The organism is Ferruginibacter sp. (genome assembly GCF_014377975.1).
Lineage (GTDB): Bacteria > Bacteroidota > Bacteroidia > Chitinophagales > Chitinophagaceae > Ferruginibacter.
This window is the reverse complement of sequence record NZ_JACMOO010000032.1, coordinates 1-42,210: the sequence shown is the minus strand read 5'-3', so window position 1 is coordinate 42,210 and position 42,210 is coordinate 1. Positions and strand designations below refer to the sequence as shown.

Genomic DNA, 42,210 nt, shown 5'->3' with positions numbered 1-42,210 from the left:
ACTTCCCCATGAAGTGCTGGTTTTTGAAAATATCAATATGGATTCCTCTTTGCCCACGGCAATAAAAAATCCATACTTTCCTGCAGCGAGGTTCTTGCCTTCCACCTTTACATCGGTACTAAATTCGATAATGGTATTTTCGTTGGCACCCGCACGCCATGGTGCTGCTTTACTGGTTCCAAAACCCAGGTCAGTAAATCCAAAGGGCACCAATACACCCCAAATTTTTCCCTCACGTCCCTTTACACCCGGCCTGTCGTAATGAATGGCAACATCGGTAAGGCCAATGCGTTCGGCTACCATGGCCTTTTTATTTCCGCCATTGGGGGTAGTTGTAAGCTGTGCCTTTAAAAAAGGTGTAAATAAAAATAATGTAGCAATGGTAAGCAGTTTTTTTTTCATATAAAAAATTTTGGTGTGAGGATATAAATATACAGTACGATTTTACCAATAACAATACCCGTTGATGAAGGGCAGTTTAACTTGATTAAAGGGTTAAGCATTCTCATCATACTTTATAATCTATCTAAAAAAGATATGGCAAATCCTTTAATTATCCTTTAAGCTGGCGGTCATCCTCTTTTGCCGAGCGCAGCATTTGTACAAAATCCATTTTTTTACTCATGGCATTTACAGCCATTGCAATGCGTTTTGTTTTGGTAGGTTCTGCTTTGACACTTTCTATCCATTTGCTAAAATAATGCTGATGATAATTAGGAAGTGATTTAAAATACTGTATGGCTGGCGGTTCATCTTCTAGGCATGCTATCAGCAAAGCATTTATTTGATATGGTTTATTGTCCACAGCCAATTTTACCTGCGAGGTAGCGCCCTTTTCTTTTCCGATAGCTTTGCGCAAGTCTGCTTTCAGTGCCATAATAAAATTACCTTCGCCCATTGGTATTAATGCTATGCCGCTGATGGAATGCTGATCCAGCTTCCCTTTTACCCTGAATGATTTTTTATTACCTGGAGATAATTGCTGTGCCAGTACAGCCAGAATTACAATGTATGTCCAGCCGGTTTTTTCACCCTTCTCCCCAAATTTTAATATGGTTGTTGTAAATTGTATCATGGCGTTGTTAATTCAAATTTGAACAATTTTTTACATAAACAAAATCACGTTGTTTTAACTTTTGTATGCTTAATTTTATTGTATGACACTATCTTCAAAAAAAGTACTACTGATTTTATTTTTATTCGCAAGTACAAAACTAATTGCTCAAAAACGCTATGAAGATTTTAAAGTAGTGGATGAGTATGTAAAATCACTGGGTGCTTTGGATACCCTCAATATGGGTACCATCAGTTATATTGTTACCAAAAAATTTCCGGATAGCAAGGATAAGGCAAGAGCCATCTTCGACTGGATAGCATGGAACATCAGCTTTGATGTAAAAGGTGCTAAAAAAAATGGCAACGAAAAAAATATTGCAGAAGATGTTTTGAAATTCAGGAAAGCAACGTCTGCGGGTTATGCAGCATTGTTTCAGGATATGTGCAGTGTTGTAAAAATCCGTTGCCTTACGGTGGATGGATATTTGAAAAATAATGTAGAACAGTTTACTGAAAAGCCCGAAGAGTTTAACCATACCTGGGATGTGGTACAAATGGGGATGAGTCCTGAATCGTGGTTTTACGTTGACCCAACGCTGGGAAGCGGTTATACGGATGAGAAGGTTACCGTATTTACAAAACAATACAATGATGCGTATTTTTTTGCAGACAGAACTATTTTTAATTATCAGCATTTACCCGATAATCATGCCTGGCTCCTTGGGCCAGGAACTAAAAGTAAGAGCGATTTTTTTTCAATGCCATTGGTTAAAAATGCCGCATACGAATTTGGTATCAGCAACTTTTTGCCCGACAATGGTTATATAAAAACTACCATCAATAAAACAGTACAGTTTAGCTGTAAACTATCTGGTAATAAGGGTATTGATATTGTTGCACTGCTTATTGGTGAGGATAAGAAAAAGAAAACAAAAACGGTGGACTATACAGTTACAGACGGTGTATTGCGGTTTGGTTATAAGTTTCCGGAAGAGATCAACTATCCGGTAACCGTTTTAATAAACAATAAACCGGTACTGGGTTATTTTGTTGAAGCAAGTGAGTAGGTTTTAATTGATAATTAATAATTGGTCTGCTCTCACTTACATTGACACCTCAATACGGTACAGAAAATTTAAAATTTCGGAATATTTAACCCAACCAACCTTTATTAAAATGTTCAATTCCTTACGCGTAATTTCTTTGACCATTCTCTTCCTCTCAGGTGAATTTGCTTTAAGTCAGCAACAGGATATTATAACCTGGAGTAAGCAAAATGACCAGCTGACCACAACAGACTGGTTAATAAATCCGTCGGGGTTTAAAGCAGCAGTTTTTAGCAGCGCTGATAAAAAAAATATTATTCTGTACAACGGACTGGTAAAACGGACTTTCCTTTTATCGCCCAATGTGGTGTGCACCGATTACAAAAATATGGTTACCGGCCAGCAATTATTAAGAGCCGTTATGCCGGAAGCCTTGGTTACTATCAATGGTACAGCATATAATGTAGGTGGGTTAAACGGACAAAAAGAAAAAGCTTATCTGTTACCACAATGGCTGCCTGCATTTACAAAAGGAGAAAATGATTTTCAGTTTAGCAAGTACACCATCAGCGAATTAAAGCCTTTTGTACAATGGAAGCCGGGCAACTGGTGGGCATATAACAAAAAACAAGCGACGGGTAAACTGGTAAGTTTTATTTATAAAAATAATTTAGCGGCATTAAAAGATATCATGGTAAAAGTTCACTACGCCCTGTACGATAATCTTCCTTTGATTACCAAATGGATTACTATAGAAAATACGGGACTGGCATCAGTTATAATTGGCCGGGTAAAAAACGAACTGCTGGCCGTGGCGGAAGAAGAGAGTGCTGTAGTGGGCAGTCCGGATAAAATGAAAAAACAGCAAGGCATATACGTTGAAACAAATTATGCCTTTAACAATGCCATGCGGTACGAGATCAGTGATCAGACGCTGCATTGGAAAATTGATTCTACCTACACTTCACAGGTAAATTATGATTATAACACCCCATGTATACTGGAAGTATATCCTGATAAAGTATCGGGCATTGAATTACAACAGGGAGCATCTTTTACATCGGTACGAAGTTTTGAATTGCTGATGGATAGCTACGACAGGGAAAGAAGAGGATTGTTTGTAAGAAAAATGTATACCACCATTACTCCCTGGACAACCGCAAATCCCATTTTCATGCACCTGGTCAGCAACAATGATGAAGAAGTAAAAAGGGCTATTGATCAATGCGCTGCAACAGGCTATGAAGCCGTTATACTAAGTTTTGGCAGCCATTTAAATATGGAAGATTCTTCTACTGTCAATATAAAAAAATGGAAAGTACTGACGGAATATGCACACCAAAAGAATATTAAAATTGGAGGTTATTCTTTATTCAGTTCCCGCCGCATTAGTGATGAAGATGATGTAATAAATGCCGTGACCGGTAAACCGGGAGGTGCCTTTTTTGGCAATGCGCCCTGTTTTGGCAGCAAATGGGGACTGGCTTACCGGGATAAAATAAAATACTTTTTTTCACAAACAGGATTTGATATCTGGGAGAATGATGGCCCCTATCCAGGGGATGTTTGTGCCTCTACAACACACCCAGGCCATAAAGGGCTGGATGACAGCCAATGGAAGCAAATGGAGATTCAAAAAGATTTATACCATTGGCTGAGTGAACGGGGCGTTTACATCAACGCACCTGACTGGTATTTTTTAGATGGAACAAATAAAATTGCCATTGGCTACAGGGAAGTAAATTTTTCCTTACCAAGAGAAAATCAAAAGATACTAAACCGTCAGAATATTTATGATGGCACCTGGGAAAAAACACCTTCAATGAGCTGGGGATTTGTGCCATTAACCCGTTACCAGGGCGGAGGCCCGGAAGCCGTATTGGAGCCACTTTCAGAACACCTTACTGACTACAAACAACTAATGATGCAATACTATGGAGCAGGAGTGCAGGCCTGTTACCGTGGCCCCAGATTATATGATACAGACACCACCAAACAAACAGTCATCAACGTAATTAACTGGTATAAAAAATACAGGGATATTCTTAATGCAGACATCGTTCATTTACGCCGGGCTGATGGGCGGGATTGGGATGGCATATTACATGTAAATCCGAAATTAAAAATCAGGGGTTTGCTGATGTTGTACAATCCGCTTAAAGAAAGAATTGCCCGAACCATCCAGGTACCATTGTATTATACCGGTGCATCTAATACTGTAATGGTTAGTGAAAAGGAAGGAAAAAAAGTGCCCATGAAATTAAATAGAAAATATGAAATTGAACTTTCAGTAAACATTCAGCCTGAAAGTTATACCTGGTTTGTGATTGAATAGAGGCAATAAAATATACAATACAAAAATAAGCAACTATAAAACGGGCAGGACTCATTTCAAATTCTATTGCAATAAAGCCTTTATTTTATTTTCCAACTGCTCTTCATCCAGATCCATGGCCACTATCTTCCCTGTTTTATCCAATAAAAAAGTATTAGGAATTGCCTCAACACCATACTTTACAGCTGTTTTAGAATACCAGCCAGCCTTATCAAATACCTGCGTGTAATTAATTTTATCCTGTGCAATGGCTTTTATCCAATCACTTTTTTTACTGTCGATAGAAACACCAAAAACTTCAAATCCCTGGCCTTTATATTTATTGTACAATTTTATTATACCTGGTATAGAAGCCCGGCAGGGAGCACACCAGCTTGCCCAAAAATCTATCAAAACAACTTTTCCTTTTAATGAAGATAAATGTATCATCGTATCATGTGTACCGGGTAACGAAATCTCGGGTGCCATCTGTTCTGCCTTTACCTGTGCCTCCGTACTAAAACCAATCAATATTAAAACTACAATTACGATAACATTTTTCATTTACAACAGTCTTTTTTTATGAACAAGGATAATATAAAATTTAATATTTTTTTTATTATAATTATCATTTGGTTGTTTGCATTTGCAGTACAAATATAAGAATGATCGCTTACAGTATATCGTTAAAAATCTACCGTTTATATAAACCAGACTGCACGTTAATTTACAAAATTCCATTGTATGCCAAACCGTATTACCAAACCAGGATATGCATAATGCGGTGCTGCAAAATTATTTTGAGTAAACCCAAACCCATTGGCAAAATTGATGGTATTTAAATTTTCAGCACGGATAAAGGCAGTGAAAGATTTAATTCTGAAATGCAGAAAGGCGCTGATATCAGGACGGTTTTTTAATGTATAGCTGCTATCCTGCACAAAAAACTGACCCATCACCGGCGAGTAATTGTTAGCCTTATAAGGTGTATAATACCTGAATTCAATACCGGTGCTTAAATTAAGATTTTTAAAAAATACACCTTCGTAAGCAATCCGGTTACGGGTAAAGATAAGCGGCACTTTTACGGGTGCAGCTGCATCGGTTTGTTGCAACGTTACTTCAGCATACCAGTTCCACCGTTTGCTTAATTTTATTTTTTTAGCTGCGCTTAATTGTAATAAATTTATAACCGTACTATACTGCGCCGTTTTATAATACCCGGTAAAATAAGCATAGTTTGTAATAAGATAATTAGCAGCGGATAAACTAACAAAAGGATTGTCTGCAGCAGCCTTTAGCGTAATGATGTTTTCTTTTTTATACCCGCCCGCATTACCAAAATTAAAGGAAGAAAGGGGGTTGTATATAAAAGACGGTGTACGGTTAACATTGGTAAAGGCAAGGCGTATGTTACCCCATCTTTTATTTAAATACCGTGCCAGCGAGGCATTGATATTATAATCGCCCGAATTTAACCCGGCCATATATAATTCTCCATTTGCTAAAATATCCCATAGCCTGTTACGGGTTTTATTGCGGTATTCGCCGTGCAAAATAATATTGTAAAAATTGTGGGTACCCGATGAAAAAGTGCCATTTATATTTTCAATTCTGGCACCCGCCAGTAAATATTGGGCAACATTTTTTGTATTGGGATAAGTAAGAATAGAAAAATCGTTGGTAATCACTTTCCATTTATCTGTTACAACCAAACTATCATGCCCAAGTGTATCAGCAAGCATCGCTGTGTTATAAAAGTTTTTGTAATAACTGGAATCACCTGCTACCAGGTCCCTGAACTGGTAACTGTAATTATTGTAAGTAAACGTATGCTGAAAACGAAGTTTGGAATAAAATAAATATTCTGTGGTAGAATCATTGATGGCAATAGAATCTTTTTTACCAAGGTCATACGATTGCCTTAAAAAAAAGGTAAAATCTTTGTACACATTGCCTGTATTAACTGTTGTATTAAAAGGATTAAAATTGGAATTGGTTCCTCCTAAATTAACGGGTATGGCAAATAGTTTATAGTTTTTATCGGTTAAATTACTATCGTTTTGTATTCCTCCGTTTTCAGAACTTTTAATAACATTTCCCATTATCATAAAATATCCTGCATATCTTTTCCGCTTACCCTGGTAATTGCTAAAAAGCCGGTAACTTTTATGATTGGTATTTTGAGACGAAAAGTAACCCGGTGCGCTGATGAGGCGGTATTCCAACCCAAAATTTAAATTGGGTTTTGGGTTTTGGGTATGAATAATACTAACCACCTGTTCTTTGGCTGACCCCAACTCATAATTCATCCTTGTAAAAGGTTTGGTAGTTTTAAAAAAACGGGAGTTCTCTAAGGTAAACCGGTAAGCGTCAAATGCGTGAAAACCTGCATCCCATCCGGCTTTGGCAAAGGGAGCATATATCAATGAATAACCCGCGTTGCCATTGTTGCCCAAATATTGCTGGGCAGCAGGTATGGGAAAATATTTGTAAAAATCGTTCAGGTTGGAATCTATCCGGATATTCCTGATAGAATCAAGATATTTAAATGTAACCGTAATAGAATCTTTTAGATCATCCCGGTGTTCAAATCCAAGCCCCATACTATCCCCCTTATTCTTGCCGCCACCACCGCTGCCCGACATCCCCCTGCCTACGTTTTTAATAGACTGCAGCGGATTTTGTGCAATACAAAACTGAAACATCCCCAACAGCAATAAAGAAAAAATTATTTTATACATTATTCAAAATTATTCATCACCCTACAACCATTTATTGACTAGCTAAAAAAAATATTACATACTTATAATGCGGCAACCAGTTCTTTAAAAATATGGGTAAGTTTGGGTTCCGCCTCATTGGCTGCGTGCAATACTTCAGCATGGGTAATTTTATTTTCTTCTTCCCTTATGCCAAGGTCTGTTATTACACTCATTGCAAATACTTCTAGGCCCATATGTACCGCTGCAATCACTTCCTGTACAGTACTCATACCCACTGCATCGCCGCCAATAATGTTCAACAATTTATATTCCGCCCTTGTTTCAAAAGTAGGGCCTGTAACGCCGCAATAAATTCCTTCTTTAAAGAGTATATTTTCTTTTGTAGCAATGGTTTTTACTTTATCAATCAAACGCTTGCTGTACGGTTCGCTCATGTCCGGAAATCTTGGCCCAAACGCCTCTTCGTTTTTACCTGTTAAAGGGTTGACGGTAAAAAGACTTACATGATCTTTTATAATCATAAGGTCGCCCACCCTAAAATTCAAATTCATAGCACCGGCAGCATTGCTGATGAGCAAGGTTGTAATCCCCAAAAATTTCATCACCCTTATCGGAAAAACTACTTCCTGCGGCGTATAGCCTTCGTAACAATGAAAACGGCCCATCATCGCCACTACTTTTTTTTCACCCAATTCGCCAAAAATTAATTTGCCTTCATGGCCTTCCACCGTACTCACCGGGAAGTGAGGAATGTCAGTATAAGCAATCTCTGCTTTTATTTTCATTTCCGAAATAAAGCTGCCGAGTCCGCTGCCTAACACAATACCCACCAGCGGTTGGGTACTATAGCGGCTTTGTATGTATGCAACTGCCGCATTAACTTTTGTAATCATATTTATTCGCTTGTTTAGTATTAAGCGCTGTTTACGCAGCACATCCTGCACTACAAGCTGCAATGCCTGAAATGGTTTTACAAAGAAAGGAAACTAAACCCAAGGTTGAATTAAAAAAATGGTAAAAGAGATGCTGCAGAAAGCCCGGTAATTACATTTAATGTGATCTGAATTTTTGTGAATTAAGTTTCCGCTGTAAAAATTTTTGTCCGGGCCAGGAAGCTCTGTGCAAAATCCTTGTGTCACACCCTTGTACCATATACCTTTTAGCGACTTTATCTAAGCGAAGACAGAACCACACTTTAGCCCGCTTAAGGTTTCATGATAAACTTTCCTTTTCAATCCGCATAGAAAAAAAATAGTTATATCATGCCTGTTTCCGGTTCCCTTCATATCTTCGCAAAAATTTTTTATACCATGAACCTTCACGAATACCAGGCCAAAGAGCTGCTTAAAAAATTCAATGTTCCCGTGCAGGAAGGCATTGCCTGCAATACGCCTGCTGAGGCAGAGGAAGCTTACCGCCAGATACATACTTTGTACGACAGTAAATTTGCGGTAGTAAAAGCACAAATACATGCCGGTGGACGTGGTAAAGGCACCATTCGTGGTAAAGAGCAACGTGGCGTTGCAATTGGTAAAAATGCAGAAGCGGTAAAAGAGATAGCTCAAAATTTAATTGGCGGTACATTGGTAACCATTCAAACCGGCCCGGCTGGTAAATTAGTAAATAAAGTACTGGTAGCCCAGGATGTATATTACGATGGCCCTAATCCGGTTAAAGAATTTTACCTGTCGATTTTAATGGACAGGGCAAAAGGCCAGAATGTAATTATGTACAGCACCGAAGGAGGTATGAACATTGAAGATGTGGCGCACAATACTCCTGAAAAAATATTTAAAGAATGGGTAAATCCAGGCGGTTTGCTACAGGCTTTCCAGGCACGTAAAATTGCTTTTAACCTGGGCCTTGGCGGCAATGCTTTTAAAAATTGTGTAAAATTTGTAACCAATTTATACAATGCCTATGTAGGCCTCGATTGCAGCATGCTGGAAATTAACCCGCTGTTTAAAACCAGCGACGATAAAATTATTGCGGTAGATTGTAAAATGGATGTGGATGACAATTCATTAATGCGCCATGCAGATATTGCCGGTTTAAGAGATATTAGCGAAGAAGATCCAACCGAAGTGGAAGCAGGAAAATTCAACTTAAATTTTGTAAAATTAGATGGCAATGTAGGTTGCATGGTAAATGGTGCAGGCCTGGCCATGGCCACAATGGACATGATAAAATTAAGTGGTGGTGAACCGGCTAACTTTTTGGATGTGGGCGGTACAGCCAATGCGCAAACGGTGGAAGCGGGCTTTCGTATTATTTTAAAAGATCCAAAAGTAAAAGCAATTTTGATTAATATTTTTGGGGGTATCGTTCGCTGCGACCGTGTGGCACAGGGCGTAATTGATGCTTACCAGTCCATAGGCAATATTGATATTCCAATCATTGTACGCCTGCAGGGTACCAATGCCGATGTAGCAAAAACTTTAATTGACGAAAGCGGATTAAAAGTACAGAGTGCTATTTTGCTTAGCGAAGCAGCAGCATTGGTGAATAAAGCAGTAGCTTAATATAATGGCTGATTTCGGATGTACTTCAACCTGATGATCGGGTATTTATTGGATGCTTTTTCAAAATAAATTTATAAAAACCCCATTCTACAATGGGGTTTTTTATGATTAATATAATGGTTAAGAACAAAAACAGTCAACATCAGGCGCATTCTGTTACCAGATAAATTACACCACATGTTCTGATACCATTGTATGATTATGATTACTGAAACCTGTAGTCAGGCAACCGGGGATAATGTGCATTTCACTTAAAATTTAGCAGTTAACCCAACATAAAAACTCCTTCCAACAGCAGGTATTATTCCAGGGCCAGGGTATTCATCTGTCCTCCTGGTAAAATAATATTTGTTGCCCAGGTTGTTTACGCCCGCTTTTATTGCGTAATTATTTATTTTATAAGTTGCGCTAAAATCTACAACCGTATATGCCGGAATGTAGCCTGCTATTGGGTTATCGCTTACCTTCACATTGGTTGCATCGCCATAAGCATCGCCAATATAATTAACCTGAAATGTGGAAGAAAAACTTTTGTTGCTATAAATAATACCTGCTCTTTCAATGTGTTTGGCAGCTGCTTCTACCCGGTTTCCATTAAACTCACCGCTGGTATATTTTGCATCAATATAGCTGTATGAATTAAAAATACTTATTCCCTGTTTTGATTGTTGATTTAAATACTTTAAAATATTAAATTCAATATAGGCTTCCAATCCTTTGTGTACGCTGTTGGCAATATTTGTTCTGTAACCAAAATCAAGTCCTGTTGTGGGATCTGTTTTTACAATTTCTCCTATACGATTATTATATGCCAGGTAAAATAAACTAACATCTACATTTAAATAATTTTTTATGGTTGTCCGGTAACCAAGGTCCGAATTAAAACCATTGGCATCTTTTAAATTGGGGTCAATTTTTGAAGTTACTCCAAACGGCTGCTGCTGGCTATAGTCAATTGGCCTGTAAGCCTGGCTGATATTTGCATAAATACCTGCGTTGGATTTTGGTTTATATTCAATACCGATACCGCTTAAAAGAAACACCCTGTTTTTACTTTTGTTGGCAGTCACTTTATAAATATCGTCGGTGGTATATCCTTTTACGGTACTGTTTAAATATTCCAACCTAACGCCCGGAGTTACCGTCAGTTTATTTCCGATTCTAAAAATATTTTCAACAAAAGGAGCAATATTGGTAGTAGTAAAATTTAATTTTTTTTCCCAATCGCCGGTGATGGATAAATCGAAATCGCTGTTGGTAGAACCTTCCCCACCTCCCAGTCTTTTAAACCAGCCATAGGAAAACCTGACACCCCCAGCCAATGTAGATTTACTTTTTCCTAATTTATAGCTGGCAGCAAATCTTGCTTCGGTTGCAACGCTGTGCATATCTTCACTCTCTACTTCCCTTGGTACATATTGATTGGTTGCCGGATCAATGGCATCCAATGCACCTGCACCACCATCTTCATTGCGCCAAACCAACGAACGGTTACTAAAAATATAGGTGGTTTTTAAACTGAAAGTAGTGTTATCATTTGGGTTAAGGTTAAGGTAACCACTGACAATATTCCAGGGACTTTTTAACCAGTTTCTTGCCCTGACAGATGCTTTTGGATTTGCATTAAAAAGGCTGTCGGATAGCCCGCCGGGCATGTGTATTTTATTACGAAGTAAAGAATATTCAAGTCCTGCATTTATTTTTTTTGATGCCGTGTACTGAATCTTACCAAAGCCTGAAAGCTGCCACTGCTGGCTGTTTGGCCGGTAACCATCCATATTTCTTTGTTGAAGAAAACCATAGTAACTTATTTTTTTATAAGTACCTCCAACAGAAGTAAAAGCATTGTACATTCCAAAACTACCCACTGTTTGAGATGTGATGAACTGAAAGGGTTTATCAGTGGGAGCATCTTCTGTTATGTAATTTACCAATCCGCCAAACTGTGCTCCAAACTGTAAAGAGGAAGCTCCTCTTACCATTTCAATTCTTTTTACGGCTTCCATAGGTGGAATATAGTAGGCTTCATTATAGCCATACACATCCGCACTGATATTGTACCCGTTTTGCCTTGTATTCATTTCAATACTTTGCGTAGGGTTCAGGCCTCGTGTAGCAATTCCATTTGCAGTAAAGCCACTGCTTTCTGTTTCAACAATGTTCAGTCCGGGTATCCTTCCCAAAATCTGGCGGGTATTGTTAATGGCTTTATTGGCATCCAAACTATCAACAATAATTACTTCTGTTTTTTTACCGGCGTAAATAATGCCGTCTTTCATTTCAAGTAAATGACCAACGCCATTAACGGTTTTATACCCGGTTACAATAACCTCCTTAAGTATTTTACTGGTATCTTTTTGTTGGGCTATTGCGGTTACTAAACTTAGCATTCCAATTATACCCGCTATTATTTTTTTATTGATCATTTGCAACAGTTTTTATTTGTCTGCAAATGTGAAATAATTAATTACGGGTTGATTACCGCATCGGGAAAAGAAAATGCCGGATTGGGAAAACTTTTGTTGTTTCAGTTCTGGAGCTCGTTGCCACAGCTTTACGGATCGCCTTCCGCTCCAACCGCCCAATAATTAAAATTAGCAAGATTGTATCTAATAAAACTACTTTACAAATTAAGAAAACTACTTCAAATTATTCGTTGCGGGGTTGGGCAACGCTGCACTTTGCAGGATACAGTTAACTCTTTACCTTATATGATGTCGCTGATCTTTAGCAGATAGGTGAAGCATTTCCCTTTTATAAAATTAAATTCCCTTCTTTGAATATTCATTCTAAAACCGATGCTGTAAAATAGTGTACTGCTATTAGGAAGTCCAGATACATTGTATGTTCTACGGGTAACATTAAAATCAAAAAATGCATGGCCAAATAATTCGTAAGAAATATTTACAATACAGCAGCACTGTACACTGATATTCCGGAACTTAAAAAATAACCATAGTTTCTGATATGCGTGTTATAACTGCGAAATATATCACCGCCATATAAATGGGTTCAGAATCTAATCCTTTTAAATAAGAAATAATTTTAGCACTTAATCTGTTTAAATGCTGTTTTCCCAGGGTAGTTTTTTGACTGATATAAGTTAAAGGTGTCTTTTTGTTTTATTATTCAGGATGGGTTGGTTTTACTTACCAGAGTAATAAATACTACTGAATTATTTAACCGTTATGCCAGCTGCAATATAAATAATCACAGTAATATTAATGGTTCATTAAACATTCAGATAAGCACAGGGAACTGATCCAAAGCCATCATTTAACCAGTTACGAAAATTGAAAATGCTTTCATACAACGAAACACATAATTTTTGGCTTTACCTTACCATTAATTTCCTGCATTAAAAAAATTGTTTCATTAAAATTAAAAAAGATGTTGGTAAATAATATCAAAAACATCCACTGCTGTTAAGATATCGGTTGCTATTTTTTTATCTGTTATTATTACAGGATGATATGCAGAACTACCGCCTATTCTTCCATGAGATCCTTTTATTAAAGTTGCATCCAGAGGTATCACATCCATCACATATCTGAAGCCTGCTTTTTTTCTTAGTAATTTGTAACCAGCTCTTAGTTTAGATGTCATAAACATTTCTACCGGATCGTAACCAGGCTTTTTATGTATGTCAACGCACCTTGCATAATCTGGTGCTTTTGCATCATCCAGCCAAAAATAATAAGTAAACCAATAGTCTGCGTCAGCCATCAACACAAGATCTCCCGATCGGTTATGATCTATATGATATTGCTGTTGGGCAGTTTTATCAAGTACCAGTTCAACACCAGCAACTTCTGCAAGTATTTGCTTTACTTTTTCTGTTATCGAAACATCATTTATATAAACATGTGCTACCTGATGATCCGCTACTACAAAGGCTTTAGAAGCCCCTGCATCTAGAAGTTCCAGGCCGCCCTCTTCTCTAATTGCTAATAATCCATGCTCCCTGAACAGGCGATTTAAATGAAGGGGTTTGCTAACTGGTGCAATACCGTATTCAGAAAGAATGATAATTTTTGTCTCCTTTTTTTCATAAAAATTAACGAGGTTCTCTAACACTTTATCAATCTCCAGTAAGTCTTTTTTTATGAACGAAAACGAGGGCCCAAATTTTTGAAGGCAGTAATCCAGGTGGGGTAAATAAATAAGGGTTAGTGTAGGATTATACCGGTCATCTGTTAGCATAGCCGCATCAGCTATCCATTGAGTAGATTTTATATTTGCGCCAGGACCCCAAAATTGAAACAATGGAAACTGCCCTAATGCTTCCTGCATTTCATCCCGTAAACCTGCTGGTTGAGAATAACAATCTGGCAGCTTGCGGCCATCTGCAAGATATTGCGGTCTGGGTGTTAAAGAATAATCCGCAGAGGAATACATATTGTACCACCAAAACATCTGCGAGCAGCTAAAAGAAGGGTCTTGCTTTTTTGCTTTTTCCCAAATTTTTTCTCCTTGCACCAATTTATTGGATTGCTTCCAAAACTTCACTTCACAGTCTTCTTTATCGTACCATCCGTTACCAACAATACCATGTTCTGCCGGCGATTTACCTGTAAGATAAGTTGATTGCACCGCAGTAGTTACTGCAGGAAGCATCGGACTAATTGTTGCAATATTCTTTTTGGAAATATACTGTTTCAGAAAAGGCATTTCCTCCAGTAAGAAAGTGGAAAGCCCTACCACATCAATTACAACTGTCTTATTCATTTTAATATAAATTCTGTGTGGATAGTATTATAACTGTTCTTTAACCCAATTTAATTCCCGCACAATTGATTGTTGCAAAGGTAGTTTTAAAGCGCCTTCAATTACATCCCAGGTATAGGTTTCAACTTCAAGATGATTGGTAAAATTTATTTTCTTCTGCAGGTCAAGCACTGTTACGATATCTTTTTGAGTGGATTGTAAAAATCCAAAATCTTCTTCAAAAATAGGCACATGAAAATGTGCACGCCATTCGTTGACATCCATATTTTCAATATCAGCCAGTGCCTCTGGAAGATCAGGATATCTTATAAAACCGCCATTATTTTTTTTAGCAACCACCTGGTGCAAATAAGTAGGTTCATTAAATTTAGTAAACTTTTGGGCGATGATTTTCCTGGCAGAAACATCCTTGTCCAGCACACCTTTTAAAGCCGCACTTATCTGTATTTTACCTATTTTAATACCAAGCATCAAAACCTCGTTAACAATTGCTTCATGCGGTTCGTAACCAACTGCAAAGTGGCAAACATCGTAACATAAACGTATGTGCTGCTTCAATAATTTATTTGCTTCTTCCCTGGAAATATTTAGTTGATCAGCAAGTATTTTTTCACCTTCGGGAAGCAATTGATTTACGAACCATTCTATAAATTCACGTCCGCTTTCAAGCATGCCATCCGGCTCCGGTTCAATATCGAGGTGTATAATTTTTCCGGTAGATTTAAAAATTGATATTAAATGTGCCGCAACTGCCACCATATTTTTTGTACCTGTTTCAAAAGCTTTTTGTAAAGCTACTGGTGTTTTATGCCAGTACCGGTAACTTATAGGTGAGGTTGAAATACCTCCATCCATTTCATCCGGAAGAAGCCGGGCTAAGATATCTGCTAAACGATTGGTATAAACCAATCTTTCATTGGTTGTCCAATCCGGGGCATGCACCTGGTCTTTAACAGCTACCTGGTGAAAGCTGCCATAAGGAAACCCGTTCATGGTAAATACGTATGCATCATTTTTAGACAGCCATTGCCAGAATACTTCCAGATTTTCGGTTTTTACAAGATCAATGCTTGCAATATTAGATACCCGCAATCCAATACCCATGGGCATATCAGGCGAAAGTTCCTTTTTTATAGCCGGGAAATATTTTTGAATTTCTGCAAAGTGATCCTGCCAGTTTTCACCGGTATGGATGTTTGTACAGTAGGTTAAATATCCAAAATTAGTTAGCATATTTTCGTTTAAATATTTGTTATTTTTTTATTACTACATCAACCTAACTGCTGCTATTTTACAAGGAAAATAGCAAAGCTTGATAAGCGAATTTATTATCGCTACAGCATCAAAACTTATTTAAAAATGTTTCCTGTCTAACTACGGCATACTGATTTTTGTATTATCCAACAGAAAGTTGGGCACTTGATTTCATCAGTATCGTACCTGAAAAAATATCAATTTTAAAATAAATTATCAAACCAAAAAAAGTCAGGCATCCACCAGCCTCTTCAGATATAAAAGCTAAGTTGCTGGTTGATCAACATAGTTTATTCTACTTCTATTTTTGTCAGTTCTTTAAGATATCTGGCTGACTTTGCCAGTAATTCGTTGTCAATCTCATGCACCTCTTCTCCCTTCCCAATATCGCAAAGCAGCATTATGGTTAATTGCCCGCCAAGATGTTGCCTGAATTCATCCAGCCCATCTAAGAGGCTATTGTCTTTTCCAACTTCCATAAATGGATGTGTTATTTCAAAACCAAGCGCCTGTAATAATTTAATTACCCGGTCTGCTTTTTGTATTGATAGTCTGCCGGAAAATGTAGAATAAATACTATCCAACGCAATACCCATCGCTACGGCTTCTCCATGAAGTACCCCGAAGTTTGTAAGCTGTTCTAATTTATGTGCGCTCCAATGTCCAAAGTCTAACGGGCGTGAAGAACCTATTTCAAAAGGATCGTCTCCGGCTATATGTTGCAGGTGCAATTCAGCACATCGTCTTACCAAATAGTTCATTATTTTTAAATCACGCTCCACTAATTTTACGGCATTGCTTTCTATCCAGCTAAAAAAAGGTTCATCTTTTATCAAGGCAACCTTAATCGCTTCTGAAATTCCTGAACGCCAGTTTCTATCATCAAGTGTAAGTAAAAATAGTTCATCATTAAACACCGCCAAAGGTGGTGCAAACGTACCAAGAAAGTTTTTTTTATTGAGGTAATTGACACCGTTTTTAACACCAATACCAGAATCATTTTGCGATAAGGTTGTAGTAGGTATCCTGATATGCCTTACACCCCGATGTGCAACTGCAGCCGCATAACCAGCAACGTCCAGCAAAGAACCGCCGCCAATGGCTACAATGTAAGAATGCCTGTCTAAATTGCTGCTATTTACTGCTTCTACAATTTTATTAAAGAGTATAAGGTCGTTTTTAACTGCTTCGCCGCCGGGCATAATTAAAATATCTTCTACCAAAACAACTGTATCATATTTTTTAAAATATGCTTTAATTTCGGCCATAAGATTGCTGTTTTCCCGAATAACATTTTCATCAATTACAAAAAATATTTTTTGCAAAGAAGCTGTTCTTTTTTCTTCTAAAAAATTAGCAAAAACTACATTTTGCAGGTTAAACAGTGCGGTCGTAAAATAAACATTGTATTCAAACTGTACACTAAATTGCTGTTTTATAAAATCCATATATTTCTATTTAAAAAACTCAGTGATAAAAAATCCCTGCTAGGTTACGGCAAATTTTTTGGCCAGAAACAAAGACAAAGGCAATAACAAAATTATAATTATTGCTAACCACACAGCACCAAATGCAGCGGCCCAACAGGCGTTTAAAAGTATTAAAGCAATAACGCCTGCTTTAACTGCCTTACCAATATTTTTACCAACAGGCTCCTTGAGGGCCTTGTACAAAGGTGTAAAAATCATCCAGGCAAAAGGGAGTAAAAAAATTAATGTTATGAGGGTTTTATCTTTATAAAAAGAAAAGAATAAAATGGCTGTTATAACTAAAAGGTACAGCAAGCCTGCAAAATAAAACGTCTTCGTTTTTCCGCCTTGTACTTCTCCCCTGCTTATCATTGTTATAGATGCGATATAGATAATTGGAACAAGTGCCAGGAACCAAAAATTATTAAGTTGTATTGTTACAATACTTACGCCCAGCATAAGGTTCAGGCCACGACACAGACCCATATTTAAAGGCCCTAAAATAGACAAATGCTTACCCCATTTATCGTACACGAGTGCACATGCTGCTATTAAAAGCGCAATAACCCCACAAATATTATTTACAAAAAAAGAACTTATTATACCAATTATCAATAAAATAATTCCAAGTAATATGCCTTCCTGAAGCGAAACTCTTCCACTTGGGATGGCGCGTTCCGGTCTTTCAATCTTATCGAGTTCTGCATCAAACACATCGTTAAAAACAACACCGCCTCCGTATAAGCCAACGGTTGAAAGACACAATAAAAGTACAGCAATTATTAAATTTGAAGAAGGTACAGCACCTGCAAAATACCCTGAAATTGCAACACCGGCAAGTACATCGGCTATAGAAGTAACAATATTGGCAGGCCGCATTAATTGTAAAAAAGAAGTAATTTTTTTCAAGATAAATTTTAGCTGATGATGATAGAAGAAGCATTAATACGCGGTTGCTGCCCACCACGAAGTATTGAATTACCTTCAAACTTTTCTGATTGATCTGGATTTTTTACGGCATTAAAATCAGCTTCGTCTATTTGTCCGCTTTGACCAAAAGCAGTAATGGCATTTTGATAAGAAACTAACAAAATATCAGCATCGCTGATACCTCTTTGTTTCATAAGTGCTGCTGTTTTAGGTACCGCCAAAGGATCGCTTATACCCCAATCTGCTGCTGAATTTATCATTATTCGTTCGGTACCATATTGCTTTATAATATCTACCATTCTTTCATTACCCATTTTTGTAAATGGATATATTGTAAATGCGGCCCAAAAGCCTTTATCCAGTACATCCTTTACAGTTTCTTCATTATTATGATCAATAATTACTGTATACGGATCAATACCATGCTCCAACGCAATATCCATGCTTCGCTGAGTACCTTTCTTTTTATCCCGGTGTGGTGTATGAACCTGCACGGGCAAAGCTGCATCTTTAGCAAGCTGCAATTGCAAACGATAATATTTTTCTTCCAATAAAGTTTGATCATCAAAACCAATTTCACCAATACCAACTACTCCTTCTTTATAAATGAATAACGGCAATATTTCCATTACCTGTTCTGCAAGTGCTTCATTGTTTGCCTCTCTGGAATTGAGGCCAATGGTGCAATAATGTTTAATACCGAATTGAGAGGAACGAAATCTTTCCCACCCAATTAAACTATTGTAATAATCCCGAAAAGTATCCGTACCGGTTCGCGGTTGGCCCAGCCAAAAAGAAGGTTCAATCAATGCAACAATACCTGCATCGTACATCGCCTGGTAGTCGTCGGTAGTGCGACTCGTCATGTGAATATGCGGATCGAAAAATTTCATTCCACTGATGCTTTGAAGATCTGCGGCAGCGGCTTTATCCGTGTGTATTACTGGTTCATTCAGGGAATTATTGCAACACATATATAAGTTTGTAAATGTTCATAAATATTTAGTTTTTATGTACGATTGAAATTTAACCGTTTCTATAAAAGGCCAATTAACCTTTTGCATTATTTTAAAAATTAAATTTATAAAGTTTGCAGTAAGCTAACATAAATAGATTATTTAAGTTTTATGCACTGATATTAATCCAGCTTAATTTATTTTCTTTTATTTTCTGTTCTATTTCGGGTGCCGTATTTAATAGTTGCCTTGCGGGTTTATAATCACTTGCATAACAAGCAAGCGCCGCAGCAAATCTTGTTTTTTCATCTGCATCTGCAAATAAATTTTTAATGATTTCATAATTTGTTTCGTCAATAAATTTACCTGCCAGCCGCCATAACTGAACATTAATAGAACGTTTAGCAGCCCTGCGCTCCGCCGCATAATCAATCAGCGTTTTAGCTAAGGAACTGTTTGCCCGTTCATCCAAACCCACAATCCGGTTAATATCTTTTTCAGTAAAAAAAGCTTTCAATACCATCTGGTTCCAGGCAGCTTCCTGTAAATATTTTGCAGGGTAAGGATTATTATACATGATGGCTTCCAGCACGATCCCCATATTGCTTCTAATACCTTCCACACAACATTTTATCCAGTATTCTGGAAAGCTAAACACGGGCAATGCTGCATAAAGATCTGCCCGTTCGTTCATTTCTGCATTTGCAAAAAGGCCTTCAATTAATTTACAGTATTGCCCCTTTTCTGCCGCATCAATTTGTATTAAAATGTATAGTCTGCATAAGCGATGAAACGACCAGCCTTCCATATACAACCCAGGTAATAAATAAGATATTTTATTTTGCTGATCAGCGTTTAAATGAAGTGTTTTTTTTTCTATCTTTCGCGGGATGGCCGCAAAACATAACTGCGTTTGTAAAAGATCGTTGGTAGTATTTATTAGTTCAGCTTTTTGCTGAAGCCATAAAAAATTTTCAGTATTGCAATGCTCTTTTATAAGCGACGCTATAAGAAGTACAAATGTTGGTGAAGTTGCAGAAAGAACATCATTTTTCATCATTGGAATATTAAGCTGCAAAATAATTAATTGTCAGGGCAGCACTTATAATTAGTAACCCGAAAAATTCCCTGGTTTTTTCAATATATGGTTTTGTTGCCTGCATGGTTTGTACAAGACTTTCTTTTTTATATTTTGTTATCCAATCCCGCACACCATCTTTTGCAAAAAAAAGCGTAAGCGCATATATTAAGTAAAAAGAGATAGTCACTAAATACACTGTTGGATAATATTTGTGAAGCGCTGCCAAACCGCAGCAAATGGCTGCTACCGTATAAATACTTACCCATAGCCAGGCATCGTTGTCATTTAAATTTACGTAGGCAAACGCAAGGAAGGCTAGGAAAAAAAATACATTTAAAATAATTAACAGCATTATGGATTTTCTTAAAATATTAGTAAATCTTTTAAAACTTAAAACCGTATTGTTCTTAAGTTTTACAAAAGTAATTAATATACAAATTAGGCCATTTATTTTACGTGATGTGCTAAATTTAAAATACTTTTTTTGTACATAGTACAATATATTTTAGAAAAGTAATACATATGTTAAGGAGGCTAAGTTTTCACTGCAACAATAAAAGCTGCTACTACAATCAGGTAATTATTTCCAATTTAATAAAGTTATTGTACATAACTGAATATTAATTATTGTTTACAATTTGAAGGTTTATTCTCTTTTAAGTGAAATGATTAAAAAATCAGTTCATCTGGTAAAGAACTGCAAACAGTAAAGAGATAAAAGCACCGGGATCGCTATCAATCAAGCAATCTAGGTATTAGTGTGGCGTTTTCTAAATAGAGGTTTACAGAAAATTATATTGTAAATACTTTTTATCGGCTCTTCTATGTAACTATTTAACCAATTTCGCCCTGGTGGCTTTAACATCTGCCACCGTTACGGCTGGCTTTTTATTGCCAAAACTATTGCGCACAAACGTAAGTACATCTGCCACCTGCTTATCAGTAAGGTAATTAAAAGCAGGCATCACATTATTGTACCTTTCCCCGTCAATTTCCTGCTGGCTCATGCCATTTAAAACTGTTGTTATTATCCGCGCTTTGTCGCCATTGATATAACTTGTATTTATTAGTGGAGGATTCATATTTTCAACGCCACCACCATCGGGTAAATGGCAGGAAACACAGAATTGGGTATAAACATCTTCCCCCGCTGCAAATGAAGATTTAGCTGTGGCTGGCAACGTTTTATGAATTTGTTTTTTTTGCTGGGCAATGACCGTTACAGCAAGCAAAACCATTGTGCCTGCCATCAATATATTTTTACGCATATGTTTTATGGGTTGTAGGTTATTTTATACAAAAAGCCTTTTGAATCATCGGTTACGTATAACGATCCGTCGGGGCCCTGGGCTAAACCGCATGGGCGATGGTCTGCACGGCCAGAAGCAGTTTTTTCAGGCGACCCTGAAAAATTATCCGCAAAAACTTCCCAGTCGCCAAAAGGCTTCCCATCTTTAAAAGGTTGAAATACTACAAAATAGCCTGCCTGGGGTTCAGGCGAACGGTTCCATGAACCATGAAAGGCAATAAAGGCTCCGTTTTTATATTTTTCCGGAAATTGGTTGCCTGTATAAAAGAGTAACCCGTTGGGTGCCATGTGAGCAGGATAGGCAGCAACAGGTTTAAGATATTTTGGATCGGCCGCCATTTTTCCATCCCCACCATATTCGGGTGCCAACATACTTTTATGTTGGGCATAATCGTAATACAGGTAAGGCCATCCGGCGTTATCATTCTTCTTTATGGCAAACATGCACTCAGCAGGGTTAAGAGCCGATTGCTGCACGGTGTACAGATCAGGAAAAATATCATGCAACTGATCCCTCCCATGCTGCATTACAAAAAGCTCATTGTCCTGTTGGTTCCAGTCAAGCCCAACCACATTTCGAAGGCCGGTTGCATAGCGAACGCCATCTGCATAAGTCTGGTTCAGTTTATCAGCTTTAAACATCCAGATACCACCTGCAGAATCCAGCAACGGACAGCCTTCGATACCCATAGAACCTTTCTGGCGGTCTTTTTCCTGGCAGGAATTTAACCAGGCACCGATATTTACATACACGTTGCCCTCATTATCCAGTACCAGCGATTTTGTTTCATGCTGCCAGCGGTCAATCAACCCTGTTACTATTTTTTCCGGCATATTGGGATTAATTACCTCATTTTTAGCATTGAGTTTATATCGGAATATTTCGCTGTTTGAAGATGAATAGAGGTAGCCATTTTTTATACAAATGCCTGTACCACCGTAATTGCCAAATCCACTTTTTACTACTGCTTTTCCATTACTTTCCTGCAAATACAAAGTGCCCTTATTGTTAACCGGTTTTGCAAGCCTAACATAAATACCTCCTTGCGGTGTTACAAAAACATGCCTGGCTTTGCCTAAGTTTTCTGCAAGCAATATTGCTTTAAACTTCAACGGCAGCTTCAATCCCGTAATATCTTCTGTTAGTTTTAGTGAAGGTTTTAGACTGGTTTGTGCCAAAGCTGTAGCCGATAAAAAGGCCATACTTACAATCAAACCAGCGTAAAAAAATACTTTTTTCATTCCTGTAATTTTATGTTTCTAAAAAGTGGTTAAAGATAACGCAACAGCTTCGTTTACAATTAACGTACAATAAGTGTTCAGTCAATGCTGCAAATATTTTATTTTCATATTTTATTTTGAGCCAGGAGCCCCCGTTTTAAACAAAAATAGAAAAGTTAAATTTTTTAATAAGAACATCATTTTTTTTGGGTTAAGTATATTATCACAATTATACCTTCTTTCGTTATTTATCTTTACCAAAAAATAAACGCATGCCTGTAAATAAATTACTGCTGCTGTTGTTACTGTTTCCAGTACAATTATTGGCCCAGAAATTTTCCGCAAAAGAAATCAGCCGCTGGCAACACCAGGCTAACCAAGTTTCTATTATAAGAGACAATTGGGGTATTCCGCACATTACCGGTAAAACAGATGCAGATGCCGTTTTTGGTTTATTGTATGCACAGTGCGAGGATGATTTTAAACGAGTAGAATTAAATTATATTGAAAAACTGGGTAGGATGGCAGAAGTAAAAGGCGAAGCTGTTTTATATGATGACTTATTGCTGCAATTATTGATAGATTCTGCGGATGCAAAAAAAGACTACAATGCCGCCAGACCCTGGTTGAAAAAATTATTGAATGCGTATGCAGATGGCATCAATTACTATCTGTATAAAAACCCACAGGTAAAGCCACAAATGATATTTCGCTTTCAGCCCTGGTATCCATTATTGTGGACGGATGGAAGTATTGGAGCAATTAATACTGCGGATATTTCGACCGCTGATTTAAAAAATTTTTATGGAGGAGAAAAATTTAAAGCAGTCGCTGTTGCAAAAGATCCAGATCAGCAAACTGGTTCCAATGGATTTGCATTTGGCCCCTCAGTAACAGAATCGGGCAATGCAATTTTATATATCAATCCCCATGTAACTTTTTATTTCAGGCCCGAAGTGCAGGTTACCAGCACGGAAGGATTGAATGTGTACGGTGCCGTTACCTGGGGACAGTTTTTTGTATACCAGGGATTTAATGAACATTGTGGATGGATGCATACCAGCAGCAGTGTAGACGTAGCCGACTTATATGAAGAAAAAATAGTCACTAAAAATAAAAAACTTTTTTACGAATACAATCGCGAGTTAAAGCCAGTTATTCAAAAGAAAATGGTGTTGCGTTTTGCAGAGAAGGGCCAACTGAAAACGAAAATAATCCAGGCATATTTTACGCACCACGGGCCGGTGATGGCAATGCGCAATAACAAATGGATCAGCCTTAAATCCTTTAACCGTTCAGCTATTAGTTTGCAGCAAAGCTGGCTGCGTACCAAGGTGGTTAATTTTGAGGGCTATAAAAAAGTAATGGATCTGAAAGGCAATACCAGTAACAATACCGTATATGCAGACGACAAAGGAAATATTGCTTACTGGCATGGTAATTTTATACCGGTAAGAGATAAAACATTAAACTGGGCAATGCCGGTGGATGGCAGCACTTCGGCAACAGAATGGAAAGGATTGCATGAGCAAAAAGATATTGTTCACTTGTTCAATCCAGCCAATGGCTGGCTGCAAAATTGTAACTCTACTCCTTTTTCTGTTGCCGGTAATAACAGTCCGAAAAAAGAAAATTACCCGGCTTATATGGCGCCCGACGGAGAAAATTTCAGGGGTGTAAATGCAGTTAGAATTTTAGGCACAGAAAAAAAATATACGCTGGATAAAGTGATTGCAAAAGGCTACGATACCTACCTCGCTGCCTTTGAAGTTTTAGTACCGGCATTGGTAAATTCTTTTGAAAAAAATCTTGCTTCGGGCGATACCGTTTACAAACTATTGAAAGAACCGGTTGCTATTTTAAAAAGCTGGGATTATCATTCCGGCGAACAATCTGTGGCTACAACGCTTGCCGTGGAATGGGCGCAAAAATTAGATAAACGTATTCAGAAAATATATACAGGTGAAGGAGAAACTGACCAGGTGCAAGGCACCAAAAATTTTGCTGCAACCGCTTCCGCCGAACAGTTATTACCTGCATTGCTGGAGGTAGTAAATGAACTCAATATCAAATTTGGCAGTTGGCAGATACCCTGGGGAACCATCAACCGTTTTCAACGTGTTACGGATGAAATGCCCGATCAATACAACGATAATTTACCAAGCATTCCAATGGGATTTGCATCTGCCCTCTGGGGACAACTACCTTCCTACAACAGCAGGTATTTTGCGGGCAGTAAAAAGCGTTATGGCGTAAGCGGCAATAGCTTTATCTGTGCCGTAGAATTTGGTAAAACAGTAAAAGCAAAATCCCTACTCGCAGGTGGACAAAGCGGTGACCCTTCGTCAAAACATTTTAAAGACCAGGCTGAAATGTACACTCATGGACAGTTTAAAGATGTTTTGTTTTACCCGGAAGATATTAAAAAGCATTTCGAAAAAATATATCATCCCGGTGAATGAGTATGGCGGCAGTTTATTATAATTTACAGTTACAGTAAAGCCGCGTTTACACGGCATTGTTAGTAATCACATCTCTGTACCATAGCGCAGATGCTTTGGCTATACGGTTCATACTATCTTTTTCAACAGCATGAATTCCAAATTTTTTTGAATAGCCGCTGGCCCATTCAAAGTTATCCAGCAGCGACCAGATAAAATATCCTTTTACATTTACGCCCGCATCAATTGCTTCACCAATGGCGGTGATATACCCTTTAAAGAAGTCTATTCTGTCAACATCGTTTACTTGTCCGTCAATTAATTTATCATCAAATGCGCCGCCATTTTCCGTAATAAAAATGTTGGGATTGTCATATCGCTCTTCAATCCATTGCAATAATTTTTTACAACCCCAGGGCACAATCGCCCATTGCATAGCCGTTAGTTTCCAGGCTCCGTCAACACTCAGGTTTACGTCCTGGTCTTCTGAAAGTCCCCCGTTGCCGTATACACTTTCCAATTCTTTATTATTTGTTGCGTCGGATGCATACATAGTAGTATAGTGGTTCAATCCAAAAAAATCAGAAGAACCTTTGAGCAACATTTTTTGTTCTTGTGTAAACGTTGGTAAACGATTGCCCAATCGCTCTTTCATCACTGCAGGATAGTCTCCTTTATACACCGGATCGGCAAACCATGCTAAGAAAAACTCCAGTGCTCTTTGTGCAGCCTCCTTATCTGCAACACTATCCGTTAACGGTTCCCGCCAGTCGCAATTATTTGTAATGCCGATAAAACCTTTTTGCTGTTTTTGAAATTTGGTCCTGTATACATTCACTGCCTGCGCATGTGCCAGTAATAAATTATGTGCCGCCAAATAAGGCAGGTCGTTCGATTTTTTACCCGGCGCAAATACCCCATGCCCATATCCTAAAATAGCAACCACCCATGCTTCGTTGATGGTAATCCAGTTTTTTACCCGGTTGCCAAAATGCGTAAAACACACTTCTGCATATTCCGCAAAAACAGTTGCTATTTCATTGCCCAGCCATCCATCTATTTCAAACTCTAATGCAGCAGGTAAATCCCAATGATACAATGTTACCCATGGTTCAATACCTGCAGCCAGTAATTCATCAATCAGTTTGTTATAAAAATTAATCCCTTGCACATTTACAACACCACGGCCAGCAGGAAGTATGCGTGCCCAGGCAATGGAAAACCGGTAAGCTTTTAAACCCATGGTTTTCATCAGCGCAACATCTGCGGATATACGATGATAATGGTCGCAGGCGATTTCTCCTGTATCTCCACTTTGCACTTTACCGGGAATTAAACAAAAAACATCCCAGATCGATGGTCCTTTTCCATCCTGATTCCAGGCCCCTTCTACCTGATAAGCGGAGGTAGCGCTACCCCAGATAAAGTTTGCCGGAAATTGCTGTGTCATGTTGCTATATTTTTAATTTTTTAAAAAACCGGTTTTTTAAAACCAGTAAACAAATCGCCAGGTTATAGCAATTATATTTTTTATCTACACAGCTGCTTTATTAGCAGCTAAAATAATTTTACTAAATATTTTTTTAATTTACAGAAGCTTTATATTTAAAAAACGCATTTGCATTATTTTGAATACTGATACTTTTTTAGTTTTTGTTGAGCACATTTAAACACAAGTTGTCTAAAATATTGTTAATTGAAAAATAATGTTTTACTTAATACATTCATATTAAACCGTCCGCAACGGTAACATTTTTAAGCGATGTCTAAAACAAAATAATGTATATTCTTTCAACGATTGACCTGCTGATTATTCTTGCCTATTTTGCCTTGATGATATTTCTTGGTTTTTACATGAAAAACCGGTCAAAGAAAAGTAAAGATGCCTACCTGATGGCCGGCAAATCTTTACCCTGGTATGCTTTGGGCTTAAGCGATGCCAGTGATATGTTCGATATCAGCGGCACGATGCTGCTGGTTAGCATGGCATTTTTATACGGCTTTAAAAGTGTATGGATTCCCTGGATGTGGCCCATCTTTAACCAGATTTTTTTAATGGTTTTTTTAAGCCGCTGGTTGCGCCGAAGCAATGCCACCACCGGTGCTGAATGGCTGAAAACCCGCTTTGGGCTTACGGATCGGGGTGTTGGGGAAAGCCATAAAGTAGTGGTGGCCTTTGCGCTTATTTTATGCATCGGTTATATGGCTTATGCCTTTGTAGGCGTAGGTGAATTTTTACAAATATTTATTCCTTACGAGCGCATCAAAAATATTTTTCCATTTCTCAGTCACGGTGAAACAGCTTTTGCGACTGGCAATGATCAATACCGGTTGGCGTTGGAAATCTCCAAACATAGTACCGCACAATTTTATGGCGTAACTATCTGTTTGGTTGCAATGATCTATAGCATTCTTGGTGGCATGCATGGTATTGTACTGGCGGATGTGATCAAATATATGATCATGATTATTTGCTCCCTGTTTGTAGGTACCATTGCCATGCGGCATTTAAGTGCCACCGGAGTAAATGTGTTAGACAGGGTTCCAAAAAGCTGGGACTCCCCGTTTTTTGGGATGAACCTTGGCCTGGACTGGACCAATAAATTAACCGATGCAAAAATTAAATTAGAAAAAGATGGCTACCAGTTATTTTCTGCCATTATGGGGATGATGTTGTTTAGCGGCATAATGAAAAGCCTGGCGGGCCCTGCACCTAACTACGATTGTCAAAAAATATTGAGTACAAAAAATCCCGAAGAAGCCAGTAAAATGAGCGGTTTTATTTCGGTGATATTGATGCCGGTAAGATATTTTATGACGATGGGGCTTTGTGTATTGGGTATTTTATATTTTAAGGATCTTGACTTGCACAATGGCAGCGATGGGTTATTAAATTTTGAAAATATCATGCCTGCTGTAATCAGTAAATTTTTACCCGTGGGATTGATCGGATTAGTACTGGCCGGATTTCTAGGCGCCTTTATGAGCAATTTTAGCGGAACCTTAAATGCAGGGCAGGCCTATATTGTAAACGATATTTACCTTAAGTATTTTAACCCCGCAGCTACCCGTAAAAAAGTAATTGCTATGAGTTATCTGAGTGGTATTGTGATGGTAATTTTTGGTATCGGACTGGGCCTGCTCATTAAAGATGTAAACATGATTTTTAACATCATTACCGCGGGTTTATATGGTGGTTTTGTTAGCGCCAATGTATTAAAATGGTACTGGTGGCGCTTTAATGCCAACGGCTTTTTTTATGGTATGCTGGCTGGTATTATTGTAAGTGCTATCCCGCCGCTGCTTAGCGTAACCGGCATCACCACCTACTTTGATGGTACCAGGATGTTGTATTTTTTTCCGCTGTTTATTATAATCCAATTCATCGCCTGCATCATTGGCACTTATAGCGCTCCTGCTACTGATACGCTCACTTTGCTTACCTTTTATAAAAATGTAAGGCCCTGGGGTTTTTGGAAACCAATACACGAAATGGCGGTTGCCGAAGACCCTGATTTTAAAGCTAATAAAAATCTTCCCATCAATATACTCAATATAGGTCTGGGTATGGCAGGACAAATTTTATTAATGCTGGTACCCATGTACCTCATCTTAAACCAATGGACAGGATTGGGTATTGTGCTGGCTTTAACTGCCATAATATTTTTGGTAATGAAACGTACGTGGTGGAACCGTTTAAAAGATTTTTAATGACCCTTATTAACAGCCCCGACACCCAGACAGCAATTATTTCGCTGTCTTTTTTTATGAGTAGATATAAATTTATACTATCCATAAAAAATGCAGCCCGAAAACCGGACTGCATCACCATTTAATCTATCATTGAAAAGTACTTCTATTATGGAAGCAATACATGGTCTATTACATGTATAACGCCATTGCTTTGATTTACATCTGCAATAGTTACATAAGCAACACCGCCTTTTTCATCTTTTATTGCTATCTTTTTACCTGCCATCATTGCGGTTAATTTACCACCGGCAACTGTTAAAAGTGTTGCCATGCCATTACCTTCTTTAATCATTTTTACCAGATCAGCTGCACTAACTTTTCCTGCTACAACATGATAAGTTAATATGCCTGCCAGCATTTCTTTATTTTTTGGTTCTAATAAAGTAGTCACAGTACCTGCGGGCAATAAATCAAATGCCTCATTGGTTGGTGCAAAAACCGTGAAGGGTCCTGCACTTTGCAAGGTTTCAACAAGACCGGCAGCTTTTACAGCCGCTACCAATGTGGTATGATCTTTACTATTTACCGCATTGGTAACAATGTCTTTAGATGGATACATGGCAGCGCCGCCAACCATTACAGTTTTTTCTTTGGACATACTCTTTGTTTGTGCAAACGAAATCTGCGTTAATAAAGCTGCTGTTGCTACAACCAATAATGTTTTAATCTTTTTCATTTTTAAATTTTGTGTTAGATTTTTTAATTTATTTGAGTGATGTACGGGGCGTGAAGAAAGGCGGATTTATAATTTACAAAAAAATATTTCTGTTCACTAAAAAATTAACGGATGTTAAGGTATTAGTTGATTAAATGCTACATTGATGAAACAGTAATAACAAATGGAGGTTGTAAAAAAAGTTTTTTACAGAAAATATTGGGAATAAGGATATGGCTTTTTCTATCGATGGAAATAAAAATCCGGGAAAAAATAATCAAAAAATAGTGCCAGATTATTAAGTGATAAAGTTGCAAAAGTTTTACCTTTCTTGTTAAAGAGTCGATTTAAATATAATAATAATTTCATTGCAGTTGCCACCTCGGTCAATTGCTCAGGTGCCTGCTGTAGCGGTTTTTGCTATTATCTTATTGATGGCTTCCATTATTTTTTGGGTGCTACTGATATAGCCTTCTTTCTTTGTCTGAAAATGTTTCACAATATAAGTGATGCTACTTTATCCTATTTTAAATTGGTTGCTGTTACCTGGCACAAATGGTAACATGTTACACCTTTACCGGAGCTTCCATTGCAAATACCGCAAAGCTTTTCCATAGCCTTGGCGTATGGATTCATTATATCACCTGGGTCAGTGGCTATCACCATTTTATCGGTGATTTTATCATCACCAAGGCGAATAATCCGGGTGTTGATATGATCGCTAAAATCTTCGTCAGATAAATTACGGCAGAGGCGTTTCGCTGTTTTTATCATAGGCTGTTTCCAGGCTTATACCAATAAAGAAAAAGATATTTTCTTTAAAATAAATTATGGCAGAAAAAAGAAGAATAAGACAGAGAATCTATAGTTTACGGCACCAATATGAAGGAATGCACATCTACCACCCATAAAACCAAAATCTATTGACTATAAGGATTCTCGTCGTTTTAAAAGCATATTTTAATACATTGACAGAAATTGGTTTCTCCATCTTAAAACCTAAAAGTTGTTAGTGAATAAACCTTCCATTTATTCTGTAACGGCAAAAAGCTCAATAGCTACAGTTTTCATGCTGAATTGCTTTCACATGTTCACGCCAGATCAACCATCACCAGCTTGTACAAAAACGGATGAAATTACCGGGACAAAAATAAACAGTTGAAAGAGCTCAAAATTTGCTGAGTATTGGGCGAATAAAAAAATGAACAATGAAGTAAAATAATTGAGCTAACCAAAACGTATTTCAGAACCGCAGCTAAAGGTGCGACATTTGGAAATACCCTCACACAAACAAAAAGTGTCAGCTGTTTGTCGTAATTTCCAATTTCAACAAAATCATTTCTTCTATGAAACTACTGCTTTCGGCCACAGCAATACTGGCTGTATTTTTTGCATCAGCACAAAAAGAAAAAATATCGTTTGCGGCTACAGATTCTATTTTATTTGGCAAGGTAAAATACAGGCAAATAGGGCCTTTCCGCGGAGGTAGAAGCGGTACCGTAGCAGGAAGTTATAAAAATAAAAATACCTTTTTCTTTGGCTCAGCGGGGGGAGGCGTGTGGAAAACCACTGATGGTGGCAGCAATTGGAAAAATATAAGCGATAAAACATTTGGTGGCAGCATTGGAGCTGTAGCAGTAGCACCCAGTGACGAAAGTATATTGTATGCCGGCCAAGGAGAAAACACGTTGCGGGGCAATGTGAGTGAAGGTATCAATGGCATGTGGAAGAGTGAAGATGGCGGCCGCAGCTGGAAAAATATTGGTCTTAAAAACGCAAGGCATTTCGGCCGCATCATTGTTCATCCAAAAAATCCGGATATTGTCTGGGCATCCGTAATTGGCCATTTGTTTGGCCCAAGTCAGGATCGTGGAGTATATAAAACGATGGATGGAGGAAAAACCTGGCGCAAGGTTTTATTTGCCAATGCCAACGCAGGTGCAGCAGAATTGGTGATGGAACCTGGTAATCCAAACGTACTGTATGCCAGTACCTGGAACATTGGCCGTACCGCTTACAGCCTGGAAAGTGGTGGCCCTGGAAGTGCATTGTGGAAGAGTACAGATGGTGGTGAAACCTGGGCAAGTCTGATGGATAAAAAAGGCATGCCTAAAAAAGAAATCATTGGTAATATTGGCTTTACAGTGAGTGCGGTAAATCCTGATAGAGTGTATGCCCTCATTGAATGCAAGAGCCGTGGTTTGTACCGCAGTGATGATGGTGGCAATACCTGGGAAAAACAAACAGACGATGCCAATATCTGCCAGCGTGCATGGTACTTTAGTAAAATATTTGCCGATACAAAAAATGAAAATATCATTTATGCATTGAACGTAGGTATGTATCGTAGTATTGATGGAGGCAAAACATTTAAACAAACCATCAGCACACCGCATAGCGATCACCACGATCTTTGGATTGACCCCGAAGATGCCCGCAGGATGATTGTGGCAGATGACGGCGGAGCGCAAGTTAGTTTTGACGCCGGCGCAAACTGGAGTACGTACGAAAACCAGCCGACGGCTCAGATATACCGGGTTTCAACAGACAATCATTTTCCTTACCGGATTTTAGGAGCACAGCAAGACAACAGTACAGTAAGAATATTAAGTGCAAGCGACGGAGATCAAATAACTACCGCTGACTGGAGCCCGACAGCAGGTGCAGAAAGTGGATACGTGGTCGCTGATCCGCTTAATCCTGACGTGGTGTATGGTGGAAATTATGATGGCTACCTGAGTCGCTATGATCATAAAACCGGTGAAAACCGGGCCATCAGTGTGTACCCGGATAACCCAATGGGTGCAGGTGTAATCTCCATGAAATACCGCTTTCAATGGAACTTCCCCATCTTCTTTTCACCGCACAATCCTAAGCGGCTGTATGTGTGTGCACAAAATTTATTTGTAACAGAAAATGAAGGACAAACCTGGGAAATGATCAGCCCTGACCTTACCACCAATGATACAACCAAACAACGCAGCAGTGGTGGCCCTATTACGCAGGACAATACCTCTGTTGAATATTACTGCACCATTTTTACAGCATTGGAAAGCCCGTATGAAAAAGATTTATTGTGGACTGGCAGTGATGACGGCCGCGTTAATGTGAGTAAGGATGGCGGTAAAAACTGGAGCGAAGTAACGCCACCGGCAGCAGGCAAGTGGATGATGTGGAACTGTATAGACGCTGATCCTTTTAAAAAAGGTGCTGCTTATATTGTGGGCACTAAATACAAGCTGGATGATTTTAAACCTTATATTTTTAAAACGGAAGATTATGGTAAAACCTGGAAAGAAATTACCAATGGCATTCCTGCTATGCATTTTGCAAGAACACTTCGTGCAGATAAAAAGCGGGCAGGATTATTATATGCAGGTACTGAATACGGAATGTACATCAGTTACAATGATGGTGCTAACTGGCGCCCGTTTCAGTTAAATTTACCCATTGTTCCCATTACAGATCTTACCATTAAAAACAATGATTTAATCGTTGCTACCCAGGGGCGTGCTTTCTGGGCCATTGATGATCTTACACCCATACAGCAATTTGATCCCGCAACGCTCAACAAAAATTTTTATGTATTGCCCGTAAATGATGCTTACCGCAGAGATGGCTCAGTTAATATCAATGCAAAAAATGCAGGTACCAATCCTCCCAATGGCTCGGTAATCAATTATTTTGTTAAAGATTTTATTGATAGCATTAAAGGTAGTATCACCATCCTGGATAAAAATAAAAAAGAAATAAAAACATTCGCAACCGATGCCAAGGAGAAAAAAGACCAGATAGAAATCATTAAAGGCATGAACCAGTTTATATGGAACATGCATTATGCTGAAGCAGAAAAAATAGATGGAATGATTTTATGGAACGGATCTGCAGGTGGCCCAAAAGCTGCACCAGGCCAGTATTTTGTAAAGGTAAAAGCAGGGAATGATTCCACCATACAACCGTTTACGATCCTGGCAAACCCAACTTATAAAGTAACGCAACAGGAATATGAAGACCAGTTTACTACACTGATCACCATCCGGGATAAATTTAGTGAAATACAAAAAGCCATTAAAAATATCCGTGATATGCGTACACAAATAAATGGTTTTTCGGAACGCCAGGGAAAAGATTTACCGAAAGAAATAAAAGAAAAAGGCGATACCATTAATAAGCAGTTAACGGTAATTGAAGAGGCGTTGTATCAAACAAAATCAAAGAGCGGGCAGGATGTGTTGAATTATCCCATTCGTTTAAACGACAAAATAGGCGGTTTGTTCAATTACGCAAACAGTGGCTACAACGCCCCCACTGCGCAGCTAAAGCAAGCCTATAATGACCTGAGTGCAATGGCTGATATTCAACTAAAAAAATTGAAGCAATTGATGGATATTGACGTGGTTGAATTAAACAAATTGATCAGGGATAAAGCAGTACCGGTGATTGCACCCAGGAAAGAGCAGGAATAAAATGAACCAAAAATAAAAGGGCCGGTATTTTAGTATAAGCCCTTTTATTTTATTGATTTATCAAAAACGGTTAAGTCTAAATGCACTCACATCAATATCACTCGTTTTGTGTTGAATGATGTCAGTAACCAGTCTGCCCGTTCCGGTTGCTTCGGATATACCCAGCATTGCATGGCCACCCGCAATAAGTACATTATTATATTTTTCGGCCCGGTCAATGTATGGCAAGCCGTCTGGTGTTACTGGTCTTAGTCCACTCCATATTTTATCTGCAGGTGGAAATTCTATTTTTAATCCGGGATAAAATCTTTTTGCAGAATCATACACACCCTGCATCCTTTTCACTAATATTTTATTGTTGATCCCGCTTATTTCCATTGTACCACCAATTCTTAACTGTTGTCCCCAGGGCGTAATGGCACATCTTCCATCTACCAGTATGGCCGGATATTTTACATTATTTTCTACATGTTTGTAAGTGTAGCTATAGCCTTTACCAGGTTGTAATAATAACCGGATATCCATCATTTTCGCTACTATTGGCAGCCAGCTTCCGGCTGCCAATATAAGTTCACTACAGTGAAAAGTGCCTTTATCTGTAATTACTGAGGTAATTGAATTATTTATTTTTTCAAATCCGGTAACGGTTGTATTCAATTGAAATTGCACGCCGGATTTTTCAAGATAAGTTTTTAGAGCGCTCATTAACTTACCTGGGTTCAAATGGGCATCCTCTTTAAAAAGCACTGCCCCCGCCACATCCAGTTCAATATCTGGCTCCAATTTTTGCACTGCATCCCTTGTTAAACGTTCTACATTTAATCCAAATTTTTCTGCTTCATCCGCTAAATGAAATTCATGGTCGAGTGTTTTTTGTTGCTTGCACATCATCAGGCAACCTTTTCCTTCCATTTCAAAAGTATTCCCGAGGTCGGCCGTTAAATCATTCATTAAACCACGGCTCATTTGCAAAATATCATTTAAATGCGGGCTGTTTTTTTGAACCATTGCTGTAGTGCTGCTTTTCCAAAAATGATAGCCCCATTGCATTAAATCAAGGTTCAGCCTGGGTTTGATGTAAAAGGGAGATGTGGGACTTAACATCCATTTTAATCCCTGCGAAATAATACCTGGGCTGGCCAATGGTACAAAATGACTGGGTGAAATATAGCCCATGTTACCAAATGAACAGCCGTTAGACAGATCGCCGCGTTCTATAATATTTATCTTGTACCCTTCCCTGTTTAAATAATAAGCGCTGCACAAACCGATGATACCGCCGCCAACGATGGTAATGTCTTTCATAAAGTAATTAATTATTAATCAAAATAAATTTTTAATCTTTCAATATCCGGACTCCGAAAATTCGTCCGGCCGTTTTTTCGTAATTGGCAGCAATCTTTATTTTAACCAATGTTTTATCTTTTATTAAATCAGCAGGTATTGGATAAAGTTTATCATAAAATTTAGACGTAACTCCTCCGTTCCAATCCTGTGTCGCCAATAAAATTCCATCCATAAAAATATCGAATTTTCTATCTTTGTCGTCTCCTATTAAAGTTAGCAACAAATTATTGGCAATACCCGGAATCACTTTCATATCAAACGAAAAATAATTTTGGCTTCTTGCTTCCCGGCCCATCCTGCCAATGGCTTCATCTGTATAGCTTCTTTCTGTAGCAAATAAATGATGATCTCTTTCAGGCTGCATTTCACCAATGCGAAAAACGTCAATTGTTTTTTTCTCCATTTGCTGTTGCGCTTCCTTCTCTGCTTCATAAGTTGTTTGCCTTTCTGCAAATGCAGCATTGGTAAAGTAATCAAAGTACACACTGTAATACTGATTGTACATTTTATAAAAAGGAATCAGCTGCACATCGTTGGGTTTACCAATATTTTTTGTTTCAAACACGAGCGGTTTATTGGCAACACGCCGCACCCAATTTACCGGATTTTTATTATCTGTCAGCAATACAGGAGTACCGTACACTGGGTCTGGCATGGAAGTTCCGAGCGCCGCTGCCAATACTACGGGGCCATATAATATAGCTATCCTGTCTTTATTATCTGGCATCGATTCGGTATAAATATCCATTGCCAAATCAACCGTTACCACATCATTGTTTGCCCAGTGCCTTCTGCTCGTTAAGTAACCATTGGCATCTGTTTCTGTTTTAATTGGCTTGTCATTTACTACAATTACTGCATTGGTTTTGCACCAGGCCGGTTTACGGATTTTTAATGTAAATAAAGAAGGTACTTTAGAAATAATTTTTAGTTTAACCTGGTTCGTTTCAGGAATAAAATTTTGTTGTTGAATCGCCACCTTTTTTTCTTTCCAGTTTAATTGAGAAGGAATAAAAAGGTTTACAAACAAACTTCCATCTTTTCCTTCTGCATAAATACTCTCTGCATACTTGGAATGATTTTCCATTCCACTGCCCACACAACAGGTAAAAGTGTTGAAAGAATCGCTGAATATTTTATGTGTGCCCTGCCTAAGCGGAACAAAATAACACATCATGCCATCCTCCGGATTCTGCGATGCTAAAATGTGATTGTACAAGGCCCGTTCGTAATAATCCATGTATGTGGATGAAGGTTGCCAGGCGAATAAATGCCTTGTTAACTTCAGCATATTATACGTGTTGCAGGTTTCGCAGGTGTTGTCGCTTAAGCGGTCATTCAGTTGATCGGCCTGTCCACAATATTCGTAATTACTATTGCCGCCGATTACATAACTGTGGTGATGCACGATGGTATTCCAGAAAAATGTTGCAATTGTTTTTTCGCTTTGGCTGTTGGTTAATTCATATTGATTGGCAGCACCAATTGCTTTCGGAACATTGGTATTGCTGTGTTTGCCTGCCATGGGATCGATTTGCTTTGCAAGATTGCCCATGATAAATTCATCTTTAAATTTATAAGAAAGGTCTAGATATTTTTTATTTCCGGTGAAGGCGTATAGATTAGCCAGTACATCATTCATGCCCCCATACTCGCAGTTGAGCATTTTTAACCGCAACGAATCCGGCAAAGGATTAACTATATTAAAGGTCCAGTCTGCCATTCCGGTAACAACTTTCAGTGCTTCCTTATTATCGCAATACAAATACGCATCACACAAACCAGCCATTACTTTATGTACAGTATACCAGGGGCTCCATCCACCGTTCATATCAAAGCCACTGGTTTTTATCTGGCCTTTTTCCACATTACCAAAGATAGAATCTTCATTGGGTATAGCACCTACATAGCCCGTCTTTCTTGCCTGTTGGCAACGTGCCAGTTCATGTACGATATAATCGATCCTTTTTTTAAATTCATTGTTACCGGTTGAAATAAACATCATCGAAGCAGCGGAAAGATAATGCCCAAGCGTATGTCCTGACAAGCCCTGGTTTTCCCATCCTCCATAGATAGAATCTTTGATTGGCAAGCCAGCATTTTGGTAAAATCTGTATAATAACCTGTCTGGCTTTAATACCAGTAAATACGCCGCGTCTTTGTCCATGGCATTTTTAAAAGGGCTTCCATCCAATAACTTCACATCTCGCAAATCAAAGGCATACGCCTGCAAATCCACCACAGGCTTTACTTTTAGGTGACTGTTATTTTTTTGAGGAACATAAGACTGGGCAAAAGATGTAAACGTCCACAACAAAAGCGGGATCAATAAATATTTTTTCATATCTTTTTTTTAAATGATCACCAGAGGATAAAAATGAAGCTTACTAGTTATTAATTTTCACATCTTTCATTTTAGTTGGCAGCCAAACCTGCATTTGGTTGCTGCCACGGTTGCACCAGGTATAATAAGGGATGGCTGTAACTTTTTGTTCTACGGTATTTAAAGCTGTTCCATCTGCATTAATGCTAAGTACCGGAAGCATCGCATTCAGCGCTATTACTTTTTCGCTTTTTACATTGTAGGGTTCTGTTGCGAATGAAGCACTGTTTGGTAAAATAATATTCCATGCTTTGCCATTGTTATCGGCTCCTTCAAAGCAATACACCAAGGGCCCACGTTGTAAAGCAACCCGGTCGTTGTTTTGCTTCAGTTCATCCCTTGATATAATTTTTTTAATCTCCATCGGAATTTTCACTTCTACTAAATCATTCTTTTTCCATTCCCTGTCAATGATTGCATAGCCTTTTTCTTCTGTATATACAACAGGAAGTCCATTTACTTTAATGGTCGTTTTGGAAGAAGAACTGTCTGCAAAATGATACAAACCGCCTGGTGCCGGAATATCTTTAGCCCAACCTGGAATACGAATATGCATTGCAAATTTTATTTTTTTGGCCGCACTTACCTGTAGCTTTACATTGCCGTTCCATGGATAATCTGTCTCCATTTTTATATCCACATTTCCTTTGGGCAAAGCAATAGATGTATTGCTGCCTACAAATAAGTTGATCCAGATATTGCTATTGTTGCTGGCATAAATATAATTACCCAGAGATGCCACCAGCCTTGCAATATTGGCCGGGCAACAGGCGGTACCAAACCATTCCCTTCGGCTATTTTTTCCTAACGAAGCCAAAGGATTACCATAAAAAAAATGATCGCCTTCCAGTGATAATCCATCCAATGCTCCGTTATATAAACTCTTTTCCAGTACGTCCATGTACATGCTCTCGCCGGTTAAGGCATTCATACGTTGGTTCCAAAAAACCATTCCTACGCTGGCACAGGTTTCACAATACGCATTTTCATTGGGCAAATCATAATCATTGCTAAAGCCTTCGTTACCGCCGCTGCTACCAATACCACCGGTGATGTACATATTTCTAAACACCACATCTTCCCACACATTTTTCATGGCCTTCAGATAATCACTGTTGCCGGTAAGTGCTGCCACATCTGCCGCACCAGAATATAAATACATGGCTCTTACTGCATGGCCGGTAATCTCTGTCTGGTCTTTTATTGGTTTTAAATCCTGCGCATAACCGGTGTCTTTCCAGTCTGTCCAGGTATAGCCTTTTGCATAGCCATGGCCTCTTTCTTCCAGCAACCAATTCGATAATTTAAGATACTTTTCGTCGTTGGTTGTTTTATATAATTTCACCAACGCAAGTTCAAGTTCTTCATGGCCGGTAACCCAGTGCTTTTTTGCGGGTCCAAATAAAGAGTCAAAATGATTGGCCCATTTGATGGCCACGTCTAATAATTTTTGTTTACCGGTAACATTGTAATATGCCACTGCGGCTTCAATCATGTGTCCCGCATTGTAGTCCTCATGCATACTCATGTCGGTGTAGCGGTTTTGAGGTTCGTTCAATGTATAAAAAGTATTGAGATAACCATCAGGTTGCTGAGCTGCAGCAATCTTATTAATCCATTCATCTGCTTTGGCTTCCAGCGCCGGGTTTGGATGTGTTTTTAACGAATATGCCATTGCTTCCAACGCTTTATATACGTCGCTGTCATCATAAAAAATACCTTCATGCTTCTCTCCTTTTTTACGGGCTACTTTTTCAAAATTCCGGATGCGGGGTGTTTTAAATTCTGTCTGATCAATGCATACTGGTATAGTTACCGTTGCCACTTTATCAATCTTTGGTTTCCAGAAATCATCGGTAATATTTACTTTGGAAAAATTAATAAATTCAATCTTATCTAACCCCGTTTGCGCAAGTACAGCTAACGATTGAAAAAGAATTACTATTAGCAAAAGATGTGTTTTCATACCCTGAATTTTATTTTTTGATTAACATTTATTTTAAAAAATCAATTCTGTGCAGCAGCTTATAAAACCTGGAAACCAAAAGCATAAGGGTCATCCGCATCGTCTATCGTAATGGCATTTTGTCCGTAAATCCTGGCCCATCCTTCAATACCGGGACGAATGGCTGGGTTACCGGCAACCAATAATTCTTCTTCAATGGTGCCAATAAATTTACTGCCAATGATACTTTCATGTATAAACAAATCGCCTTTTCTTAATTTTCCTTTAGCATACCATTGCGCCATACGGGCGGAAGTACCAGTGCCGCAAGGGCTTCGGTCGATTGCTTTGTCGCCATAAAAAACAGCATTTCTCGCAGTGGATGATTGATCCAAAACCGCACCTGTCCAAAGAATATGGCTACAGCCGTTAATGGTATCATTCTCCGGATGCACAAAAGAATATTTTTGATTGATGCGTTTTCTTAATTCCCTCGACCAGCTTATTAATTTATCAGCCGTATAATTTTCAAGACCCTTAAAATTTTTCTGTACATCAACGATGGCATAAAAATTTCCGCCATAGGATACGTCTATCACCAACTCTCCCAAATCAGGGCACTCCACCGTTACCTCTGTTGCTGCCAGGTAAGAAGGAACATTGATCAGCTTCACAGATTTCACTTTTCCATTTTCTTCTTTATATGAAATTTCTACCAGACCGGCAGGTGCTTCCATTTTTACAATACCCGGTATTTTTGGTTTGATTAATCCTTCTTCAATAGCGATCGTGATGGTGCCAATGGTACCATGGCCGCACATGGGCAGACAGCCACTGGTTTCTATAAACAACACGGCCACATCATTCTGAACATCGTGTGGTGGGTATAAAATGCTTCCACTCATCATGTCATGACCGCGGGGTTCAAACATCAGACCTTTCCTTATCCAGTCGTATTCTTTTAGAAAATGTTGCCGCTTTTCACTCATTGTATTACCAATTAATTCCGGGCCACCTTCTTTTACAAGGCGAACGGGATTGCCGCAAGTGTGGGCATCTATACAAATAAATGTTTGTTTCATACTAATGTAAATTCGTAAAAGCATGCTTTAAAAGGTGCAACTTTTAAACTTTGCCTTAGTTATAAACTTTGGCAAAGTTGATTTCAAATAACCTTCAAAAATTTTGAAGCTTTGCCAAAGTTGCGAAGTTTTAAACTTTGACAAAGTTGATTTCAAATAACCTTCAAAAATTTTGAAGCTTTGCCAAAGTTGCGAAGTTTTAAACTTTGACAAAGTTGATTTCAAATAACCTTCAAAAATTTTGAAGGTTTGCCAAAGTTGCGAAGTTTTAAACTTTGGCAAAGTTGATTTTAAACAACCGCCAAAAATTTTGAAGCTTTGCCAAAGTTCCCTTTTGCTATTCCAAAAATATAAATTTTAAATCAATGGTTTGCTGATGATATTTAATAAATGCATCCAGTCCACCGAACGCTTCCAAGACATATTCTTTTTCCAATTTTGTAGGGCTTTTACTAAAAAATCTTTTATAAGAACTATGCGGCCAATCTTCCATTTTTTTGGTAAACCCATGATGTACCGGATTGGTATGGGTATAATGAACCTGTTTGCAAAAGGTGATATTGTCTTCGATGAGTTGCGTTTTCATACTGGGTATAAACATACTTCCCATGCGGTTGTATACCTTGTTAAAAGATTGGGTATAGCTACTGAAAAAGTTTGAAAATGTTTTGCTGATTTTAAGCTCCAGTTGTTTTGGTGATAATACAGGGGAATATTCTTGCTTTTGCCAAAGTTTTTGAAGCTCTTCATTAAAGCGTACCTGCAAAACGAGGTGAAAATGATTTGGCATCAAACAATAGCTATATAATTTGCAAACAGGTAAAATATGTTGCGCCAATCGCTGTAGAAAAAAAGTATAATTTTTTTGTTCAGCAAAAAGATTTTCTTTCCCGTTGGCATGGTTGAATAAATGATATTTTTCTCCGGGAATCATAGTTCAATTTAATTAAAGTTTTTAAACTTTGAACATATAAACTTTGGCAAAGTTGATTTCAATTAATCTACCAAGCTTTTGAAACTTTGCCAAAGTTGGTCGATTGCCAAAATGATTTAAACTTTGGCAAAGCTGATTTCAATTAATCTACCAAGCTTTTGCCACTTTGCCAAAGTTGGTCGATTGCCAAAATAATTTAAACTTTGGCAAAGCTGATTTCAATTAATCTACCAAGCTTTTGCCACTTTGCCAAAGTTGGTCGATTGCCAAAGTAATTTAAACTTTGGCAAAGTTGATTTCAATTAATCTACCAAGCTTTTGAAACTTTGCCAAAGTTGGTCGATTTCCAAAGTAATTTAAACTTTGGCAAAGCTGATTTAAATTAATCTACCAAGCTTTTGCCACTTTGCCAAAGTTGTTTGACTGCCAAAATAATTTAAACTTTGCCAAAGTTGTTTGATTGCCAAAATAATTTAAACTTTAGCAAAGTTCTTACAGAACGTTTTGTAAATTTATGCTATGGAACAGTACGGAAAGATTTTGCTTTTTGCCATGCCTGCTTTTTTAATATTGGTGCTATTTGAAAAATGGT

Annotated in this window: 29 protein-coding genes; 6 read left to right on the top strand and 23 right to left on the bottom strand. The window is 38.2% G+C overall.

Features of this window, described 5'->3' with window-relative positions; genetic code table 11:
- The coding region (locus tag H7254_RS02190) for a DUF2911 domain-containing protein (protein ID WP_301931430.1) at positions 1-402 on the bottom strand (402 nt) is incomplete at its 3' end.
- A 151-nt stretch (positions 403-553) separates the two neighbouring features.
- Positions 554-1,075 (bottom strand): YdeI/OmpD-associated family protein, encoded by a 522-nt coding sequence (locus H7254_RS02185; protein WP_301931429.1) that lies wholly within the window; start codon positions 1,073-1,075, stop codon positions 554-556.
- 82 nt (positions 1,076-1,157) lie between these two features.
- Between H7254_RS02185 and H7254_RS02180 the strand changes: the two genes are divergently transcribed.
- Entirely contained in the window at positions 1,158-2,123 is a 966-nt protein-coding gene (locus H7254_RS02180; RefSeq protein WP_301931428.1) for a transglutaminase domain-containing protein, read from the top strand.
- 109 nt (positions 2,124-2,232) lie between these two features.
- Positions 2,233-4,437 carry an alpha-galactosidase gene (locus tag H7254_RS02175; protein ID WP_301931427.1) on the top strand — a complete coding sequence of 735 codons (2,205 nt, stop codon included), beginning with the start codon at positions 2,233-2,235 and terminating at the stop codon, positions 4,435-4,437.
- A gap of 63 nt (positions 4,438-4,500) precedes the next feature.
- Here the strand turns inward: H7254_RS02175 and H7254_RS02170 are convergent, their stop codons facing one another.
- The 3 genes from H7254_RS02170 to H7254_RS02160 all read right to left on the bottom strand — a co-directional run bounded on the left by H7254_RS02170 (position 4,501) and on the right by H7254_RS02160 (position 8,035).
- The gene (locus H7254_RS02170; RefSeq protein WP_301931426.1) at positions 4,501-4,980 is read right to left on the bottom strand and encodes a peroxiredoxin; all 480 of its coding nucleotides are present in this window, start codon (positions 4,978-4,980) and stop codon (positions 4,501-4,503) included.
- 158 nt (positions 4,981-5,138) lie between these two features.
- On the bottom strand, positions 5,139-7,160 hold the full coding sequence (locus tag H7254_RS02165) for a putative porin (protein WP_301931425.1): 2,022 nt from the start codon (positions 7,158-7,160) through the stop codon (positions 5,139-5,141).
- Positions 7,161-7,222: 62 nt separating this feature from the next.
- Positions 7,223-8,035, bottom strand: coding sequence for a purine-nucleoside phosphorylase (locus H7254_RS02160; RefSeq protein ID WP_301931424.1), 813 nt, complete (start codon positions 8,033-8,035; stop codon positions 7,223-7,225).
- A gap of 417 nt (positions 8,036-8,452) precedes the next feature.
- Here H7254_RS02160 and sucC point away from each other — a divergent pair, with 417 nt between their 5' ends.
- Complete coding sequence (sucC, locus tag H7254_RS02155) at positions 8,453-9,664, top strand: ADP-forming succinate--CoA ligase subunit beta (protein ID WP_301920771.1); 1,212 nt, start codon at positions 8,453-8,455, stop codon at positions 9,662-9,664.
- A gap of 251 nt (positions 9,665-9,915) precedes the next feature.
- Here sucC and H7254_RS02150 read toward each other — a convergent pair whose 3' ends face one another.
- The 10 genes from H7254_RS02150 to H7254_RS02105 all read right to left on the bottom strand — a co-directional run bounded on the left by H7254_RS02150 (position 9,916) and on the right by H7254_RS02105 (position 22,633).
- On the bottom strand, positions 9,916-12,090 hold the full coding sequence (locus tag H7254_RS02150; protein ID WP_301931423.1) for a TonB-dependent receptor: 2,175 nt from the start codon (positions 12,088-12,090) through the stop codon (positions 9,916-9,918).
- Positions 12,091-13,045: 955 nt separating this feature from the next.
- Positions 13,046-14,392: an alkaline phosphatase family protein gene (locus tag H7254_RS02145; RefSeq protein ID WP_301931422.1), complete on the bottom strand. Its 1,347-nt coding sequence runs from the start codon at positions 14,390-14,392 to the stop codon at positions 13,046-13,048.
- A gap of 27 nt (positions 14,393-14,419) precedes the next feature.
- Positions 14,420-15,625, bottom strand: coding sequence for a metabolite traffic protein EboE (gene eboE / locus H7254_RS02140; RefSeq protein ID WP_301931421.1), 1,206 nt, complete (start codon positions 15,623-15,625; stop codon positions 14,420-14,422).
- 311 nt (positions 15,626-15,936) lie between these two features.
- Positions 15,937-17,094 (bottom strand): 3-dehydroquinate synthase, encoded by a 1,158-nt coding sequence (locus tag H7254_RS02135; RefSeq protein WP_301931420.1) that lies wholly within the window; start codon positions 17,092-17,094, stop codon positions 15,937-15,939.
- A gap of 39 nt (positions 17,095-17,133) precedes the next feature.
- Positions 17,134-18,024, bottom strand: coding sequence for a UbiA-like protein EboC (gene eboC, locus H7254_RS02130; RefSeq protein WP_301931419.1), 891 nt, complete (start codon positions 18,022-18,024; stop codon positions 17,134-17,136).
- An 8-nt stretch (positions 18,025-18,032) separates the two neighbouring features.
- Positions 18,033-19,019: a TatD family hydrolase gene (locus H7254_RS02125; protein ID WP_301931418.1), complete on the bottom strand. Its 987-nt coding sequence runs from the start codon at positions 19,017-19,019 to the stop codon at positions 18,033-18,035.
- Positions 19,020-19,170: 151 nt separating this feature from the next.
- Positions 19,171-20,079 (bottom strand): EboA domain-containing protein, encoded by a 909-nt coding sequence (locus H7254_RS02120; RefSeq protein WP_301931417.1) that lies wholly within the window; start codon positions 20,077-20,079, stop codon positions 19,171-19,173.
- Positions 20,069-20,434, bottom strand: a complete 366-nt coding sequence (locus H7254_RS02115; protein WP_301931416.1) for a transmembrane 220 family protein — start codon at positions 20,432-20,434, stop codon at positions 20,069-20,071. The genes H7254_RS02120 and H7254_RS02115 overlap by 11 nt, the downstream gene beginning before the upstream one ends.
- Before the next feature lie 478 nt (positions 20,435-20,912).
- Positions 20,913-21,332: a cytochrome c gene (locus H7254_RS02110; protein ID WP_301931414.1), complete on the bottom strand. Its 420-nt coding sequence runs from the start codon at positions 21,330-21,332 to the stop codon at positions 20,913-20,915.
- Positions 21,333-21,355: 23 nt separating this feature from the next.
- Positions 21,356-22,633 carry a sorbosone dehydrogenase family protein gene (locus H7254_RS02105; protein WP_301931413.1) on the bottom strand — a complete coding sequence of 426 codons (1,278 nt, stop codon included), beginning with the start codon at positions 22,631-22,633 and terminating at the stop codon, positions 21,356-21,358.
- 251 nt (positions 22,634-22,884) lie between these two features.
- Between H7254_RS02105 and H7254_RS02100 the strand changes: the two genes are divergently transcribed.
- Positions 22,885-25,074, top strand: coding sequence for a penicillin acylase family protein (locus H7254_RS02100; RefSeq protein WP_301931412.1), 2,190 nt, complete (start codon positions 22,885-22,887; stop codon positions 25,072-25,074).
- A gap of 46 nt (positions 25,075-25,120) precedes the next feature.
- Here the strand turns inward: H7254_RS02100 and H7254_RS02095 are convergent, their stop codons facing one another.
- Positions 25,121-26,503 (bottom strand): GH1 family beta-glucosidase, encoded by a 1,383-nt coding sequence (locus H7254_RS02095; RefSeq protein WP_301931411.1) that lies wholly within the window; start codon positions 26,501-26,503, stop codon positions 25,121-25,123.
- Between the two features lie 329 nt (positions 26,504-26,832).
- Here H7254_RS02095 and H7254_RS02090 point away from each other — a divergent pair, with 329 nt between their 5' ends.
- Complete coding sequence (locus H7254_RS02090) at positions 26,833-28,764, top strand: sodium:solute symporter family protein (RefSeq protein ID WP_301931410.1); 1,932 nt, start codon at positions 26,833-26,835, stop codon at positions 28,762-28,764.
- 148 nt (positions 28,765-28,912) lie between these two features.
- On the opposite strand, the gene H7254_RS02085 is transcribed toward H7254_RS02090, so the two are convergent.
- Together H7254_RS02085 and H7254_RS02080 are read right to left on the bottom strand one after the other, a co-directional pair.
- Entirely contained in the window at positions 28,913-29,482 is a 570-nt protein-coding gene (locus H7254_RS02085) for a fasciclin domain-containing protein (protein ID WP_301920757.1), read from the bottom strand.
- A gap of 501 nt (positions 29,483-29,983) precedes the next feature.
- Positions 29,984-30,235 carry a hypothetical protein gene (locus tag H7254_RS02080; protein ID WP_301931409.1) on the bottom strand — a complete coding sequence of 84 codons (252 nt, stop codon included), beginning with the start codon at positions 30,233-30,235 and terminating at the stop codon, positions 29,984-29,986.
- 572 nt (positions 30,236-30,807) lie between these two features.
- Here H7254_RS02080 and H7254_RS02075 point away from each other — a divergent pair.
- On the top strand, positions 30,808-33,927 hold the full coding sequence (locus tag H7254_RS02075; protein WP_301931408.1) for a hypothetical protein: 3,120 nt from the start codon (positions 30,808-30,810) through the stop codon (positions 33,925-33,927).
- A 60-nt stretch (positions 33,928-33,987) separates the two neighbouring features.
- Here H7254_RS02075 and H7254_RS02070 read toward each other — a convergent pair whose 3' ends face one another.
- From H7254_RS02070 to H7254_RS02050, 5 genes are all read right to left on the bottom strand, one after another.
- Entirely contained in the window at positions 33,988-35,232 is a 1,245-nt protein-coding gene (locus H7254_RS02070) for an FAD-binding oxidoreductase (RefSeq protein WP_301931407.1), read from the bottom strand.
- 31 nt (positions 35,233-35,263) lie between these two features.
- Positions 35,264-37,618 carry a glycoside hydrolase family 127 protein gene (locus tag H7254_RS02065; RefSeq protein ID WP_301931406.1) on the bottom strand — a complete coding sequence of 785 codons (2,355 nt, stop codon included), beginning with the start codon at positions 37,616-37,618 and terminating at the stop codon, positions 35,264-35,266.
- A gap of 43 nt (positions 37,619-37,661) precedes the next feature.
- Positions 37,662-39,623 carry a glycoside hydrolase family 127 protein gene (locus H7254_RS02060; protein ID WP_301931405.1) on the bottom strand — a complete coding sequence of 654 codons (1,962 nt, stop codon included), beginning with the start codon at positions 39,621-39,623 and terminating at the stop codon, positions 37,662-37,664.
- Between the two features lie 59 nt (positions 39,624-39,682).
- Positions 39,683-40,684: a 4-hydroxyproline epimerase gene (locus H7254_RS02055; protein ID WP_301931404.1), complete on the bottom strand. Its 1,002-nt coding sequence runs from the start codon at positions 40,682-40,684 to the stop codon at positions 39,683-39,685.
- A 337-nt stretch (positions 40,685-41,021) separates the two neighbouring features.
- Positions 41,022-41,618 (bottom strand): hypothetical protein, encoded by a 597-nt coding sequence (locus H7254_RS02050; RefSeq protein ID WP_301931403.1) that lies wholly within the window; start codon positions 41,616-41,618, stop codon positions 41,022-41,024.
- Positions 41,619-42,210: the final 592 nt, after the last annotated feature.

Bases quoted from the DNA above. Each gene is read 5' to 3' on its own strand.
- H7254_RS02185 (WP_301931429.1), bottom strand. From the start codon at position 1,075: ATGATACAATTTACAACAACCATATTAAAATTTGGGGAGAAGGGTGAA.
- H7254_RS02180 (WP_301931428.1), top strand. From the start codon at position 1,158: ATGACACTATCTTCAAAAAAAGTACTACTGATTTTATTTTTATTCGCA.
- H7254_RS02175 (WP_301931427.1), top strand. From the start codon at position 2,233: ATGTTCAATTCCTTACGCGTAATTTCTTTGACCATTCTCTTCCTCTCA.
- H7254_RS02170 (WP_301931426.1), bottom strand. From the start codon at position 4,980: ATGAAAAATGTTATCGTAATTGTAGTTTTAATATTGATTGGTTTTAGT.
- H7254_RS02165 (WP_301931425.1), bottom strand. From the start codon at position 7,160: ATGTATAAAATAATTTTTTCTTTATTGCTGTTGGGGATGTTTCAGTTT.
- H7254_RS02160 (WP_301931424.1), bottom strand. From the start codon at position 8,035: ATGATTACAAAAGTTAATGCGGCAGTTGCATACATACAAAGCCGCTAT.
- sucC (WP_301920771.1), top strand. From the start codon at position 8,453: ATGAACCTTCACGAATACCAGGCCAAAGAGCTGCTTAAAAAATTCAAT.
- H7254_RS02150 (WP_301931423.1), bottom strand. From the start codon at position 12,090: ATGATCAATAAAAAAATAATAGCGGGTATAATTGGAATGCTAAGTTTA.
- H7254_RS02145 (WP_301931422.1), bottom strand. From the start codon at position 14,392: ATGAATAAGACAGTTGTAATTGATGTGGTAGGGCTTTCCACTTTCTTA.
- eboE (WP_301931421.1), bottom strand. From the start codon at position 15,625: ATGCTAACTAATTTTGGATATTTAACCTACTGTACAAACATCCATACC.
- H7254_RS02135 (WP_301931420.1), bottom strand. From the start codon at position 17,094: ATGGATTTTATAAAACAGCAATTTAGTGTACAGTTTGAATACAATGTT.
- H7254_RS02125 (WP_301931418.1), bottom strand. From the start codon at position 19,019: ATGTGTTGCAATAATTCCCTGAATGAACCAGTAATACACACGGATAAA.
- H7254_RS02115 (WP_301931416.1), bottom strand. From the start codon at position 20,434: ATGCTGTTAATTATTTTAAATGTATTTTTTTTCCTAGCCTTCCTTGCG.
- H7254_RS02110 (WP_301931414.1), bottom strand. From the start codon at position 21,332: ATGGCAGGCACAATGGTTTTGCTTGCTGTAACGGTCATTGCCCAGCAA.
- H7254_RS02105 (WP_301931413.1), bottom strand. From the start codon at position 22,633: ATGAAAAAAGTATTTTTTTACGCTGGTTTGATTGTAAGTATGGCCTTT.
- H7254_RS02100 (WP_301931412.1), top strand. From the start codon at position 22,885: ATGCCTGTAAATAAATTACTGCTGCTGTTGTTACTGTTTCCAGTACAA.
- H7254_RS02095 (WP_301931411.1), bottom strand. From the start codon at position 26,503: ATGACACAGCAATTTCCGGCAAACTTTATCTGGGGTAGCGCTACCTCC.
- H7254_RS02090 (WP_301931410.1), top strand. From the start codon at position 26,833: ATGTATATTCTTTCAACGATTGACCTGCTGATTATTCTTGCCTATTTT.
- H7254_RS02085 (WP_301920757.1), bottom strand. From the start codon at position 29,482: ATGAAAAAGATTAAAACATTATTGGTTGTAGCAACAGCAGCTTTATTA.
- H7254_RS02080 (WP_301931409.1), bottom strand. From the start codon at position 30,235: ATGATAAAAACAGCGAAACGCCTCTGCCGTAATTTATCTGACGAAGAT.
- H7254_RS02075 (WP_301931408.1), top strand. From the start codon at position 30,808: ATGAAACTACTGCTTTCGGCCACAGCAATACTGGCTGTATTTTTTGCA.
- H7254_RS02070 (WP_301931407.1), bottom strand. From the start codon at position 35,232: ATGAAAGACATTACCATCGTTGGCGGCGGTATCATCGGTTTGTGCAGC.
- H7254_RS02065 (WP_301931406.1), bottom strand. From the start codon at position 37,618: ATGAAAAAATATTTATTGATCCCGCTTTTGTTGTGGACGTTTACATCT.
- H7254_RS02060 (WP_301931405.1), bottom strand. From the start codon at position 39,623: ATGAAAACACATCTTTTGCTAATAGTAATTCTTTTTCAATCGTTAGCT.
- H7254_RS02055 (WP_301931404.1), bottom strand. From the start codon at position 40,684: ATGAAACAAACATTTATTTGTATAGATGCCCACACTTGCGGCAATCCC.
- H7254_RS02050 (WP_301931403.1), bottom strand. From the start codon at position 41,618: ATGATTCCCGGAGAAAAATATCATTTATTCAACCATGCCAACGGGAAA.